This window comes from Romboutsia lituseburensis, assembly GCF_024723825.1.
GTDB lineage: Bacteria > Bacillota > Clostridia > Peptostreptococcales > Peptostreptococcaceae > Romboutsia_F > Romboutsia_F lituseburensis_A.
The window spans coordinates 2,883,580-2,941,250 of the sequence record NZ_JANQBQ010000001.1 but is presented as its reverse complement, the minus strand read 5'-3'; the positions used below and the strand labels follow the sequence as shown (position 1 = coordinate 2,941,250).

Below are 57,671 nucleotides of genomic sequence, written 5' to 3'. Positions count from 1 at the left end.
ATAGTTTCGATGATATCTTCAAGGATTGTAGTGAAGATGAGCTTAATAATTTAACGAAAAATTTGAGAAATATTTTATCAAAAATTAAGGAGTGATATTTATGGATTCAAAATTAATAATAGCAATAGTATTTATAACAGCGGCTCTTATACTTTATACAGTAGGTGTATTTAGTGAAAGAAAGGCTAACACTTTAAATAAAACACACGTTATTATATTCTGGTGTGGTTTGCTATGTGATACACTTGGTACTATAACTATGGGTAAAATAGCTAGCTCTTCTTCCATTGTGACTTCTAGCTTTACTCAGGATTTACATGGTATTACTGGAGTTTTAGCAATAGTATTAATGCTATTCCATGCTGTATGGGCAACATATGTATTATTAAAAGGAAATGAAGATAAAAAGAGATTCTTCCATAAATTTAGTATAGTAGTTTGGGCTATATGGCTTATACCATACTTTATAGGTATGTTTATAGGCATGATGGGATAAAAAAATAGTGTATTTAAGTTTTTAAATACACTATTTTTTATTTATAATATAATGATAAATTTACATCCTTTATCTAGTTCACTTTCAACATATATTTCTCCATTATGAAGATCTATTATATGTTTTGTTATTGTCAATCCTAATCCACTTCCACCTTTTACTTCGGCGTGTGCATCAACTATTTGATTGAATCTATCAAATATTAAATCATGATACTTAGGGTCAATTCCAACGCCTGTGTCTGAAACAGATATCATGACTTTATCATTTACTTCTTTTATGTTTACCTCTATTTTCCCTCCACTTGGCGTAAACTTCGCGGCATTACTAACTAAGTTAACTATGCATCTTTCTATTTCATAAGCATCACACTTAATCATTTTTTCTTCTATCTCTGGATCAATAATTAACTCAATTCCTTTACTTTCTATATAATCTTTCAAAGATAATGTAGCTTCTTCTACAATATATACAATATCATTTTCTACTAAATTTATTTTATACTTTCCATGATCAATCTTCGTAGTATCAATTAAATTATTTATTAAGGTTAGTAATCTTTTTGTATTTCTTCTCATGACTGCCATATATTGAGATAACTTTTCTTGCTCTATTCCATTTCCAGATTTATTAAACTCTGTTATTAACTGTTCAGTAGTATAAATCACATTTAAAGGTGTTCTTAACTCATGAGATAAATTTATAAAATAATTATTTTTATTTCTTTCTAATTCTATAACTTTTTGTAATAATTCATTGCTTATTTCCATCTCTTGACTTAATTCTTCTGTTTTTTTAGAAACTAACATATCTAAATACTTCATTCTATTTATATAAGAATAAATAATTATAATAATTATTAATAAGTATAATACGAAAGCTATACCACTTTTGTAAAAAGGCGGCTTTATAGTAAATGATATCGAGTTTTCTTTTGTTTCATTACCATTATGACTTCTAGCCTTTATTTTTAAAGTATATTTGCCAGGAGCTAAATTATTATAGTTTATATCATTTGAATCTATTTTTCTCCATTCATCATTTGCTCCTTCTAATAAATAATAGTATTGAACATTTTCTACATTGCTATAATCAGGTAAGAATACATCTACATTGAGGAAATTTTCATAGTATTTAAACTCCATTCCATCTATATTATTATAATGATTTCCACTCACCTCAAAATCATTAAATTGGACATTTGGAGTATATTCTTTTTCTTGTATTTGTGATGGCTTAAAAATATTTAATCCATTTATGCCTCCAAAAAACATTTCTCCATTTTTATTTCTCAGCGCTGCATTTCCATTAAACTCATTTCCTTGAAATCCTTCTGTTATTCCAAAGTTTTTAAATTTTTTATTTTTATAATCAAATTTTGATATACCTTTATTAGTACTAATCCACAGATTGTTTTTTTCATCAGGTAGTATTCCATATATTATATTGTTTGGTAACCCATTATAAGTTGTATATCTAGTAAATATTTCGGTATTTTTATCTAATTTGTTTAAACCATAACTAGTGCCTATCCATAAATTTCCTGATTCATCTTCAGCTATACTTCTAACAGTATCTGAACTTATAGTTCTTTTATCATTTTCTTTACTTTTATATTTTTTGATTATATTATTATGTGGATCTATTTTTATTAATCCTCCATTAACAAAACATCCTATCCAATACACTCCATCTTTATCTTCATATATAACCTTTGCGTGTAGTTTGTCTATTCCAAATTCTTTTAAATCATCTGTTATGTCATGAATTTCATCAGTCTCAGTATTTAGTATACTAACACCATCGTTTGTTCCTATCCACAAGTATCCTTTGCTATCTAATAATAATGATCTTATATTATCTTCACCTATACCATTTTCTTTATTATATATAGTAATAGTTTTTTTATCTTTATCCACTTTATTTACACCATTATTTGTTGCTATATAAATTACATTATTTTTTCCAGTTATATCATTTATACAATCATCGCTAAAGACATTATTTGTGCTTTTCTTGTTTATATGTAAAATATTATCATTCTTTCTATTTATAATATTTACTCCATTTGAGTTTGTACCTACCCATACAAAACCATCTTTATCTTCATATATACCATGAACTGCATTTTCACTTAATGAATTAGGATCTAAAGGATTATTTTTATAGTGTTTTATATTATTGTCTGGATCAAATATACTAATTCCTGAATATGTTCCTACCCATATAAGACCACTTTTATCTTGAATTATAGTAAATACGTCATCCCCTATTAAACTATTTTTATCATAAATTTTACTATCATAACTCTTAAATGTATCTTTTCCCTTTTCTAGTTTAGCTAAACCCTTGTCAGTAGCTATCCATATGTCGTTATTATTATCTTTAAATATATCTCTTATATAATTACCTGGTATAGAATTTTCATCATTAGGGTTATTTTTATATATAGATATTTCTTTGGTCTTTATATTGATTTTATTTAAACCTTGATTATACGTTCCTACCCATACATAACCCTCATCGTCACAATAAAGACCATATAAGTTATTTTCACTTAAAGTATTTTCTTCTCCCGATTTACTATAAAATTTTTCCACTTTATTATTTTTTAAATTTATTTTGTTTAAACCATTTTTTGTAGCTGCCCATATATTCCCATCTTTATCTTGTGCTAAAGTACGTATGTATTGATTCGTTAAATCGCCATCTTTTGAAAATATTTTTTTAAATGTATCTTGCTCTTTATCATATATATCTAGCCCATTAGATGTTCCTATAATTACATCATTGTCTTTTGTAATTAATATATCTCCGATATTATTATGCGATAGATTACCTCTTTTTTCATCTGAAAAGTAATTTTTTATTTCTTCGTTCTTTATGTTTATTTTACTTAATCCATTGGCTGTTCCTACCCATATGTTCCCATTTTGATCTTCTTGTAAATCAACTATATAGTTATTAGCTATACTTTTTCCCAATTTATCATCATGTCTATATACTTTAAAGTCATATCCATCATACTTATTTAACCCATCATTAGTTCCTATCCAAATGTATCCTTTTTTATCTTGAATTATAGTTTCAACAGTTGACTGGGATAACCCATCTTCATTTCTTATATTTCTAAAATTTATTTCTGAAGCATTTGAGCTAATTATATTTTTATTTAATATTCCAATTAATATAACAACCACGCTTAAAAATCTCAGTATTTTTACTTTTTTCATTCTTTTCCCCTTAATTTAAACAATAAATTTATATAGTTAACTAAGATTATACTATACTATATAGCATTTTTCTATATTAAGGGGAATTAAAAAGCGCTTATACAAGCGCTCTCTACTATATTCCAACTACCTGTGTAACTCCTTCTACTTCTTTTACTAATAGGTTTTCTATTACCATCTTTAATGTCGTTGATGCACCAGGACACCCACTACAAGCCCCTTGTAATCTAACTACTACTACTCCCTTTTCATTAACATCTACTAACTCAACATCTCCACCGTCTTTTTGCAATATAGGTCTTATTCTTTCTAATACTTTTGCTACTTCTTCTTTCATACTAGTTCCCCCTGTTATAAACTCTATATATTTATTAAATAATTCTACAAATTTATTTATTTTCCTTCTAAATATGCCTCTTCATTAAATTTTTTAAATATTATTACTTTTTTGGTAATTTGTTTACATTATACCTTACTTTAGTTATAATTGTATTGTATACAAAGAAAAAGTTATTAACTTAACACTAAAGGGGGTAGCTATATGGTACGAAAATTTCGTTTTTTTTCATACTTGTTTATATATATACTCTTTGTCAGTTTATATAGTTTAAATTTTAAAGGAGATTTAAATCTGGTTAATATAAAGCTATGTTTAACTTATTCTCTATTGCCAGCATTAGTAGGTGGATTAGTTACTAGTAAGTTTTTAAAATGAATTTTTAAAATTTAATTATAGAATATATTTTGAATTTAGTTTATCTACGTACTAAACTTATAGCTTTATTTTTAGATAAAATGATAATCTCTTTAGCTTCTTTTATATTAAAAATAACTGTGAGTGCAATATAAACTGCCATTCCAAGAATAGCACTTATTGCACAACTGATAGCTATTAGTTCTCTCGTTTCATCTATTATGTTTATTCCTACCCTCATAAAATATCCATATGAGATATGAATTATATATCCCATTATTAATGATGATATGGTTACTTTAACAAAAGTTATAATAGTATTCTTTAATCCTAATTTTCCAATTTTTTTTCTAAGAGATACAAGCATTAATAGTGTAGCTATGACTGCAGATAAAGACCCAGCTAAGGCAAGACCCCCTATTTGCATGTATTTAACTAGTACAATAGATAAAATCACGTTAACTATTACTGATATGCTTGCATTTCTCACAGGTGTTTTCGTATCCTGTAATGAATAAAATGCTTTTGATAAAATATCTCTTAATCCATAAGCTACTATCCCTATAGAATAGTAAAATAATGCTGTTGATGTTAAATAAGTCGCTCTTGAATCAAAAGAGCCTTTTTCAAATAATACTTTTATAATAGGGGTCGATAGTGTCATTGTGATTATCATAACAGGAACCATAGTTATAATTATAATATTTAAAGATTTTGAAAGATTATATTTAAAAGCTTTAAATTTATTTTCACTTGCAAGCTTTGATAATACAGGGTATAAAACTGTAGATAATGATATAACAAGTATACCTACTGCAAACATGTTTAATTTATTTGCATAGTTTAAGGCAGTTATAGTACCTGACTCTAATGTTGATGCTAGAGTTCTATTAACAACTGTATTTATTTGATTAACATAAGAACCTAAAAATACAGGAATTATTAAATATAATATCTTTTTTATATTTTCATCTTTAAAATCTATTATAAACTTATGCTTGTATGCTTTCTTTTTCAAGAATGGAAGTTGAAACAGTAATTGAGCTACATAAGCGAATAATGTTCCATATACCATTACATAAGAATTAGTTATTGAACCTAAAAATATTGCTAATATAGCAAATATATTAAATGGAATAGTAACTAATCCAGCTATATAAGCATCGCCTGATGCTATTAAATATGACGATATCAAACCATTAGTTGCAATAAAAATCATTGAAAATAATAATATTCTAGAGTAAGAGATAGTAAGATTCAATACTTCTCCTTTGAATCCCATCGCAAAAATTTTAACTATGTATGGCGTAAACATCATACCGATAATTATAAATATAATACTTAATCCTGTAATTATATTTAATATATTACTAGTAAATTTATTTACTTCTTCTTGGCCTTTTTTCTCTTTAATACTGAAATACATAGGTATAAATGTTGTACCTAATGATGCACTTATTCCATCAAATAATACAACAGGTATATTTAATGCAGTAAGATACGCATCAGTTACATTTCCAGCTCCAAATATTTGTCCTAGAACTATATCCCTTAAAAAACCGGTTACTTTCGATGTTAGTATTATTATCATAAGGTTAAAGGCTGTTTTTTTCGTTGTTTTAGACATAATGTATCCTCGATTCTAGTTTCTATATTATATATTCTGTCCTTTATAAATTATTTTAATAATCTCCTAATTAAAGTATTATAACTAATATCAACACTATTTTCTATGCATAATAAAAATTTTTAACATTTTAGAGCAATTGTAATATATTTATCTATATGAAATTCTATAATGAAAATTTTTAAATTTGATTGTTTGAAAGTGATATTTTTAATTACATTGTTATTCTATATCAAATAATTTATAATATTTACAATAAAAAGAGTACATCCGAATATTTTGTATGTACTCTTTTCATTGTAAATATTAAATTTTAGTCTATTTTATTTTCAGCAAGTCTTTGATATGATTTATATCTGTCTTTTGCATTTTCTTCTGTAATATTAAATAGCTCTTCTGCTACTTCTGGGAATTGTTTAGCTATTGCTGCATATCTAACTTGTCCCATTATAAAATCTCTAAAGCTTGCTGTTGGTTCTTTAGAATCTAAACTAAATGGATTTTTACCATCTTCTTTTAACATAGGATTAAATCTATATAAATGCCAGTATCCGCAGGCCACGGCTTGGGCTTCATTTGCAACACTTCTTCCCATACCTTCTTTTAATCCATGACTTATACAAGGAGCATATGCTATTATTAAAGAAGGACCAGGATAGTTTTCAGCTTCTATTACTGCTTTTAATAATTGATTTTTATCTGCACCCATAGAAACCTGTGCTACATATACATTTCCATAGCTCATTGCCATCATACCTAAGTCTTTTTTCTTAGATCTCTTACCAGCTGCTGCGAATTTAGCCATAGCAGCTATTGGAGTAGATTTTGATGCTTGCCCTCCTGTATTTGAATATATTTCTGTATCAAATACCAATATATTCACATCTTCACCTGAGGCAATTACATGGTCAAGACCTCCATATCCTATATCATAAGCCCAACCATCTCCACCTAGTATCCATTGAGATCTCTTAATTAAATAATCTTTTCTTTCTTTTATCTCATTAATAAGTTCTTGAGCTCTACCTGTAAATGATTTATTTTCTATAATGTCTAATACTTTCTTAGTCGCATCCTTAGATGCCTCTCCATCTTCCATATTACTTACCCAGTTTTCAAGTGCCTCTTTAGATTCTGAACAATCAGTTGTTGATATTAATTCATTGATTGAATCTCTTAGCTTAGCTCTTATTTGTTTAACTCCTAAATACATACCATATCCAAATTCTGCGTTATCTTCAAATAATGAGTTTGCCCATGACGGACCTTTTCCTTCATGATTTATAGTATATGGAGTCGTAGGTGCTGATCCACCCCAAATAGAAGAGCATCCTGTAGCATTAGCTATCATCATTCTTTCTCCAAATAATTGTGTTACTAATTTAATATATGCAGTTTCTCCACAACCTGCACAAGCTCCTGAGAACTCTATTAATGGCGTTTTAAATTGTGAATCTTTAACTGTTTTTCCTACTACTAAATCGCCTTTATACGATACTTTAGAAACAGCATATTCCCAGTTTGGTATTTCAACATCAATTTGAGTTTCTAAAGGTTCCATAACTAATGCTTTTTTCTTAGCAGGACATATATCTGCACAGTTTCCGCATCCTGTACAGTCCATAGTATCAACTTGCATTCTGTATTGTAATCCATCGAACCCTTTACCTATTGCATTCTTAGTATTAAATCCTTCAGGTGCATTATTTTGCTCTTCTTCTGTTAATAAAAATGGTCTTATACATGCATGAGGGCATATATATGCACATTGATTACATTGAATACAATTGTCTACAATCCACTCAGGAACGTTTATTGCTATACCACGCTTTTCATAAGCTGCTGTACCAGCTGGGAATGTTCCATCTTCTATTCCATTAAATGCACTAACTGGTAAGCTATCTCCATCTTGAGCATTTATTGGTCTTAATATATTTTTTATAAATTCTGGTTCTTTATCATCAACTAAAGAATTATCAGATGTATTCCCCCATGAATCTGGTACACTTATCTTAACTAGCGCATTTTTACCTTGCTCTACAGCTTCATAGTTCATATTAACAACTTTTTCACCTTTTTTACCATAAGCCTTACTTATAGATGCTTTTAAATATTCTGTCGCTTCTTCTTTTGGTATTATATTAGCTAATTTAAAGAATGCAGATTGCATTATCATATTAATTCTATTCCCAAGACCTATTTCTTGAGCTATTTTAGTAGCATTAACTGTATAGAAGTTTATATTGTTTTTAGCTATAAAGTTTTTCATTTTAGCCGGTAAATGTTCCTCTAACTCTTTATCATTCCAAATTGTATTTAATACAAATGTACCACCATTTTTAAGACCTTTCAATAAATCATATTGATTTACATATGATTGGTTATGACATGCTATATAGTCAGCGTTATCTATTAAATATGTTGATCTAATAGGTGCATCTCCAAATCTTAAGTGAGACATTGTAATCCCACCAGATTTTTTTGAATCATATGCAAAATATGCTTGAGCATATTTCTTAGTGTTTTCACCTATTATTTTTATAGCCTGTTTATTAGCTCCAACTGTACCATCTGAACCTAATCCCCAGAACTTACAGTTTACAGTTCCTTTATGATCTAATTTTAAATCATTTTTAGGTTCTAATGAAGTATTTGTAACATCATCAACTATACCTACCGTAAATTGATCTTTAGGATTTGAACTTGATAAATTATCAAGTATTGTCTTTATATCAGATGGTGTAACATCTTTAGATCCAAGTCCATATCTACCACCAATTATTAATGGTTTCTTTTCTTTATTGTAATAAACTGAACGCACATCTAGATATAACGGTTCACCTGGTGCTCCAGGTTCTTTAGTTCTATCTAGTACACATATTTTTTCTACACTATTTGGTACTACATCTAAAAAATGTTTCATAGAGAATGGTCTATATAAATGTACCTTTACCAAACCATATTTAGCACCTTTTGAGTTTAATTCATCTATTGTCTCTTCGATTGTTTCTGTTACAGATCCTATCGCTACTAGTATTTCTTTAGCATCTTCCGGTCCATAATAATTAAATAATCCATAGTTTCTACCAGTAAGATTACTCATTTGTTTCATATAATCTTCAACTATTGGTATTATTGCATCATAGTATTTATTACTTGCTTCTCTTGTTTGGAAGTATATATCTGGATTTTGAGCAGTACCACGAGTAACAGGGTGTTCTGGTGATAAAGCTCTGTTTCTAAATTCTTTTAATGCTTCGTAATCTATTAATTTTGCATAATCTTTATATTCAAGAACTTCTATTTTTTGTATTTCATGTGATGTTCTAAATCCATCAAAAAAATGTATAAACGGAAGTCTTCCTTTTATAGCTGCTAGATGAGCTACTGGAGCTAAATCTGCTACTTCTTGTACAGATCCTGATGCTAACATTACACATCCTGTTTGGCGTGCAGCCATAACATCTTGATGATCTCCGAATATAGATAAGGCTTGTGCTGCTAATGCACGTGCACTTACATGGAATACTCCAGGAAGTAATTCTCCTGCTACCTTATACATATTAGGGATCATTAATAATAAACCTTGTGATGCAGTAAATGTTGTCGTCAAAGCACCTGCTTGAAGTGACCCATGAAATGCACCTGCTGCACCTGCCTCAGATTGCATTTCTACTACATTTACCTTTTGATTAAAAATATTTTTTAGACCTTGAGCTGCCCATTCATCAACTGATTCTGCCATATTTGATGATGGTGTTATTGGGAATATTGCTGCAACATCAGTGAATGCATATGCAACATGAGCTGCTGCAGTATTTCCATCAATAGTTTTAATTATTTTTGCCATAATGCTTCTCCTTCTATGTAAATAATATAAGTTTACCTACTTATCATTTTTTCCATAAAGGTCATTTAATACTCATACTTTATAAAATTTATTTTTTATTCAAATATAATAATATAAATAAAAAAAGATGAACACTTTATTCTATATAATATTAAATTTATTCTTATCACATTAATTGTTTGCAAAAAAAATAACTAGAAATTATCTAGTTATTTTTAAGTAAATTAATAAAATAAAAAAGATTACGTGGCTACGTCTTACTCTCCCAGGGGGTCGCCCCCCAAGTACCATCAGCGCTAAAGAGCTTAACTTCTGTGTTCGGAATGGGAACAGGTGTATCCTCTTTGCTATAATAACCACATAATCTTTATTTTTAGAGTTAATACTCTGAAAACTGTATACCATTTAGATTGAATCATTTATTTTAGCAACCGAAATCTACCTTATTAAATATATAATAATGATTTGGTTGGCGATATAAACCTTTAGGTTTATTTTGGTCAAGTCCTCGACCTATTAGTATCGATAAGCTAAATACATTACTGCACTTACACCTTCGACCTATCAACCAGGTAGTCTTCCTGGGGTCTTACCCTTACGGTGGGAAATCTTATCTTGAAGTTGGCTTCGCGCTTAGATGCTTTCAGCGCTTATCCATTCCGTACATAGCTACCCAGCCATGCCCTTGGCAGAACAACTGGTACACCAGAGGTACGTCCATCCCGGTCCTCTCGTACTAAGGACAGGTCTCCTCAAATTTCCTACGCCTGCGACGGATAGGGACCGAACTGTCTCACGACGTTCTGAACCCAGCTCGCGTACCACTTTAATGGGCGAACAGCCCAACCCTTGGGACCTACTACAGCCCCAGGATGTGATGAGCCGACATCGAGGTGCCAAACCTCCCCGTCGATGTGGACTCTTGGGGGAGATAAGCCTGTTATCCCCAGGGTAGCTTTTATCCGTTGAGCGATGGCCCTTCCATGCGGTACCACCGGATCACTAAGTCCGACTTTCGTCCTTGCTCGACCTGTATGTCTTGCAATCAAGCTTCCTTTTGCCTTTGCACTCTTCGCACGATTTCCGACCGTGCTGAGGAAACCTTTGAGCGCCTCCGTTACTTTTTAGGAGGCGACCGCCCCAGTCAAACTGCCCACCTGACGGTGTCCCAAGACCTGATTCAAGGCCTATGGTTAGGATCCCAGTACTACAAGGGTGGTATCCCAAGGATGACTCCACACAAACTGGCGTTCATGCTTCATAGTCTCCCACCTATCCTGTACATGTAGTACCAAGACCCAACGTCAAGCTACAGTAAAGCTCCATGGGGTCTTTCCGTCCTGTCGCAGGTACCCGGCATCTTCACCGGGATTACAATTTCACCGAGTCTATTGTTGAGACAGTGCCCAAATCGTTACGCCTTTCGTGCGGGTCGGAACTTACCCGACAAGGAATTTCGCTACCTTAGGACCGTTATAGTTACGGCCGCCGTTTACTGGGGCTTAAGTTCACTGCTTCGGATTGCTCCTGACAGATCCCCTTAACCTTCCAGCACCGGGCAGGCGTCAGCTCCTATACATCGTCTTGCGACTTAGCAGAAACCTGTGTTTTTGGTAAACAGTCGCTTGGGCCTATTCTCTGCGGCCATCCAAAGGATGGCACCCCTTCTCCCTAAGTTACGGGGTCATTTTGCCGAGTTCCTTAACAATAGTTCTCTCGCTGGCCTTAGGATACTCTCCTCACCCACCTGTGTCGGTTTACGGTACGGGCGCCTTTAAACTCGATAGAGACTTTTCTCGACAGTGTGAAATCAGCTACTTCGCTACTAAATTTCGCTCCCCATCGTACCCCAGCATTATCTAGACGGATTTGCCTATCTAGACTGCCTCAGTACTTAGCCACACATAACCAACAGTGTGGTTAGCTTATCCTACTGTGTCATCCCATTTCTCAAACGCTTATTGGCGGTACAGGAATATCAACCTGTTGTCCATCACCTACGCCTTTCGGCCTCGGCTTAGGTCCCGACTAACCCAGGGCGGACGAACCTTCCCCTGGAAACCTTGGGTTTACGGCCCGTGGGATTCTCACCCACGTCTCGCTACTCATGCCAACATTCTCACTCGTATACTGTCCACATGTCCTTACGGTCATGCTTCAGCCTGCATACGAAGCTCCCCTACCCATCATAATGATGCCGTAGCTTCGGTAGTACGTTTTAGCCCCGGAAATTTTCGGCGCAGGATCACTCGACCAGTGAGCTATTACGCACTCTTTAAATGAGTGGCTGCTTCTAAGCCAACATCCTGGTTGTCTGTGCAATCCCACATCCTTTACCACTTAACGTACATTTAGGGACCTTAGCTGACGATCTGGGCTGTTGCCCTCTTGACTATGAATCTTATCACCCACAGTCTGACTCCCAAGTAAAAGAAAACGGCATTCGGAGTTTGATAGTCTTCGGTAAGTGCAATACCCCCTAGGACATTCAGTGCTCTACCTCCGTTTCTCTACGCTTGAGGCTAGCCCTAAAGCTATTTCGGGGAGAACCAGCTATCTCCGGGCTCGATTGGAATTTCACCGCTATCCACAAGTCATCCCCGAGCTTTTCAACGCTCGTGGGTTCGGTCCTCCACGAAATTTTACTTTCGCTTCAACCTGCTCATGGATAGGTCGCCCGGTTTCGGGTCTACGTCAAGTAACTTAGGTCGCCCATTTAAGACTCGCTTTCGCTACGGCTCCACACCTGAAGTGCTTAACCTTGCTACTTAACGTAACTCGTTGGCCCGTTCTACAAAAAGTACGCGGTCACACAAGAAATGTGCTCCCACAGCTTGTAAGTGCAGGGTTTCAGGTTCTATTTCACTCCCCTCCCGGGGTTCTTTTCACCTTTCCCTCACGGTACTATGCGCTATCGGTCACTAGGTAGTATTTAGGCTTGGAGGATGGTCCCTCCTGCTTCCCACAGGGTTTCACGTGTCCCGTGGTACTCTGGATCATGCTAGTAGCTTTCTCGTTTCAATTACAGGGCTATTACCTTCTATGGCGGAGCTTTCCAACTCTCTTCATTTACGATAGTGCATCCATGTTGCATGTCCGCAACCCCAACGAAGAAAACTTCATTGGTTTGGCCTTATCCGCGTTCGCTCGCCGCTACTTACGGAATCGAATTTCTTTCTTTTCCTCCAGGTACTTAGATGTTTCAGTTCCCCGGGTTCCCCTCATTAAGCTATGTATTCACTTAACAATACTTAGACATTACTCTAAGTGAGTTTCCTCATTCGGAAATCTTCGGATCAAAGTTTACGTGCAACTCCCCGAAGCTTATCGCAGCTTATCGCGTCCTTCATCGGCTCCTAGTGCCAAGGCATCCGCCCTGCACCCTTAATAACTTGACCAGTTATTAAAAGTTATCGCTACTGAACAAACTTCGTATTCACTCAGTTTATTCCAGTGCTTAAAGTTTGTAATTTTAAAGACTTTTCTTGTCGATGATATTTTTAGAAGTTATCTTCTTCATATATAAAATGATGTCATATCACTAAATGTTATACAGTTTTCAAAGTACTAATGGTGGAGATGAGGAGGATCGAACTCCTGACCCCTTGCGTGCAAGGCAAGTGCTCTCCCAGCTGAGCTACACCCCCACATTATAGAGTTTTATAAAAACTCTCAAAATTAAACAGTAGGTAATTCTCCTTAGAAAGGAGGTGATCCAGCCGCACCTTCCGATACGGCTACCTTGTTACGACTTCACCCCAGTTATTGGCTTCACCTTCGACGGACGCTTCCAAAAGGTTAGCTATCCGGCTTCGGGCGCCTCCAACTCCCGTGGTGTGACGGGCGGTGTGTACAAGACCCGGGAACGCATTCACCGCAGCATTCTGATCTGCGATTACTAGTAACTCCAGCTTCATGTAGGCGAGTTTCAGCCTACAATCCGAACTGAGAATGGCTTTAAGGGATTAGCTCCGCCTCACGACTTGGCCGCCCTCTGTACCACCCATTGTAGCACGTGTGTAGCCCTAAGCATAAGGGGCATGATGATTTGACGTCATCCCCACCTTCCTCCAGGTTATCCCTGGCAGTCCCTCTAGAGTGCCCAACTTAATGCTGGCAACTAAAGGCAAGGGTTGCGCTCGTTGCGGGACTTAACCCAACATCTCACGACACGAGCTGACGACAACCATGCACCACCTGTCACTTCTGTCCCCGAAGGGAAATCTCCGATTAGGGAGAGGTCAAAAGGATGTCAAGCTTAGGTAAGGTTCTTCGCGTTGCTTCGAATTAAACCACATGCTCCGCTACTTGTGCGGGTCCCCGTCAATTCCTTTGAGTTTCACTCTTGCGAGCGTACTTCCCAGGCGGAGTACTTAATGCGTTAGCTGCGCCACCGAGGGGGGTAACCCCCGACAGCTAGTACTCATCGTTTACGGCGTGGACTACCAGGGTATCTAATCCTGTTTGCTCCCCACGCTTTCGTGCCTCAGTGTCAGTTACAGTCCAGAGAGCCGCCTTCGCAACTGGTATTCCTCCTAATATCTACGCATTTCACCGCTACACTAGGAATTCTACTCTCCTCTCCTGCACTCAAGTCTCTTAGTTTCAAAAGCTTACTACGGTTGAGCCGTAGCCTTTCACTTCTGACTTAAGAAACCACCTACGCACCCTTTACGCCCAGTAATTCCGGATAACGCTAGCCCCCTACGTATTACCGCGGCTGCTGGCACGTAGTTAGCCGGGGCTTCCTCCTCAAGTACCGTCATTATCTTCCTTGAGGACAGAGCTTTACGACCCGAAGGCCTTCATCGCTCACGCGGCGTTGCTGCATCAGGCTTTCGCCCATTGTGCAATATTCCCCACTGCTGCCTCCCGTAGGAGTTTGGACCGTGTCTCAGTTCCAATGTGGCCGATCACCCTCTCAGGTCGGCTACTGATCGTCGCCTTGGTAAGCCGTTACCTTACCAACTAGCTAATCAGACGCGGGTCCATCCTGTACCGCCGGAGCTTTGATACTTCTACCATGCGATAAAAGTATGTTATCCCGTATTAGCATACCTTTCGGTATGTTATCCGTGTGTACAGGGCAGGTTACCCACGCGTTACTCACCCGTCCGCCGCTCTCTTCCGAAGAAGATCGCTCGACTTGCATGTGTTAGGCACGCCGCCAGCGTTCATCCTGAGCCAGGATCAAACTCTCAAATAAAAGTTGTCCATTGCTCAGCTAATCATTATCTGAATATCTGGCTTGGTTGTTTGTGTTTAATTCTATAAAGAATTATTTTGTTTCTATAAATTAACCTACTGTTTAATTTTCAAAGTTCTTATTTTGTCCTGCTTTTAAGGACAGTTATAACTATATCACCTTTATTTTTTTATGTCAACACTTTTTATATTTATTTTTAATTTCAATTATATGAACTATAAATCCAAAAGGCTCTACCTATCTATATGATAGAGGCTTCGAATTAAATATAAATTTATTTACTTAGCATTTAATTATTTTTATAAAAGCTCCTTTTTTACAACGCTCTAGTGCTATTTTATTTTTTTTTGGATTTTTTTAGAAATACTAGAAGCTCTCACTGCCTTGCCATCTATAAGTACCATAGGATCTATTAATCTTATTTTCTGAGTTTGATGTATATCATAATTTAATTCATTATATTCTACATGTATACCTTCATGTATTTTAGATATTAACTCTAATATTTCTTTATTCTGAGTCTTTTTCAACTTATTAAGTAAAATTTCATCATCAGTTTCTAAGTCATTTTTATTTATTTCACCACTACTCAAAGCTTTTTGTATTGCTTTTGATAGTATTTGATTCGAATATACATTTAATGGATTCATAAAGAAATCTATTACCTCTTTATAGTATGTCTCAGTAAACCATTCAGCTATTTCTATATTATTTAAAACAATTTCTCCATTATAGATTATTAAGCTTTCAATAAATTTATTAATCTCTATTTTAGTTATACCTTTATACTGAAACATATCCCTTAATGTATAATCAATTCTATCCGCACATAAATCTGGCGATGATTTTTCTAATATTGTCCATCTTTTTTCATCAAATAAAATTTCATTTGGATTATAATTATATTTAATTAAGATTTCAGGTATTTGTGATTCATTTATCATTTTTTTATAAATTTTTTCATGATAATCTTCATCTTCATTCTCTAGCACTAAATCTACTAAATGTGAAAATGCAGTATGAGATACATCATGCAGTAAAGCTGCTATTTGTTCCTCTACTGATCCACCTAATATTTTAACAAGTAACATAGTCCCAATAGAGTGTTCATATCTAGTAACATTCCAAGTTGAATTTGTTAAATAGTTTGCACCACCTTGATGAATTTTTTTCAAACGTTGTACTTCTTTAGTATTTATTAAATCTTGTATTATAGGTTCAATCTTAAATTCACCATATATAGAATCTACTATTTTCATATTTCCTCCACTAAACTTATATTTTATATCATACTTAATTATACATTATTATGTTCTATTTACTTAAATGAAAATTTCATTTAGCTGTAAGTTACTTTTTGGTCATTAATTTTTGCTTACGACAAGTGCATGGATATAATTAAGGTTGTGTGCTTATTTATAAAAAAGCTGCCTTGAAAATTTTCAAGGCAGCTTTTATCTATTTTATTAATTTATAATCATATTCCTTTACACCGTCAGTAGCATTATAAACATGTTTAAAGCCATTATTTGATAATACTTTTGCATTTTTTTCACTTTTGTTTCCTGTATTACAATATAAAATTATAGTTTTATCTTTATAATCAGAAATTTCATCCATTCTCTTTTCTATTTCATCATATGGTATATTTATGCTATTTTCGATATATCCAGTTTTATACTCTTCAGCTGGTCTAACATCTATTAATAGTAAATCATCTTTACTACTTATCATTTCTTCTGTTTGCTTTCCATCTACATTTGTATAGTTTGCCTTCTCTTGAGAAGAACAGCCTACTATGTTACTTAATGTTAAAACCATTACCGCTCCAATCAATAATGATTTCATTTTTTTAGATATTCTCATCTTGACCTCCTAATATATATACTCGATTTTTATTATACCAAAGTCAAAATAATAATTATTATTGTTTTTTTCTATAATATATGTTTTTGTATTCACTAAATCTATAACTATTTTTCATGAAAATATTTTATGTTATTTGAATTAAATTTTAACCTCACATTTTCTCCAATTTCTAAAGAGTCATTATTACTGGATAACTTTAATTTTTGCTCATCACAGTTAACTTCATAGTAAGTCTTATCTCCAGCATACCTTTTTTTTGTAATAGTAAACATATTAGTATCATTTTCTTTTACTAAATCTAAAATTATATCTTCTTTCGATATCATTATTTCTATCTCTTCATAGCTCTCATTGTTATTTAAATCTATATTTATATTATCAGCCTTAAATATTCCATTAACTAGTTTACCTTTTATATAATTTCTTTCTCCAAATATATTTGCGACTTCTTTTGTTTTTGGATTTTTATATAAATTATATGGTGTATCAAATTGCTTTATTTCTCCGTCTAACATTACGGCTATTCTATCACTCATAATTAACGCTTCTTCTTTATCATGAGTTACTAATACTGTAGTTATATTATATTTTTTTTGAATTTCTAAAACAAACTCTCTCATCTCATTTCTCAAATTTATATCTAAACTTGAGAAAGGTTCATCTAATAATAATATCTTCGGATTTATAGCTAATGCTCTAGCTATAGCTATCCTTTGTTTCTGTCCTCCTGATAATTCTAATGGATATTTATATTTTTCACTTGATAATTTTATTATCTCTAATAGTTTTGATACTCTAGAATCAATATCTTTTTTAGGCATTTTCTTTGCTTTTAATCCAAATGCTATATTTTCATATATATTCATATGAGGAAATAAAAGATATTCTTGAAAAACAATTACGGCATCTCTTTTTTCTGTTTTTAATTTTAAAACTGATTTATTATCAAATAATATATCCCCTTCCTCCGGATTTAATAGCCCTGCTATTAATTTCAATGTAGTACTTTTACCACACCCCGATGGACCTAACAAAGATATTAATTCTCCATCTTTTATATTTATATTTATATTATTTAGTACTTTTCTTTTGTCAAAAGATTTACTCACACTTAAAATTTTAACTTCAGACATTCTATTTCCTCTCTAATTTAATCTATTAACTTGATTTTAGACTTAAAAAATTTATTAACTATACTCTGCATTATAAATAACACTATTAAACTTATAGCTATAAATACTACACTGTACAATGATGACAAAAGCCTATCTCCGCTTTGTACATATGGAAACATAACCATAGGATAAGTTATAATTCGTCCTCCTCCTATAAGCATCGTTAAGAAATACTGACTAAATGAAATTATAAAGCACATGCTAAATGCACTCATAATTCCTGGAGCTAAAAGTGGTAATGTAATTTTCATAAAAACATATTTTTTATTTGCACCTAAAGTTTTTGCCTGTATTTCAAACTTATTTCCTACAATTTGATAAGTATCACTAAGTATTCTTACTGCATAAGGAATACAAGGTATAATATTTATAATAATTACACCTAGTAGTGTGTTCGCTATATTTAATTTTAGAAAAGTTATATGTATTCCCATAGCAACTGAAATTAATGGAATTATTATAGGTGATAATATTAATAATTCTATTAATTTTTTTCCTTTAAAATTATATATAATTAAAGAATGAGCTGCAGGTATACTAATTAAAATTGTAATTAATGATACTATAATAGATATAATCAAACTATCTATCAAAATTATTAAATTTTCTTTATTTAAGATATATTCTACTCCTCTTAGTGAATACTCACCTGGTATTAGCCTCGGATAAACCCAAGAACTAGTAAATCCCCATATTGTAAGTATTATAATCGGTATAAATATACTTAACATAGCCAAATATATAACTAATTTTCTTAATTTATTATTCATAAAAACTCCTATAATTTAAATTTATATAGTTTATTAAATACTTTATTATATAAAATTAATAAAATAACACTTGATAACGATATCATTACATTTATCCCCATCGAAAGCGGTCTTTGATATAAATCCGAACTGGAATATATCAAGTATGCATATACAGGAAGTGTTTGTAAAGATGATGGTCCAATTAAAAATGGTACTTCAAATGATCCAAATGAAAATGAAAATAATATTAAAAAAGATGAAATTATACTAGGCATAGCTGTCGGTAGAACTATACGTTTAAATACTTGTATTTCGCTCGCTCCCAAATTTTTAGCCACTAATTCCATTTCTTCACTTTTAGATTTTAAGATACCATATACCGTTATTATCACATATGGAATTCCTTTCCATATATATGTCATAATTATACCTAATCCATGTTGATCTAGTACTAGTTGCATAAATTGAGATGAATCATTTATTATTCCTAAATTATATAATATCCTCGATATTATTCCACTTTGTGAAAATATAATAATTACAATTACTACAGCTACAATGTGTGGAACTATTATAGGCAGTTTAAATATGCCCTTCCTTAATTTAGTTTGTTTACTTTTAGATAGAAAATATGAAACTAAAACTCCTATAAGAACAGATATAAGGGATGATATCAAAGCTATTTTTAATGTAAATAAAAAAGATTTAATAAAATTTTTATCTCTAAATATCTCCTCATAATATTTAAATGTTAACTCATTTAATCCAATTTGAGGAAAATATCCTAAACTTTGTCCTACGCAAGTGAATATTCCAACTCCCATAACAAAAGCTAGTAGCATTGTTACAGGAGTTATATATATATATGGTTTTATTTTATTTAGCACTTTCTAGAACCTCTTCAGTCCATATTTTTTCTATTATTGGTACTAGTCCAGCCTTTAGCTCTGGAACTGAATTTTCTATTACTATAGAGTTGTCAAACATCTTCTTCTCATCATTATTTAACTTATTGATATCTATAATCGATGCATCTCCCCAATTATTTATATTTGATTTTGAAGATTGTGCTTCTAATCCTAATAAGTAGTTAATTAAAACTATTGCCCCTTCAGGATTTGGACTTGTTTTGGGAACAGTTAAAAAATGAGTATTGCCTAAGCTTCCTTTATCAAATTTAACTTTTTTTGTTTCTTTATCAAATTCACCACTTTCTATTCTCTTAAATACGCTTGATGGCGCATATGTCATTGTAAAATAAACTTCATTGTCTGAGTACATATTATCTAATTGTGATAATGTAGATGGATATGTCGCACCTTTATTCCATAAATATGGCTTTATTTCATTTAAATAATCTATTGCTGGCTTTATAGCTTCTTTAACTTTAGCTTCATCCTCTGGCAGATTTTTTACATTTTCATATCCCACAACATCATAAATTATATTTCTTACAAATGCACTTCCTGTAAAATCAGGTAATGCTGGATATGTAAATTTACCTGGATATTTTTTTATTATGTTTTTAAGTTCCTCTGCACTCTTTATACTTTCATTTACATTCTTATTATTTTTTAATATAGCAAACTGAGATTTACCCCAAGGAGCTTCCATCTCAGAAGTATTTGTACCAAAATCAACATTAATATCATCTGATTTTGTATCTACGTATTTTTCAAAATTTTCAAGTTTTTTAGTAAATGATCCTAATAATAAATCATTTTCTTTTGCATTTTTAAAGTTTTCTCCGTTTATCCATACTACATCTATGGTCCCATTAGCATTTTCAACCTGTTTTTCAGTTATTAATTGATTGAGTATGTTATCAATATCCATTCCAACCCTTTTAACTGTAATATCATACTTTTCTTTCATTTGAGGTATTACATTTTGATCAAACCATTTGTTCATCACCTCATCGCCACCATAACCATAAAAACTAACAGTACTTCCTTTTGCCGACTCAATAATTTCATCTTGAGTTTTACTTAAAACGTCTTGTTTGTCAACTTCATTAGTTTTTTTCGAACACCCAACTACACTAAATACAACTAAAATAATTGCCATCATTATCGATAATATTTTTTTCATAATTTTCCTCCTAAATATTTTTATATTCAGTATATCATTTTTCCCAAAAAACAAAAGAGATACCTAAGGTATCTCTTTTTTTTAATATGAATTATATTCCATCTTCTGAAAATACTACTTTTTTTACTTGTGGCCTTATACTATTAATACCGGCATCTTTTATAGATTCACTATCCAAATCAAAGCCTAAAGATACCATCATTGCAGCTTCTACAAGCATTGGTAAATTAGTTCCACAAAGAACTTCTATATTTGAATGTTCTAAAGTTAACTCGCTACTTACTTTAAATGGAGTTCCACCTACTAAATCTGTAAAAATATATACTTTACCTTCTATATGTTCTACAAATGTTTTTATTTCAGATTTTAAACTTTCTGGAAATTTTTCTTCCGTAAAATCTATAGGTTTTACAAAATCATAATTTCCTACTATTAAATCTAAGCTAGTTTTTAATCCTGATGCAAACTTTCCATGACCAGTTATTATAATCATTTTTATCCCCCTAGAATATACCTATAAATGCACCTGCTATACCTATTACAACTAATACTAATATATTTATTAATGGAGATACATTTCTCTTAACTAATCCATACATACCAAATGTTACAGCAAGAGGTAGTAGACATGGCATTATAGAATCTAATATTTTTTGTAAATCTATAGTACCTGACATACTTAAGTATTCTGGAGTAACTAATGTTACACTTACATATGAAGCTATTAAAGCGCCTACAACTATCATACCAAGTACTGTAGCTGCTCTTGTAAATTCCTTAGCATTTTTAGTAAGCTTAGCTATCCCTTCAACACCTACTTTATATGACCAGTGCATCAATCCAAATCTCAATCCTAAATGAACAATATTGAATAATATAAAGAATATAATAGGTCCTAAAATACTACCTTGAAGGGAAAGATTAGCTCCTATACCAGCTGATATTGGTAATAGAGTAAACCAGAATATTGCATCTCCTATTCCGCCTAGAGGACCCATTGCCGCAACTCTTAAAGCACGTATAGTTTGAACATCTGATTTTTTTTGCTCAAGAGATAATACTATCCCCATAACGAAAGTTATTAAAAATGGATGGCAGTTAAAAAACTCTAAATTGTGTTTCATTGATGTTGATAAATCTTCCTTATTTTTGTGTATTTTCTTTAATCCTGGAAGTATTGAATATAACCAACCTCCAGCTTGCATTCTTTCATAATTAAATGATGCTTGTAAAAACATAGATCTCCAAGCCATTTGGTTTAACGTTTTATTATCAAGATTTTCACCTTCAGTTTTGTCTATATATTCTTTCTGTCCTCTCATCATAGTTTCAGTATTAGATGCCATCTGTCATACCTCCTCCTGTATTTTTAGTTTTCATACTTATGTGGAAGTCATAAACTGCTGCTGCTATACCTACCATAGCTATAGCTAAAAGTGGTAATTTTCCATATGCTACTAATACAAATCCTAATATCATAAATATTGCATATTCTTTGCTTAACATAACTTTAAGTAACATTGCAAATCCTAATGCAGGCATCATTTTTCCAGCTGCAGTTAATCCATTCCAAACTTGTATAGGTAATACTTTAGTTAAAGTTTCGCCTATCGTCTGACCTGCTAATAATCCAGCTAAAACTATTAATGCAAACAATAATGCTAATATTCCCATAGCCATATAGTTAACTTTATCTATACCAGCTGGGTTCCCTTCTGCTGCTGCCTTGTCACATAATCCCATTAAAGGTGACATTACTGTAAATAACGCTGTAACAGCATATTGACCTAGTAATGCAAATGGTATTGCTAAAGGTAATGCTGCTGCAGTATCTAGCCCTGATTGAATAGCAAATACTGTAGCCATTATTCCACCTATAACAGCATTTGGTGGTTGAGCCCCTCCAACAGGCATCGCTCCTATCATCATAAGTTCATAAGAACCACCAACTATAAGTCCTGTTTGTAAATCCCCCATTATAGCCCCTACTATCGGTCCAATTACTATAGGTCTATATAAAGACTCCAAGAAATTGAATTGATCCACTGCAGCTATCATTGTTACTATTAGAATAAGACCAATCTGGATAAAACTTAATTCCATAAACATTTACCCCCTTATTTAAATAATTCATCTATATTCTCAGCAGACTCACTAGGAACTCTCCTGATTTCTAGCTCTACCCCTAACTCCTTAAGTTTCTTAAAGGCTTCGACGTCTTTATCATCTACACACACAGCCTTAGACACTTGTCTTTTACCTTCTGCCATATGCATATTTCCTATATTGACTTTCTTTATAGGTACTCCTCCCTCTGCTAATTTAAGTACATCTTGAGGATTTTCACATATTATTGCTATATGCTGAGCATCACTTGCTTTGTGTATTATATTTATAGTTTTTTCTATACTAAAATATCTTGTTTGAGCAAAACTCGGCGCTGCCATATCCATAAGTCCCTGTCTAAATTCATTAGTTGCAACTTCATCATTAGCAACTAATAGCAAGTTAGCTCCAACACTTGATGACCACATTGTGGCTACTTGACCATGTATTAATCTGTTATCAATTCTTGTTAGTACTATATTTGGCATAATCTCCACCCCTTATAAATTAAATATGATTACTCGTTCTACAATTTTAGGAAATCGTTCCTTTTTATAATTTAATTGTAGTATCCTTTATCTTTTATGTATTTGTAATTTTGTCTTTTGTATTTGTCTTTTTGTATTTAACTAAATGGCTCTCTTTATAAGTATCTATATGTTAAATTTACTTTTTATACAACCATAATTTGAATAAATTTTTACTAGATTAGATCAAGTCCTCAACGACTTCGTCTGTTTCTCAAAAATGTATTTTTACGCTAGTCACAATATCTGGTATTACTCAATTACAGTAATTATCCAAAGACTCTGAAGTATCATAATTTCCTTAAGCAAAAAAACACCTATTTAACTAAAAGTATTCTTATATTAGACTACTTAAGCTAAATAGGTGTTTAATTAAAATTATTTATTTTTAGCAAGCTTCAGTTTCTTCAAACTGGCTATTATAAAGTTCTGAATAGAACCCATTTGTATTTAATAATTCATCATGGCTTCCTTGTTCTACTATATCTCCATCCTTCATCACTAATATTAAGTCTGCATTTCTTATTGTTGATAGCCTATGAGCTATTATAAAGCTTGTTCTATCTGCCATAAGATTTTCCATTGCTTGTTGTATTAGTACTTCTGTACGTGTATCTACAGAACTTGTTGCTTCATCAAGTATTAATATCTTAGGATCCGCAAGTATTGCTCTAGCTATTGTTAATAACTGTTTTTGACCTTGAGATATATTGTTAGCTTCTTCATTTATTTCCATATTATATCCATCAGCTAATGTTTTTATAAAATGATGTGCATGAGCTAACTTAGCAGCTTTTACTACATCATCATTACTAGCTTCTAATTTTCCATATCTTATATTTTCCATGATACTACCATTAAATAACCAAGTATCTTGCAGTACCATACCAAACATACTTCTTAAATCATCACGAGTAAAATCTTTTAAATCATGACCATCTATTAATATATTCCCACTATTTAATTCATAGAATCTCATAAGTAATTTTACTATAGTTGTTTTACCAGCCCCTGTTGGACCTACTATAGCAACCTTTTGACCTGGTTTTATATTAACAGAAAAATCATTTATTATTGTATGATCTTCGTTATATCCAAAATGAACATTTTTAAATTTAACTTCACCTTTTATATTCTCAGTTGAAGCAGGATTTGTTGTATCAGCTTCTTCCTCGCCTTCTCCTAAAAACTCAAATACTCTTTCAGCCGCAGCTGCTGTTGCTTGCATTACATTGGCTATCTGAGCACTTTGAGCTATAGGTTGAGTGAATGACTTAGTATATTGTATAAATGATAATATATCACCAACTTGTATAGTTTTCTTTATTGTTAAGTATCCACCCATTATGGCTACCATTACATATCCTAAGTTACCTATAAATGTCATTATTGGCATCATCATTCCTGATAAGAATTGAGACTTCCAAGCTGAGTTATATAAAGTATCATTTAACTCATCAAATTCAGCTATAGCTTTTTCCTCACCATTAAATGCCTTCATTATAGTATGACCACTATAAATTTCTTCTACGTGACCATTTGTATGACCTAAGTATTCTTGTTGTGATTTAAAGTGTTTTTGTGATTTTTTTACTACTATCATTATAAATATTAAAGACATAGGTATTATCACTAAACTTACTAATGTCATACTTACACTTATTGATAACATCATTATAAGTACCCCTATAATAGTTGTTATTGATGTTATCATCTGAGATAATATTTGATTTAAGTTTTGACTTATTGCATCTACATCATTAGTTACTCTTGATAAAACTTCTCCATGAGTCTTTTTATCAAAGTAATTAAGAGGTAATCTATTTATTTTTTCAGATATTTCTTTTCTTAAGTTATAAGATACTTTTTGAGATATATCTGATGTTACAAAAGTTTGTATAAATGAAAATACTGCACTTATAACATACAATACAGATAGCATAGTTAATGTTTTTAAAATCGAATCAAAATCTATACCATTTCCAGTTCCACTAACCTTAGCAACTAATCCTTCAAATATCTCTGTTGTTGCGTTACCTAATATTTTAGGTCCTACTATATTAAAGGCCGCACTTCCTATTGCAAATATTACAACAAATATCATAGCTATTTTATATGGCTTTAAATGCTGTAGTAATTTTTTCATTGTTCCTTTAAAGTCTTTTGCTTTTTCAGTTCCACCCATGCCATGACCCATAGGGCCACCCATTGGACCTCCTGCTCTTTTCCTTCTTGGATTACTCATGTGCTAACTCCTCCTTTGAAAGCTGAGATAGTGCTATTTGTTTGTATACTTCACAATCTTGTAGAAGTTCCTCATGTTTACCTTTACCTACCATCTTACCTTCATCAAGAACTATAATTTGGTCTGCATTCATTATAGTACTTATTCTCTGAGCTACTATTAATACTGTTGAGTCCTTAGTTTCAGGCTTTAGCTCTCTTCTAAGTTTTGCATCAGTTTTTAAATCTAAAGCAGAGAAACTATCATCAAATATAAATATATTTGGATTTTTAGCTAAAGCACGAGCTATTGAAAGTCTTTGCTTCTGACCACCTGACACATTAGTACCACCTTGAGCTATTTCAGTTTCAAATTTATCCGGTTTATCTTGTATAAACTCCATTGCTTGAGCTATTGTTGATGCTTTTTCTATTTCTTCTTTAGTCGCATCTTGTACACCATATCTTATATTGCTATCTATAGTTCCTGAGAATAAAATTCCCTTTTGAGGGACATATCCTATTTTCCCTCTAAGTTCATGTTGACTTACTTCTTTTATATTAACTCCATTTACTAATACTTCCCCTGAAGTTACATCAAAGAAACGAGGTATTAAGTTTATAAGTGTAGACTTACCACTACCTGTACTTCCTATAAATGCAGTAGTCTCACCTGGTTTAGCTGTAAAGCTTATATCACTTATTACATCATCTTCTGCATCTGGATATTTAAATGATACATTTTTAAATTCTATATATCCATCTTTTGACTTATCAAGTTTTTTAGTATCATTAGCATCCTTTATACTTATATCTGTATTTAAAACTTCACTTATACGAGTAGCTGATACAGATGCTCTTGGTAATATTACAGATAACATTGATATCATTAAGAATGACATTATTATTTGCATAGCATATTGTATAAATGCCATCATATCCCCAACTTGCATAGATCCAGCATCAACATTATGTGCACCTACCCATACTATTAATATAGTTATAATGTTCATTATTAACATCATCATTGGCATCATCATTGACATTATACGATTAACAAATGTATTTGTTTTTCTAAGAAGTCCATTTGTTTCATCAAATCTTTCTTCTTCTATTTTTTGTGTACCAAAAGCTCTTATAACTAACATTCCTGTTAAAGATTCACGTGTTACTAAGTTTAATTTATCGACTAATTTTTGAACTTTCTTAAATCTTGGTATTGCTAAACCAAATAAAACTGATACAAGAGATAATATTGCAACTACTGCAACCCCTATTATCCATGCCATTGATGTATCAGTATCTAAAACTTTTATTACTCCACCTATACCTAATATAGGAGCGTAAAATACCATTCTAACTAGCATTACCATTAAAGTTTGTATTTGTTGTATATCATTAGTACTACGAGTTATTAACGATGCTGTCGAAAACTTATCAAATTCTACATTCGAAAATCCTACAACTTTTCTAAATACATCTTTACGAAGGTTTTTACCCATTCCAGCAGCTATTTTTGCTGCTAAGAACCCAACTGTTACTGTTGCAGCCATACTTATAAGAGCTACTAGCAGCATTATTCCTCCTGATTTAAATATATAATTTGTTTGTAATTTTTCTATATCTAAACCAACTTTTTCATATTCTGATTTAACAGAATTTATTGATGCTTGAGTTAACATGCTATCATCTAATTTATTTATGTTTTTATCTATTTCTTTAGTCATTTGATCTAACTGGTCTATAGGCATTTGCTCAAGAACTGTCCATATATTCATATTTTGAGGAATATTTGGAATTGCGCCTTTTTCACTTGCCATTTCAACACCAGCTACTCTCATCATTGATTTACTCATTATTTTGTTAAGTTCATCAATAGTTGCTTCATCTTTAGTGTTTAATTTATAAATTGGTTGATTTTTAAGAGCTGGATATTGCTTTACTTCTTTATCATACTCTTCTTTACTCAATTTATTTTTATCTAATAATGTGTAGCTTTTTTCTATTTTTTCTTTGTCACTATTGTTCATGAACAGTGTATTTTTATTTAATTCACTTTCACGAATCACTTTAGGAACTGCATTTTCTATACCACTTTGCTGAATTCCAACATTTACAATATTTGATGTATAGTCTGGCAATGAAAGATCACATACCGCTTGAACTACTAGTAGCATAACTACTGCCACAATCGAAACTATAAATGGTTTTAAGTACCTAAAAATCTTAAACATTCCTCGTTCTCTGCCTCCATATTACTTAAATTTAAATATAAACTAAAAAAATTATATTTTTTATCCATTAAAAATAATTTTAGTATATAATATTATTAGTTATATTAATTAATAGTTATACATTTTAACTATTATACTTTTTAAGTATATATAAGTTTACAAAAAAGTCAATGATTTAAATATGAATTTTATATTAAATTTTTGTAGCTAAATTTAATGTAACGTTTACATATTTTTAAAGACTTATATTTAATTATTATACAGTTAAAATTTATGCAAATACATTTACATAACAATGATTTTAATGTTAAAATTTTAATTCATAACAAATTACTTTAATTAATTTATAGAGTCATTGTTAAAAATTATATTTAATTATAAAGCCTATAGTAGGTACGTTATATATTTAGTTTATTAAGATGTAACTTAAGTATAATTTAATGTATTATAATAAGAATAATACAATGGAGGTATTTATTAATGAATGATACAAAATTAGAATTAATAGTTCAAAATTTCATAACTATTATGCCACTGTTTCAGAAAAAATTAATAAGAAGAAATTGTGGATTTGCACATGATACATTTAATCATTCTCAATTTCAAATAATGGCAGTTTTAAAAGATACTGGTAAGCAACCCATATCTGAGGTAGCAAAAAAATTATTAATTTCAACACCTAATATGACCAAACTTTTAAATAAACTTATAGATGAAGACATGATAGAGAGATTTCCTGATCAGAAAGATAGAAGAATTATAAATATTGATTTGACAGAAAAAGGACATACTTATCTAGATGCAAAGTTTGAAAACGTTAAATTAACTTTAAAAGAAAGATTATCACCTTTACCAGATGGTCAAAAAGATAAGCTACTTATTTCTTTAGAAAATTTAAAAGAAGTATTAACAGAAATAAGCTCAGAAGATTAAATCTGAGCTTTTAAATTTAAATTTTTTATTTCTTTTATTTCTTGCAATATTATTAATACACTACTTAGTGTTATTTTTGTTTTTAAATCTTTAATTTCACTTATATATTTTTGTATTGTTTCAAATTTATTTTCTAAAGACTCTCCTTGGTTTATTATCAATTGATTTACAGATGATAAAATTTTATTTGCATATTTAGGGTTTATCTTTTCTTTAGCTATCCAAGTATATAACTCATATACATTTGTAACTAAAAGTCTTTGTTCTTTTATTATTTTTGCACTTATTTCATTTTTTGATATCTGACTATTCAGCATAGCTTTATTTTCTATAAATGAAGTTATTATAAATAAGTTTTTGATAGTATTTATCTGTTTATTACCATTAGCTATATTGTATATTTCTGATATCATTTCTTTAATTACACTATCATACATTTCTTTTAATTCGTTTATAGAATCCTCTAATCTATAAGGTAGTACAAACGCATTTATTAATATAGCTAAAGCCATGCCAATTAAAACAAATAAAATTCTATCTATTGTTAATTCCTGTACATTTCCTACCAAAGCGGCTGATCCTATAGCAGATACCGTCGTACATATCATACTATATTTATATTTGACAGTGTAATTAGATATATATCCAGTCAACATGATTATAACTAATCTACTTGTAGAATCTTTAAATATTCCAAATAACACTAATATAATCACAGCTCCTATTAATGTTGCTACAATTCTATCTTTTGTCTTTGATTTAGATACCTCATAAATAGGATTTATTAACGACAATAATGTAAATACTATCCAACGACCTTCTGTGAATTTAAAATAATCCATTATAAATGCACCAAGAGTTATACCTGTAGCCACTCTAATAGCATAACAAAATCTTATAGATTTAGTTTTTGAAAAAGCTATTTTAAATATACTATGCTTGAAATTTTCTGGTTTTTTTCCTATTCTATGTATCTTATTAAAATTAGATTTATCTAAGTTTCTTAGTTCTCCAATACTATCACATAATAAAATTATACTGTCTAGCATTTGTAGTGAATATAAATCATCTATACCTTCGTCTTCACATTCAACTAATAAATGCTTCATCTTTTTTGACAATTTTTCGTAATCATTATCTTGTAATACAGCTTTAACTTCTTCTAAAAATAATTCTAAATTATTTATAATAAAAGCTACTTCTGACAAATCATTTATTTTATCTAATAACATATTTATTGATTCTAAAGAAACTGATAGATTTAATTTTATTCTTGCTTCTTCCGTTAAATAAAAATCCGATTCCCTTTTATCATATATCATACTTCTAAAAGAATTTAATTGTAAATTTATATCCTCTTTTAAAGTACTAATATCACCATTAGTTTTTAATAATTCAATTTTATATAATATACTATTACATATACTAATTAAAATTTTGTCTCCACTTTTTTTAATTTTATTCTTATTAGCAATTATCTGAGCAAACATTATAACTAATGCTCCAAATACTAACGATGCTAACCTAATAGATATTAAATTTTGTGGTATTGGATTTGCTAATAAAAATAAATACTGTAATGAAAACGGTAAGTACATTGAATTTCTCAAACTATAGCAAAGTAAGTAACTTATAGTAAATAAAGTTATAAAATTTACAGGTATTCCTAGCCACATATTTGAAGCTGCTAAAACTGATGATATACCTATAAATAAATTCAATACTATCAATCTAGCTGTATTTTTTAGAGGTGATAATGTTAAGTCTCGATGTAAAAGCATTAATGTTGCTGTAATAGTTGTAACACCTACAAGTGTATTTTCATCTCCAAATATAGTTTTGAAAAAAATTACAAATGCTACTATAAAAATAAATAACATGGTTTTTGATAAAATTGTTTTTTTGTCCATATGATCATCCCTTTCTGATAATATTATCATTTTAATGTATATCATTTTTTAATTCCAACAGGACAATTTATCGATGTGTAGATTATATGCCTTTTATATTTTTTGTGTGTTATATATATTTTACATTAGTTTGTTATAGATATACTTATTTGCACAAAAATAGTGCCTAGTAACTTTTGTAATAGGCACTTATTTCTAAACATAATTATTTTTGTTCTTGATCTTGTGGATCAATTTCTGGAATAATATCTGTAGAGTTTTCAATTTGATTTTTATGTTTTCCTGGTATATCTAAAGCTGTAGAACGACCAAAATAATAACCAAGGACCATACTAAATACAGGTATAAATTGTTCTTGAGTAACTTTTCCTTCTATACTTAAATAACAAAAAACTATAGTCAATAAAAGTGCAATTATTTTTCTAACACTTCCAAATATATTGAACAAAAATCCATCTTTATCTATTTTAGAATTCATCTCATTCACCTCTTACAACTAATATATTCAGGTGAATTAATATTGTGATATTATTTAAATACTTATATTAAATACTGATATTTGCGGTATATTCATAAATCGATATGGCATTTTCGTGTTTCCAAGCCCTGTATTTACATATAATTTTATATCTTTTTCTATATCGTAAAATCCTTTTGTATATTTTTTAGCTATAGGTGGTGTAATTATCGCTCCCATAAAAGGTACTGCTACTTGACCACCATGACTATGGCCAGCTAAAGCTAAATTAACATTTGAATTTTTAAATCCATCTATTAAATCAGGTTCGTGCAATAATAGTAAATTAAAATTACTTTTTTTCATATTTTTAATTAATGACTTAGAATCTGGACTTCCAAACATGGCTTCATCTAGCCCATAAATTGATAAACTTTTATTATTATTTAATACTATTTCTATTGTTTCATTAACCAAAACTTTAAATCCAGCCTTTTCCATTATGTTATCGTAATACTTATGACCTCCTCCCCCATAATCATGATTACCCCATATCGCAAATTTTCCTAAATCCGCATTTATTTTTGAAAGTACATTAGAAACATTTTCCTTTTCTTCATATTTACTCATCTTATCAATCAAATCCCCAGTAAAAACAACTATATCTGGATTTTGCTTATTTATTTTTTCAACTACGTCTTCTAACTGAGATAATTCATAAAAATCTCCTAGCTGACTATCTGTAAATTGAACTACCTTGATAGTTTGAGTACTTTTATCTTTATTTTCATTTATTTCATAATTCTTAACTGTTAACAACTTTGGTTCTATATACTTTGAATACCCGAACATAGCGACTGATAATATTAATATAGAAACTATAAATACTAATACTATTTTTAATATTTTATTTATGATCTTCATTATGTCTTACCTTTCTTTATTTGAGTCTATAAAAATATCTTAAACTATTTTCTTGCCATTTCAGTTACAAAAAAAGTCTAAAGATATATTAATACCCTTAGACTTTTGTAATATTGATTATACAATTATTCCAAACCATTAGCAAGTTCCATATTCTTTAAATCCACATTTCTTAGACAGTTTATAAGATGAGTTATCCATTTTTACGTCACAAGGATCTTTAATTGATAATGTTTCATGAAAAACGATATTATATAATCTTAAGTACTAAAATAATATTATGCTATATTATATTTTTAGTTCTAATCAATAAAAAAAGCTAGAATTCTAACACTTCTTAGAATTCTAGCTTTTTATTAATTTAACTCTGATGATATTTCATTAAGAACTGCTTTTGCATCATTAATAACAAATTGTGGCTCAACTTCATAATATTCACGATCTATAAATCTTTCTATTTTTTCTATATCTTCTACATCGTAGCTTATTACAAAAAGTACTATTGCAGCTTCATTTATATCCTTTTCTGATAATTCATTTTTTATAGCTGATTTTGCTTGAACCTCATACTTAACATTAAATCCTAATTCTAAAGCTGCTTGTTGTAACGACTTAGCACTTGCTTCATTTTCACATATTGCTACTATATTTTTATTCATAATTATGTACCTCTCTTTATTGTTCTATTTATTATATTATTAACTGTTACGGTCATCTACGTCAAGGTACACTTTTAACTAATATTATCTTTGAGGTGGAAGTATTTCTATCCAATAATTATCAGGATCTGCTATAAAGTATATCCCCATAGCTTCATTTTCATAGCATATACATCCCATATCTTTGTGTAATTTATGTGCTGCTTCAAAGTCATCAACTCTTAAAGCTAAGTGGAACTCATTATCTCCTAAGTTATATGGTCTATCCCAATCTCTTAGCCAAGTTAATTCTAACTTGTGATTTGTCTCCTCATCACCTAAATATACTAATATAAAGCTTCCGTCTTCTGCTACTGATCTTTTAGTTTCTTTTAGACCTAACGCCTTTTCATAAAATTCTATACTTTTTTCAAGATTTAATACATTAAAATTATTGTGACAAAATTTAAATTTCATTTTTTCTCCTCCAACTTTATTATAATTAATTTTTATTTCAATAAATATACTTCAATAAAATCTTTAAATTAATGACTTAATTAAAAATAACTTCAGATTATAATTGATTTATATTTAATTAATATTATTACCTACATTAACTTAATATACAAGATTTTTCTTCTTTATAACAGTTTCCACAAGAAATACACTTAGGATATTTTCTATTCCCTTGATTCCACTGATTTATTAAATCAGGTTCACATATTAAAGGTCTTGCTAGGCTAAAGTATTCTATATCATGTTCATTCAGTAATTCATTCATTACATCTAAACTTCGATTTCCTCCAACTAATATCACAGGTATATCTATTTGTGAGGCTAATTTTTTTGCATATTCTTTAAAATAAGACTCTTTTTCTTTGTTTCCTAGTATTTTTTTTCTACCAGCTCCTAAATTATTTTGAGCTACTTCCTTTATTGCACTATTTCCACCACTAACCTCTATAGCATTTATTCCCAACTCTGATAACTTTTTAGCTATATATAAGCTATCTTCTCTTGTAAGTCCATCATTTTCTAGCCCATCTTCTGAATTTAACTTAATAAATATAGGAAATTCTTCTCCAACCTTATTTCTTATTGCCTTATACACTTCAAAAATTATTCTTCCTCTATTTTCAATACAACCACCATATTCGTCAGTTCTTTTGTTATAATATGGAGATAAAAATTGGCTTAGCAAATATCCATGAGCTGCGTGGATTTGAACTCCATCAAACCCTGATTCTTTAACTCTTAATGCTGCATCTGTAAAAGATTCAACAATATAATTGATTTCTTTTTTTGTCATCTCTTTAGCCTTAGCTCCTGTAGTTTCACAAACCATGTTTGATGGTCCAAATATAACTCTATCATTTATATTAAAATTAGTCATAAATCCACCATATACAATTTGCATTACTATATTGCTTCCCAGTCCATGAATTTTTTCAGTTAAGCTTTTATATTCTTCTATAAAAGAATCTTCATAAATTCCCATCATACCTGGATTTGGTTGTTCTTCCTCTGTAATAAAAGCATATCCAGTTATTATAGTTCCTACGCCACCATTAGCTAATTCTTCATAAACTAACTTTAGTCTATCTGTCAAGTGTCCTTTGTCATCTGCTAAGTTTTCCCACACAGCACTTCTAAAAAATCTATTTTTTAACTTTATATTTAAAATTTTGGTATTATCAAAAAGATTTTTTAAGACATTACACTCCTTATTTTATTATATTTATATATGATAAGTATATATTTTATTTACATATATATACAATACATACTTTTAGGTCTGTTACTTACCTCTAGGTGACCTTTAATCTCTTTACTTTAAATATTATTTATATTTTATTAAATGCATATTTATAATATTTATTAATTAACTTAATAATTTAAAAATTATTATAGTATAATAGTTGCTTAGAGTAAAAACTATTTTTAAAATATAAATAAAGGATAATATTATGATATCTTATAAAGAAAAAAATTACGTTTGTTTACTTGATTTAGCTATGGAGATGATAAGAGGTAAATTGAAAGCTGTAATTATCTATCATTTAAATAAAGGTGAGAAAAGATTTTTGGGGCTTCAAAGAATAACATATGGTGTAAATCAAAAAGCTCTTACAGAAAAGCTAAAAGAACTTGAGGAGGATAAATTAATAACTAAAGTCATTTATCCTGAAGTGCCTCCTAGAGTTGAATATTTCTTAACTGATATGGGTAAATACCTAGCTATAGTACTCGAATCTTTAGAAGATTGGTCTAGTAAATATTTCTCTCATTTAAAATAAAAATGAGAGAAATATTTTTATTTTTTTTTATTTATATTTGAGACTATTACCGTCATTAAAGGAGTTATAAAACATAATATTGCAAAAGGTGCATAAGATAAACATGAAACACCTGTAACTAAGCTTACTATCAATCCATTTACATTCCATGGCATAAGAGGAGCTATCATAGTCCCTGTATCAGATATAGTTCTAGCTAAGATACTTTTATCTACTCCAATTTCTTCATATTTATTTTTTAATAATCTTGATGGCACTACAATACCTATAGTTTGGTCACAAGTAATAACTGTAAGAATACCACTTATAATACCTGTTTTTAAAATTAAATCTTTTTTACTTTTTATTTTATAAATTAAATCTTTAGTTAAATAATTTATAATACCCGTACCTTGCATTATTGATGCTAAAGCAATTGCTCCCATAACTATAATAACTACAGATACCATTGATACAATCCCACCACTATTTAAGGTTTCATTAATAATATTAGAACTTGAATTAGTACTAAACCCTAAAAATATATACTTAATTAAATCTAATAATTTTAAATTTTGAAATACGATGCTTATTATACTTCCGATGATAACACCAGACATCATACAATATATTGATTTTATTCCTATTATAGATAGTATAACTATTAGTACTGGTACTAATATAAAATATGGTGATATGAAAAATTCCTTTTTCATAGCTTTCATTAATTCTATTGAACTTTTAGATCCGCTAACATTACTATACTGGTTACCAATTAAATAGTATATTAATGCACAGACTATTATAGTAGGAATAATAGTTTTTAAAGATGATTTAACCATTTCTTTATAGCTGGTTTCTGTAGTTGCTAATGTTAGGTTTAATAAACCTGATATAGGTGATATTTTATCAGCTAAAAATGCACCAGAAACTATTACTCCAACTAGTAATCCTGTTGGAATTTCAAATCCTTTACCTATTCCTAATATAGCAATTCCAATTGTACTAATTGTCCCAACTGCAGTTCCCATAAAAACTGAGCTTATAGCTATTAATAAAAAACTTGAAAATAATATGTTCATACCATCCATATATTTCAAACCATAAAATATCATAGATGGAACAACACCTGATGATAGCCAAACAGAAACAGTGGCTCCTATTAATAAAATTACTACATATAAGCTTTTACACTCATTAATTTCCTTTAATATCATTTGTTTTAATTCTTTTATTGTAAATCCATTTTTTAATGATATAATCACTGCAAATAAAACACTTAATAAAAAAGCATATACTAAGGATATATTTGAAAGTGCACATATTACTATTGGTGCTATACACATAGTCAGCATTACATAAATTTGATTTTTATTTATTTTACATGTCTCCATACTCTCCCCCATTTACATATACTTTTATAATTTAATTCTATCTTAATTCTATACTATTATTTATATTCCTCTTTATTTATGCTATTTTATTTTTATTTGTGGATAACTATTAGTATTTTTTATTTTAAACTTCTAGAATATTTGCTTTTATATCCACAAGTCAACATAACTATAGTGGAAAACATTTTTCATCATTTTTTTTATTCTCTAACCCCTTTGGACTATAGTTATCAATAAAAAAAGAATATAGCTTTAATTTTTTAACCATATTCTACACTACTTATTATTTTTTAATTTTTATAATTAATTTTATTATTTTTAATATTTTATTTATTATATTTTTATGTTATTCATGCTCTATAATCATTATTATCTCAATAAAATTATTTTCAGAATTGTTAACATATATATCTACTTATTAACATTTTTCAGAAAATTTTATTAGTTTTTATTTGTATTATGTTAATATCTTTTTTAACCTAAAACAACTTTTCCCATTTCATTGTTTATAAGTTTTAATTTATCTAAATCATTAATTTCTGGATTATTTATTATATCTTTTATATTATTAATAATTAGTTTATTTTCAATATCTTGTTTTTCTCTTAATTCTATTAAACCTTCTATTATACTTTCTCTACTTAAAACTATCATACTTGCCCCCCTATTTAATTCTTTCTTATTATAAGTTTTGACAAGTTAAATAGTATTTAAACATAAAAAAACTATAGGAAAATTTAATTTCATATAGTTTTTTATTTTTAAAATTATATTTATGCCCATTTTCCTGTTTCTAAAAATAACTTAGCTCTTTTATCTGCATTTAAAACTATTGAATCATCATATTTCATAAATTCAAGTAACTTTATAGCATTTCTCGTTTGAGCTCTACCTTTATAAAGTTTATAATCAAATTTTATATCTTTATCAGTTATAATTTCTTCAAAGTGATAGTTTTCAAAATTTTCATTTAATAAATGTGTAAGCTCTATGTCATGAGTTGCTGCAAAGCATATACAATTTCTGTCACCTAAATATTTTAATACTTCACAAGAAGATGCCACTCTTTCTACAGTGTTTGTTCCTCTTAAAATTTCATCTACAAAACATAAACAAGGTGTATTATCATTTATATTATCTATTATTCGTTTTAATGATTTTATTTCAACTATATAATAACTTTCATTACTAAATATATCATCTTTTAAAGCCATTGAAGTGCATACATTAAAATATAAGGATTTATAATCTTTTGCACAACATGTATATATTGTTTGAGCTAATATAGCATTTATTGCTACTGCTTTTATAAATGTAGATTTTCCTGATGCATTTGATCCTGTCAATAAAATACTATTATAAAAACTTCCACTATTAGTTACTGGATTTAAAATTAACGGATGATATATTTCTGTAAATTCTAATAAATTATCTTCTTTTTTATTACTTTTTATAAGTTGTGGTAATGAATAATATTTTAAGCTATCTCTAAATGACGCCACTCCAATTAATGCATCTATAATACCTACAAACTCATATACTAATTTTAAATTTTTACTTTTTCTAACTATAGTATTTTTTACTTTTTCATAAGTTATTAAATCTGTAAGAAATATCATTTTTGTATATTCACTAAACACATTTACATCAGCTATTGCACTATTAGCATCTTGTTTTATATATTTCTTTCGTATGTTTTTAACTTCTTCTAAATCACTATCTATGTTATATAAATTTTTTTCAATCTCATCTATTTTTAGGCTTTTTATTTTATTAGCTGCTTTTACTACTGATACTACATATGTAAATCCTTCTGTATTATAATGATATTTTTTATTATTTTGACTAATATATATATTGAAAATTATAGATAATGCAAATAAAATTATAAAGTATCCACTAATAAATATTAAACATAAACTTATTATAGGTGCTATAGCTAATAATCTATATTTAAGTAACTTATTGCCACTAATATCAATTTCATTATATAGGCAATTTGTTGTATATAAATCATCACTAATTCCTAATTTTCCAAGTATATATTGTACTTCTTTTCTTTTAGCTTCATTTTTTCTAAAATACTCTATAACATTATTTCTCTTATCTAAATCTTGTTGATTATATAAAGGATTTCTAAGCATATTATATAAAATTTCTAATCCAGCAGTACTTTGTGTATTATTAATTTTTTTAAAAATATCGTCCATATTAAGGTCATTCCAAGTTATATCATCTATTATATTCTTTTCATTTTTATTTCTAAAATAGCTTGATACACTATTCATTTTTATATTAACTTCTTTTAAATCAATTTCTTTACCGTAATCTTCTATTATTTTCTTTTTAATATATTTTAATTTATTTATATTATCATAAATAGCTACTGATAATGCTATCAAGAAAATAACTGCAACCCCTAATAAAAACATTATTATATCTTTCATCTTTTACTCCCTTATCAAATTTAAATTGTATGTTAGCTCTATTTAAATTTGATTTTTTTCTTTTAATATTTCTAGTTCTTTGATTATGTTTTCAAATCTTTTGTTATCTTTAAATAAATTTTCTCTTTCTTTTAAAGCAGTAATTAACATACCATATATATCTAATTTTATATCTATACTTTTATCTTCAATTTTGTCATAACACCAATGTTCATTTATAAAATTATGTTTGTTTAAATTTATATCTCGTATAGAGTCTATCATCTCTTCTAAATAATCCAATGCTTTATCTAATCGACCACGTTTGCTCTCTAAATCATATAAATATATATATGTATCATGATTACTTCTTTGATCTGGTAATAATTTTCTTATACTATCACTCAATTTTATATATCTTTCAGCCTTTTCAAAATCTACATACTTTTCATCCATACCGTCTTTATAATTATAATTTATAGAACTTAAACTCATAGAAGATACTAGTGCTTCTTTTAATGACTTATATAAGTTTTCTTGCATTAACTTTTTAGCTTCTTCTACTTTATCTTGCTGCATATATATAAGCGGCAAGATTACATCTGGATCACAAGATGGTTTATATATTTTTTTTATTACCTCTTCTGCTTTATTTGCTTGATTATTCATCATATAGCCAGAACTAAGACTTACTAATGATAATTCTTTCAATTCTATATTTGTAGTGTTATTTGATATTTCTTCAAGAATGTTTATGTACCTATTAATCATTTCATTCTGTTTTTCTTTTTTTGGAATCTTTACCATTACTAGTGTATATATATTAGATAATCTGTATTTTAGTTTCCAATTATTAGGATATCTCTTTAAATATTTCTCAGTCAATTCTAATCCTTCATCCATTTTATTTTCTACTATAAGCATTTCACATTCTTGCCCAATTTGATTTATCTCTTCATCTGTCAAATCTATTCTATAGTTCATTAATGTATCTATGGTAACATCAAAAAAACTTGCGAGTACTGGTAATATTGTTATATCTGGATAAGTTGTTCCACTTTCCCATTTTGAAACTGCTGCAACTGATACCCCTATAAAATTTGCTAGCTGTTCCTGTGTTATTTCATTTCCCCTTCTAAGTACCTTTATTACTTTTCCTACTTCTAGTTTATCCATTGCAATACCTCCTTTATAGATTATAACTCTAGTATAATTTAGAGATACTCATTTAACAATGGAGCAATAGTTAACCTAAATTCAAGTTTTTTAACTTCTAGTTAAGTTATAAAAATCCATTCTCTTAATCCACTGCATTATGGTTAAGTTTCATTTGAAGAGCTACATCATTCATTGCTTAAAATATAATCTTTTTCCTTTAAATGTTTCTCATAATATGTAACACATGAAACATAAAAGATTCAAACCGTCTAAATTAATTAATTATAAGTTTTTCACATAATTGTATTAAATTTTTTTCAAATAATATATCATCTTCTTTTTGTCTTTTTTTAGGACCTCTCATTTTACCTCCAGATTTTCTTATTTTTTTAGATATATGTCTGTTAAATAATAATTGATCTATATTTTCATTAGTGTATATTTTTCCATTTTGGCTAATTGGATGTCCTCCTTTCGAAAGAACCATTGCTGCTAATCCATAATCCTGTGTTACTATAATATCACCTTTAACGACTTTATTTACTAATGCGAAATCCACCGAATCCGCCCCTTTAGATAAGACAATTGTTTCTATTCCTGGCTTATTAAATACATGTGATGTATCACACATTATTAGTACGTCTATATTAAACATTTTTGCTACATCTATCGTTATATCTACTACAGGACATCCATCTGCATCTATTAAAATTTTCATAATACCTCCTTAAATTATTTTAATAATATTATAACATTACCATTATCTTTAGTTCCGTATGAATTACTTATTTTTTTATATTATATTTTATTGTCACAAAGGAGTTTTTTAGAGCTATAATTATTGTAATGGAATAAATTTCAAATAGGTATAGGGGGCTAATTATGAAATTTGAATGTTTTTATTATCCAACGATAAATGAACAAGGTGAAGTTGTAAAATGTAATAAAAATTTAAAAGAATTTGATTTTAGAAATGAAGTACCTACAAAAACACTTTACTATAACTATGGTAAAAACTTTGCTATTTATCAAAACAGTGAATTTTTTATTGTTGAAGATGGAGTATTAACTAAAACTGTCACATCTAATGAATTAAAATTCCCATTACATATCGTTTTTGGCAAAGGTACTCAGCTTAAAATTTTTTCACCTAAAGACTTATCATCTATAAGGTTACTATTAAATGGTGAGTTTGAAAAGGAAAAAGAGCTTGGAGAATTATTTTGCTTATCTTTTATGCTTAACAGACTTATAAAAAACACACAATATGAAATTATGTCAGACTTAACTAATAGCTCTAGAGATTATAATTATATAAATGAAGAAATTGACTTAAGAACACAAAAATTAATTGATGAATTAAAAATAGTTGAAAGAAAGTTTTATAATTTAACTATTGAACATCCAAATTTAAAAGATTCATATCTAAATTATATGAATTTCAGTAATAAAGAAGATATGCTAGAACTATCAATAAATAAGTATTTTAAAGAGGGTACTGATGAATATAAATATTATATTTTAACTAAATCGGTTTGGAAGTCTAAACCAATATATCCTAAGTTTAAATTAGATAATTTAATAAATTCTTATAATTATAGAGATTAAAATACTTATTTACTTGAATAAAAAGAGAGGATTAATAAATCCTCTTTTTTTATTCGAAATTTTAGTTTACATATATTACCGGTTTTTTTTATAAACATTTTCATCTAAATTAGTATTGTCTATTACTTTCAAATATTTTTTAATATTTTCTTGTTTTCCCCATATTTTTTGTCATTTTTTGTATTTTAAAAACGAACGTATATATTGTAACCAATATATACGTTAAGAAAGAAGGTGCAACTTGGTTTCAGATTCTAATTTATTAATGCTATTACATAATAACCCAAATGATGGCTTAGAAGCTATGATGGAAAATTATATGGGCCTTGTATATAAAATAATATATAACCAATTATCTAACGTACTTTCAAATGAGGATATAGAGGAATGCGTTAGTGATGTATTTTTGTACGTTTTTAATTATAAAGATAATATAGATTTACAAAAAGGATCAATTAAAGCACTTTTAGCTGTCATAGCTAAAAGAAAATCTATTGATTTATATAGAAAAAATAAAAAAACTATAGATTTGAAAATGCCACTCGAATCTATTGAGGAAAATACTTTCGACGAATTTGACTCAGTATCTGATTCAGTTTCTAATAACGAAAGAAATAAATTATTAATTGATGCTATTAAGTCTTTGGGGGAACCTGATAGTGAAATAATAATAAGGAAATTTTTCTTTAGGGAAAGCTCTAAAGATATTTCCAAAGTATTAGGTATTAAAGCTAATACCATAGATAAAAAGTCTTCAAGATGTATGGATAAACTAAAAAAAATCTTAAGGGGGGTTTTATAATTGGAAGACAATATACTTAAAATACTTGATGATTTAGATCTTGAAGAAGTTTCACTACTATTAGATCAAGATTTTTCTATGCCAATAGATAAAAATATTCAAAATCGCATTAAATTTTCTGTAAAAGAAAAGGCCGGATTTAATCCAACTCCCTCTAAGAAAAACTACTTTAATAAAATAAAAGATAATATAAAGTCAAATCTAGTGCGAAATAGGTTAGCATTTGCATGTAGTTTATCTATATTATTTTTAGGTATTGGGAGCTATACATATATAAAATTACCTGTGGCTTACGTGTCAGTAGATATAAACCCTAGTGTAGAACTTAGTATAAACAGATTCAATAATGTTGTATCTGCTTCTGCATTAAATAAAGATGGTCAAGTTTTATTGAATGATATAAAATCTGAACACAAAAACGTGTTTAGTATTATAAATGAAATTATTGATAACGCTATAAAGGAAAAATATATATCTAAGAATAAATCGACAGCTATAGCAATTGCATCTATTTCAAATGATTATGAAATCAGAAATGAATTAGAGAATGATTTAAAGAACTCTGTAAACAGTCATTTTTCTAAAAATTCTATAGAGGGAGCTATTTATTCTTACGATGAAGATATTTCTAAAAGAGATGCTGCTAAAAAAATAGGGCTAAGTGTTGGTAAAATGAACTTAATTGAGGACTTAATCTCCTTTGACAAAACCATAGATGTTGATGACTATAAAAACAAATCAGTATTAGATATAGACACTAAAATTTTAGAATTTAAAGATAAGATTAAAAAATCTAATAAAACAACTGATAGTTCTATAAAAAATGTAAATTCTAACACTTTATCAAGGCTTAAAGATAATACCACTGTTAATGATACCTCTAGCGTAAGCAACAGTAATAATTCTTCTAGTAGTAATAACTCTAATAATAACAATGGTGATTTTTCTAGTAACAAGCCTAGTACTAGTGGCAACGATGATTCTTCTAATAATAGTAGACCAGGCAATAGTGAAAATGCCCCTGGACATAACAAACCTAACTATAATGATAATCATCACAATAGGCCTAATAACAATAATGGAAATCACTATGGTCATGATAAATATAATAACGGAAACCACTATGGCCATGATGACAAATATAATAATAGAAATTATTAAATAGAAAGTAATAGCAAATAAATACAAATGACTAAAATTTAATATGGGGGATTTATAATGAAAACGAAAAAAAAATTATCAATAGGATCACTAGGTGCACTTGCACTTACTTTATCCAGTATAGCGCCTGTAAATGCTCAATCAGTTCAAGCGCAGACTTTACAAAATCTTAATTTAAGAACGGGCCCTAGTACAAGTTATTCAATACTATTAACATTAAAAAAAGGAACTATCGTTGAAGTACTTGAGACGTCTAATCACTGGACTTTAGTAAAGTATAATAACTCAACTGGATATGTAGCTTCTAATTATTTAAAAAATGCATCGATTAACAATAATTCTTCTCCAAGTGAAGATTTATCTAATGATTCTTTAAAACTTATGGAATGTACTATCGGTAACCTAAATATAAGAAAAGGTCCTTCTACTTCTGATTCCATAATAGGAAAGTTAGATAAGACAGATAGAGTCTATGTTTCATACCATACATATAATGGATGGACTAGAATAAAATATGCAAACGGATATGGATATGTTAGCTCTAAATTTTTAACTAATATAAAAGAAGATGTTACGGTTAATTTAACTATGCAATGTAATGTAAATTCTTTAAATATAAGAAAAGGTCCATCTTCAACTGAGCCTGTCTTAGGTAGCTTGAAATATAAAGATAAAGTAAATGTTGTAATGAATTTAAACAATGGATGGTCTAAAATTAATTTTAATGGCGGATATGCCTATGTAAATACAAATTATATTTCTAACTCTGTATCTACTCCTTCAAATTCAACATTCATGAAATGTAATACAGATGTATTGAATATTAGAAGTGAACCATCTAAATCAGAAAAAATTATAGGAAAACTAAAAAAAGGTGAAAAAGTAGAAGTTATTTATCATTTAAATTCCGGGTGGACTAGAATAAAATTTAATACTAGTTATGGATATGTCTCTAACTCATATCTAATTTAATAACTATTGATAATTTTTATAAATACAAATTTAAATATAAATGTAAAAAGTGGAACATTAATTAAGTTCCACTTTTAAATTTTACTATCTATATAATATTAATTACACAAAGTAAATTCTTTATTTGTTATTTTAAAGTTACCGTTTATCCCACTTGTTATATAAACCTTTTTATCTTTCGTAATAAATACTGCATCTACATCACTTATTCCCTCTACAAATTTTAATCCTTCATCTAATCCTTTAGTAAATACTAATGTTGATAATGCATCACAATCTATAGACTCTTTAGATATTATAGAAACTCCTGCTATTTCTGTCTCAAATGGATATCCTGTTTTAGGATTTAATATATGATGATATTTTTTACCATCCTTTTCTATAAACCTCTCATATATTCCACTTGTAACTATAGATTTATTTGATATATGTATAGTACCTACTACATCGCCTCTATCACTAAATGGATTTTGTATTCCAACATTCCAGTCTTCATTATCATTTTTACTACCTAAAGCATAGATATTTCCACCTAAATTCACTATAGCTCTAGTCACACCTTCCTTACTCAAAAGGCGAGCTACCTCATCTGCTGCATAGCCTTTTGCTATACTTCCAAGGTCTAATATCATACCCTTTTTCTTTAAATAAACTTCTTTAGTTGAATCATTTAACTCTATATTATTATAATCTACAAGTTTAATAACATAATCTATTTCTTTTTGAGTTGGAACCTTCGCTTCCGGGAGTCCTATACTCCAAAGCTTCACAATCGGACCTACCGATATATCATATCCTCCATCAGATAAATGTGAATATTTAACTGCTCTCTTTATTATTTTATAACTAGTATCACTTAATTTTATTTTTTTAATTCCTGCATTTTCATTTAATTTATCTAACTCTGTTCCAGATTTATTTATACTTAGTAAAGACTCTATTTCTGATATTTTATCAAATGATTTTTGTAATATATCTTCACTTCCGCCTTCATAAATAGATATAGTTACAGGTGTTCCCATAACTATATCGGTCCTAGTTAATGGTTCTTTATCTGATACACTTGTACATCCTACAATTCCAATCATTAGCCCTATTATAAGTAAAAATCCTATTATTTTTTTCCCCATACACATTATATCTCCTTTTTAACTTTACCCACTCATTAAACTAACATTTATTCATATCAATTATTCTATTTAAATTATACACCTAGTTTATAAAAATTTCTTGTTTAGTTTTAGTTAATTATTTATTTTTATTGCTATTTATATTACATATAAACTAAAATTTAATTATACATATTTTTTTTATTCAAAAGTATTTTAGAGGAGATATCGCAATGAAATCTTTTAAAAAATTAGATTTTATAATAATTGTTTTACTTTTTGTTTTATCATTTACACCCAATATTATTTTTTCTAAGTCCAGATTTAACTCAAACAAATTAGTATATGCTAGTATAAAAGTTGATGGTAAATTATACGATAATATACCTTTATCTACTAATAACGGCGAAAAAAAATTTAATATAAAAAGTTCAGGTGGAAACAATTCCATATTAATAAAGGACAATACTATCAAAGTTATATCTGCTGACTGTAAAGATGATCTTTGTATTAAGCAAGGAGAAATTTCTAAGGTAGGAGAAAACATTATCTGTCTACCCCATAAGTTAATTATAGAAATAAAAGGAGATGAGAAAGATAGTTCTTCTGATATGATACTATCTCATTAAGTTATGAAATTAAATAAAACATCTAAAATGATTTATATGGCACTATTAGTTTCTATGGCTTTAATACTATCTTTAATCGAACGTATGATGCCTGTCCCATTTATAACACCTGGAGCAAAGTTAGGTCTAGCAAATTTAATAATAATAATATCAATTTATACTCTAGATAGTTGTAAAGATGCTTTTATAGTACTCTTATTAAGAATATTTCTATCTGCTCTATTAGGCGGAAATATATCTACTTTACTTTATAGCGCTACTGGAGGAATATTTAGTTTTATAACTAGTATTTTAGTTAAAGAAGTAGGAGGTAAAAATGTATCTATTATAGGTGTTAGTTCATCAGCAGCTGTATTTCATAATATAGGACAACTACTGGCTGCATCTATTATACTTGAAAATATAAATATGTTTTTATATTTACCTGTATTATCTACAATAGGAATTGTAACAGGAATATTTATTGGTTTATCAGCCAATTACTTATTGTCTCATTTAAAAAAATTACCTTACTTCAAAGAAAAATTAAATTTAGATAAAAATAATTCATCTTTATGTAATTAAAAAACAAGCAATATAATTCATTTTATATTGCTTGTTTCTTCTTGATTATAATAATATTTTTTTTAATGTATAATCAAAAAAGCTATAGTCATTATCTAATCTTTTTAACATAATAAAAAGTTCATATGAAATGAATTCTAAAATTTTATCTTCACTAAACTTATTAAAAACGTCTTTATTTAAATCATTTTTATTGATTTCTATTAAATGCTTCAAAATTTTTGTGAACTTCTCTATTAATTCATCTTCTCTTTCTTTTGCTTTTTCTTTATCATTTGAAGTTAAAACAATCAAATCTTTTATCCAATTATTTTCAAATTGTTTTAAATATTGTAGTGTATGAAAGTATAAAAATTCTGTTTGTTTAAAAAAACCTTCTTTTGAATTATAAATTTTATCGATTTCACTAAAGCATTCGTTCCAAAGATCTTCAATTATATCAAATATTATATCGACCTTAGTAGTGTAATAATTATATATGGTTCCTAGCGATAGTTCACACTGAGAAGCTATTTTTCTCATATTTATACCAGAAATTCCTTCACTATAAGCAATTTCTTTCGACACCTTAAATATAATTTCTTTTGGATTTTCTATTTGTCTAGAAATAACATCACCCTCTAACCTAAAATGTTTTTAAAAGTTGTTTCATAGTTCAACTTATTTTTATAAATCCGTATAAGTTTATTTTCCGTACATTACCAACTAAATTTTATTATTTTCTTTAAAATAAACAAAAAAAATATTCTAAAAATAGAATATTTTTTTATATAAATTATATTAAATTATCACTTTTTAATAGATTTAATAAAGTAGGTTCTAAATTAAATTCTTTAATTAAATTATAAACTTCATTTAATGATTTTTCTCTCTTCTCTTTCGATACTCCAGACTTCGAAGCTCTTATTAAAATATTTTTAGGAGAATGAGATATATCTATAAATTCTAAAAGTTGAGTTTTATATCCCAAAGATTCTAATAAACTTGCTCTTACCGCATCCGTCATAAGAGCTGCAACTCTTTCTTGGACTATACCATACTTAGTCAATAAAGATAAATGCTCCGATTTCATCTGACTATTAAATTCATGTTGGCAGCACGGTACAGAAAATATCATTTTTGTATTCCATTTAATGGCATTATATAATGCATAATCTGTTGCTGTATCGCAAGCATGCAATGTTATTACCATATCTACTTTATCTGTAAATTTATATCCATTTATATCACCTAATTCAAATCTTAAATTTTCATAGTTGTATCTTTTAGCTATATCATTACATTTTTTAATTACATCTGGTTTTAAATCTAATCCTATCATTTTTACATTTATTTTTTTTATTTCTACAAAATAATAGTAAAGTACAAATGTAAGGTATGATTTTCCGCACCCGAAGTCTAATATAGTAAGTTCTTCTTGATTATTTTTTCTAATTTCATCATCTATTATTTCAATAAATCTGTTTATCTGTTTATATTTATCATATTTTGAGTTAACAACTTTTCCTTCTTTTGTAAATACACCTAAATCTATAAGAGGTTGGATTATAGTACCCTCTTTAAGTATATAATTCTTTTCTTTATTATGACTTTTATTGGCAAGCTTTTTATTGTCTGATTTTTTCTTGCCTAAAAACACCTTTCCTTTTTTAGATATCTTTAAATCAAACGTATTTTGATTTGACCAAGCTGACAACTGTTTATAATCATCTTTCATATACTCAGTTATATTTTCCTTTATTAAATCTTTATCTATATTTTCATGAAACACTTGTTTATCAGTATATTTTTCTATTTGATAATACTGTTTTTTATTTTTTTCTTTTAAAATAAAATTTATTTTATTATATTCTATATCTTTATTTTTTTTATTGCTTATAACTAATTTTATAACTTCATCATTTGTTATTGTATCAATCGCTTTTATTAATTCATCCATTTATAACACACCTTATCACATCTTATTTTTTATTTACAATTATATATTATATCCTACTATATAGTAGTTTTAAACTTTTTATTGTTCACATCATCAAATTATCTCAATAAAAATAAACATTTATTTTATTTTTACTTATACATACAAAATAACCATATACTTATTGGCATATGGTTATTTTTAATTAGATTATTTTGAATAGTATTCAACCACTAAGATATCATTAATCTCTATTGGTACTTCGTTCCTTTCAGGTTTTCTTAAAAGAGTCCCAGAAAAATTCTCTACATCCTTATTTAAATAAGGGTATTGGCTAATAGCATTTAGTTGAAAACCTTTCTTAAACATTGTATTTTTTTGTGATTTTTCTCTTAATGAAATAACATCTTCTATTGTTACCTCATAAGAAGGTCTATCAACTTTTTTACCATTAACTAATATATGTCCATGTACAACCATTTGACGAGCTTGTCTAGTTGAACTAGCTAACCCTAGTCTATAAACTAAATTATCTAACCTACATTCTAACATTTGAACTAACACTTCTCCTGTAGAATTTTTAGATTTCATTGCTTTTTTAACATAGTTAGCAAATTGCTTTTCTAATACACCATAGTAAGCTTTTAACCTTTGCTTCTCTAATAACTGTACTCCATAAGGTGAAAGTTTTTTGTCAGCTCTAGATGTGCCTTTTACAGACCTCTCCATTGCTTTAGGATGTCCACATACATTTAGTCCTAGTCTCCTACATTGTTTAAATCTTGGTCCCATCATTTTTGCCATAATTATCATCTCCTATAATATCAGAAAATTTGCCGCGATAATTTTAAGCCTATTTTTAATATATCATATTTTCAAATCATTGTAAATGAATTTCATTATCATCTTATTTAAAATTAAAAACCACGATATATATCGTGGTCTTCAATTTAAGAAGTATAATTATATTTAGTAAATTAAGAGTGCAATGGTTTAAATATCCACTAACACCACTTTTATTTTGGATTAATTTAATTATAACACAAAAATCTTTTTTGTAAATGATAATAATTATCATACTCGTTATGTTTTTATTCTTCTCGCTTTATTTAAGCATATATTATAAATAAACAGATCTATTTTAGCTAATTTAATATTTATTTTGCTATTGTATATAAATAAACATTATTTCTAAAGAATACTTATCAGAAGATTCAATCATTTGATAAATTTATGAAAATTACTAGCTATTATGCTATAATTTTTGTATAAATAACTTACATATATGCTTGTAATTTACAACTATGTATATATCATGAAAAATGCCTATATGTGATAAATTCTAATGATAGGGTGGTTTTTATGAGTAAAGAAAAAAGTAAAAATTTAAATGCAAAAATGCTTACACAACTAGGTCTGCTAATCGCTTTACAAGTAATTCTTACAAGATTTTTATCTATCCAAACACCTATAGTTAGAATAGGATTTGGTTTTTTACCTGTAGCAATTATGGGGATTTTATTTGGACCTTGGATTGGTGGAATTGGCGCTACTATATCTGATTTATTAGGATTTGTTTTATTCCCTAGCGGAACTTACTTCCCTGGATTTACATTAACAGCATTCCTTACAGGATTCAATTATGGGGCAATTTTATATAATAAATCTAAATCTCCATTAAGAATACTTAGTTCAACTTTAATTGTATGTCTATTACTTAATCTAGTTCTAGATACATTATGGCTTTCTATATTAATGGGTAAAGGATATATGGCGTTATTGCCAACTCGTATAATAAAAAGTTTAGTTATGATACCTGTTCAATTTATATCAATAACACTTGTGTGGGATAAGTTTTTAAATAAAGTTAGAGGATTGATTAGCGTAAAACAATAAAATTTGATTACATAAAAAGGCTAGTTTATAATTTATAAACTAGCCTTAATCTTTATATAAGCCTATGTGTCTTTAAGGATGAACTAAAAATTATAGCACTGGCTTTTTTGAATTACCTCTAACATCTATATCTATTATTTCTACTACTTCATCTCCTCTGTATCCTACAACATAACTAGTCATATTTGCACAAGAGCAAGAATGGTTTGGTATTATTTCTATTTTATCTCCAACTTTTAGATCTGTATCTCCGACTATCTCTATCTTTCCAACTTCTTCAGAAAGTCCGATTACATTTAAATTTTCATGTCCTTTAACTTTTCCAAATCCAGTTATTAAAGCACTACCATGAGCTCCTTTATCTAACCCTAAGCACTTACTCCCAACATCAACTATAAATAAATTTTTATTAGGTCTAGATATTATCGTTCCAAGAGCTGTTAAAGAACAGTCTTCTTCTTTACATATATCTAAAGATAGTTGTATATTATCATAGAATGGATAGTTTCCTGGTCTTAATATATCAAATACTTCATTATCTACTACATCAAAAAATGTTGGTGTACTTCCAGCGGCAACAAACGCTACATCAAATCCATTTTCTATTAATAGTTTCTTTGCTTTTGACATAACTTCTATTTCTTGTTTAGATATAGGTGATACTTCCTCTGCTGACATAACACCATATACATGACCTGGATGAGTACTTATTCCTATTAATTTTAAATTATTAAATTGTTTTAATTCTTTAGCTAAAGAAGCTACTTCTTCAGGCTTAACGCCTAATCTATTAAGACCTGAATTTATTAATATAAAATATTCTAATGTAATATTTTGTTTACTTAATTCACCATTCCAAGTTTTAGCTGCATCTACGCTATCAAAACTAAGTATGATTCTAGCCTTTTTTGTAAGTTCTATTGCTCTTTTTATATTAACTATATTTGATATTGGATATGGAAAAGTTATACCCTCTACCCCTCCATTAACAAAAGCCTCCGCTTCATCTATTGTTCCAACTAATAATCCTTTTGCCCCATATTCTATCTGCATTTTAGCTAATTTAGTAGACTTATGAGTTTTTGTCATCGGCCAAAGTTGCTTATTATTTTTATTACATAAATCTTGTACTACCTTAAGGTTATTTTCTAAAGCATCTAAATTTAATATAAAGTTAGGTGTAGATAATTCATTTAATTTCATATCTATTCTTCCTTTCTACTTTTAATTATTGTTTTATTTATCATTTTTTCAATACAATTTAATTTATTTATTTTTTATTAACTTATACTTAATTTATAACATTTTAAATTTACTAAGTCAATATTTTCATTAATAAATATTTAATTTTTATTCATTTTATTAAATACAGTTAATTTTTTATTAATTTAGACTTGTTTATTACCTTGAAATTTATCTTAGTATTGCTATAATGTAAATATTAAACAATACTTATTATATCCGGAGGTATATTAATGCATGACATAAATATTGGTGAAAAAATTTATGAGTATAGAAATAAAAAAAATTTATCTATAAAAGAATTGTCTGAAATAGTAGGAGTTACATCGTCTCTACTTAGTCAGATAGAGCGTGGTTTATCTAATCCATCTATAAATACTTTAAAAATGATTTCTAAAGGTCTTGATATACCTTTATATAATTTTTTTAAAGAAGATAAGTGTAGCGATAATTTAGTTGTAAGAAAAGAAAATAGAGTTAAACTTACATTTCCTGAGAATAATAATTTATCATATGAGCTTTTATCACCTAGTTCTAATGGTGTTATTCAAAGTATGCTTTTAGAACTCCCAATAAAGGCTTCTACTTCTAATGAACTTATGAACCATGAAGGTGAGGAAGTTGCTATAATCTTAGATGGATGCGTTGATTTACATTTAAATTCTGAAGTTATTAATTTACAAAGTGGAGATAGCATTAGAATATTACCTAATATGAACCATAGATGGGTTAATGTATCTGAGAAATGTGCTAAAATTATATTTTCAGTTACACCACCAAATTTTTAATTTAATAAAAAAAAATAAAGACTGCTTCCGCAACAGTCTTTTTAATTGGGGTTGGAATTTAATATTATCTGCAAGGGAGTAGATAATATATCCTTATTATTTGTTGTTGTTTAGGGAAGAGGAGTTTTAATATCTCCTCTTTTTTATGACTATCAATTCCGTCTGTTTGTTTGTCGATACTTGCTGTCTATATATAACTGTCTGTGTCCGTTCCTATCGATGACTATTTAAATATATTATATTTCTACAAAATAATCCATATTATAAATTATTTTTTTTATAAAATTTTTTTATTATATGTTTATCTTATTTTTCATGCATAAAGCAATAATCAATTTTAAATTTTATTTTTATAGTTAATTTTATTACATTTTCTTAACTAAATAAAATTATTATTAAAAAATATTATAAAAATAAAAAAGTGGTTGAATGATATATATTTAAAATCAATATACTCATCCAACCCAAATTATAAAATCAAATCTTATGCTTAGCTAACCATTTGAGCTAAAGTACTACACTATTTTAATAAATACCCAATTAAATTAATATTTAACTAAAATTTTTATATAAATTAATATTTAATCAAAGTAATTATTTTATAATTTATGTATAAACTATATATAATTAGGTCATACTTAAAATATGAACGGAAAAAAGTAAACCTATCTCCCCCAATAAAAAAACTACAGTCCCCCTTACACTGTAGTTTTTTTATTTTCATTAGTTATAAATGATTTTTTTCTTTCTATTTTATCTTTTTTTATTATCATAAGCCATAGAATACTTCCCACTAAGATATTTACCTCGCTTATGAATCCTGAAGTTTTAGAAACTGAAAAGTTTAATGTCTGAGATGAAATCAAAATAAAATTCCAAGTTGTATGAAAAATTATATTTAACCATATGCTTTCTAATTTAATAGCTAATGCAATAAATGAGAATCCCAATAGACTTGAAACTATAATTGTTATAAATACTTGTGCAAATGAATTCCCTACAAATAAATTTACAATATGAAAAATAGAAAATCCTAAATAACTTATTATCATTGGTCTAATAACGGTTTTTTCTGATTTAAAACTCTCTAAATATATACCTCTAAATATCGCTTCTTCTGAAAAACCTACTGATGAAGCTCCTATAAATGTAATAAATAATACTGCCCATGTAGAAACACTAAATGACGTAATATTTTTACAAATATGTATTATAAATTCATAAATCATTGGCACTATTATTACTATATATGGAAAGAACCATATTATACTTTTTAATTTTATTTTTCTAAATCCTATGTTTTTCCATCCATAATACTTATTAATTATATATACTACACATGCTACAGCTATAATTTGTGATATTAGAGATACTAACAATTTTTCAACTTCATTCACTTTGTTTCCAACAAACCAACTGTATAAATATAATCCACTCCCCAAAACAATTACATAAATAATTGTAGTAAAAATTGCTATTTTTTTCTTATTCATTATAATCACCTAACACTTTAAAGTTGATTTTATGACTCTTTTATAAATATCAGTAATTTAAAATCTCAATTTTTCCAATAAGTATATTTTAAACTCCATTTTAATACTTGTATATAGATATAATTAAATTTTTTAATATTAAAATATATATTTTAAATTTAGATATAAAAAAACAAAAAAACACTATAAATGTATACATTTATAGTGTTTTTTATTATATTATAGTATAAAATAAACCATGCTCTGTACAATAATAATACAGTTTACCATGTCCTTGCTTTTTAAATCTAAATTGTAAGTTCCATTCTGGATATTGCTTTATTATAAATGCTCTATCTCCTTTGATATACGCAGCAAATGAAATATAATGTTTCTTTTTCATTTCATGTTCAGATGTTACATATAGTTCATCCTCTACTGGCTCAATATTAAGTATATGCTTTTCATCTGATTTTTTAGCTACTAAATCATCTATTTTTTTACCACAACATGTAATTCCAACATCTCCTGTAGATGTAACTAAATTATTACACTGTGGACATACATAAAATTTTAATTTATTCATATTTCCTCCTACTAATTCGTTTAAATTTATTTCACCTGATAAAATTCCATCTATACTCACACCTAACACTTGTGATAATTCTGGAAGTAAAGAAATATCTGGGCATCCTAAACCTCTTTCCCATTTACTTATGGTTTTATCACTAATATTTAATAAATCTGCGATTTGTTTTTGTGTCATATCTTTTTCTTTTCTAAGTTCCAATATTAATTTACCAATTTTATTACAGTCCATTGTTATCACCTCTTTATATTAATTTAAACTAATTAGTAAAAGTATTCAATAAACTTACCGTAGAGTTGTGTAGTTATTTTACATAAAACAAAAGAATACTAGTATAAAATTTAGTATTCTTAACAAATATATTATATTTTTTTAATTATCACATCCTGTGCATCCACCATCACAGCTACAGCCACCTTTAGGCATATTTTCTACACTAATTAAGAAACCATGACCTGTATCAGTTATAGTCACATCTCCGTATTTTTCATATTCCTCTTTATCCATTATAAAAGTCAATCCTTCTGTTTCATGAGATAAGTCTGATTCCTTTTTTTCATCTAATGCTACTGCGAAAAATGCTCCACTACATCCAAATCCTGCAAAATAAACTCTTATAGTTTTGGCCTTATCTTCATTTTCACTTAGTATTTCTTTTAATACTTCAACAGCTGCTTGTGGTAAAGTTACTTTCATAAATAAAATCCCCCATTATTAAATAATTTACTTATATATATTTATTCACTATAAAGATTATAAATGTTTTATTTTAAAATTTGTATAATTTATAAATTAAAATTAATTAAATACAATATACACAAAATATTTTGTAATTGATTAAGATGTATAAAATAAAAAAATGGAAGCTTATTTGCTTCCATTTTTTCTAAAAGTTTATGATTTTATATGAATCTAGGTTTGGCTTTATTTTAAAATTCTCTATAAGAGATTTTAGTATTTGTGATTGTCCACTTAACTCTTCACTTGCTGCAGCACTTTCTTCAGCTGTTGCTGAATTAGTCTGAACTACATCTGAAATTTGTTCTAATCCTACGGTAACTTGAACTATTGCATTTGATTCTTCTTCAGATGCTTTTGCTATCGCATCTATTAATAAAGTAGTTTTATTAGTTTCATCAATTATTCTACTAAGAGATTGTGCTGTACTGTCTACGATGTTTAACCCATTATCGACAGCTTGAATTGAATTTTCAATAAGTACAGCTGTATTTTGAGCTGCTTGTGCTGATTTTACTGCAAGATTTCTTACTTCCTCCGCTACTACTGCAAACCCCTTACCAGCAGAACCCGCCCTTGCTGCTTCTACTGCTGCATTTAACGCTAATATGTTTGTTTGAAATGCTATATCATCTATAGTTTTTATAATTTTACTTATCTCGCTAGAAGTATCAGAAATATCTTTCATTGCCTCTATCATTTTATTCATTTTTTCATTCCCATCTTTAACTTCATTAGAAGCATTTATTGATAGTATATTTGCTTCATGAGAATGCTTGGCTGTATCTTTTATTTTTTTAGATATATCTATTATGGTTGCAGATAATTCTTCAATAGCACTTGCTTGTTCTGTTGCACCTTGTGCTAACATTTGAGATCCACTTGATACTTGCTCTGATGCGGCTTTTACTTCTTGGGATGATACATTTATTTGATTCATAGTTTCACTTAAATCATTTGTAATTTTTATCATTGATTCCTCAATATATTTAAATATACCTATATACTCGGCATTAGGATTTATATCAAAATTTCCTGATGATACTTCATCTAAAGTATAAACAGTATCATTTATAACTGCTTTTATATTTTCACTCATTTTTCGCATACTATTTGCTAGATTACCTAATTCATCTTTTGATTCGTATTTTATTTCAATATCGAAATTACCTTCTGACATTTGATTAGCAACTATCTCTATTTCTTTAATTGGCTCTCTTAATGTTTTTGTAATATACATAAATATAATTATTCCTATAATAGTAGCAAATACACCTAATGATGTTGATGTAATTATAGACTTAGATACAGAATTTTGTAATTCCTCATAAAATTTAAGTCCATTTTTTTCTGATTGTTCATTTATATTTATCGCATCCTGTATACACTTATTAAATGCTTCTGAGTATGCTACAGCATCTATATCTGCTACTGTTGCGTTAAAGTTCTCTTTCTCTACAATGTTGTATATTTTTTCATATTCTTGTTTTAATATATTTACTTTATTGTAAACATCATTAATTAATTTTTGATTTCCTAAGAATCTACGCTTAAGTATCTCTACCCTTTTAAAAGCACTATCAAAATCTTCTAAAATTACAGACCTATATTTTTCTAAATTTTTTTCAAGAAATCCATTATTCATATTCCTAGAAATTGAAATTATATCTTTCCTAAGCCCCATAGATTGGTTAGTTACTATGTATGGCCCTTCAAATAATTCCGTACTTAATTCTTGTGATTTTTTTAAATTATATATTGCATTAAAGTTTGCAACTGCTGCAAAAATAACTAGAATAAAAAAAGTTACTCCTAGTTTTTTACCTATGTTTAAATTTTTCATATGCGACCTCCAAATAGTTTAAATAATAAAATTCAATATAGCTTATTAAACTAATTTTTATAATCTATACCCTAATATTTAATATCAAAATATATTTTACTCAAAAAAAAATACGCCGAATCATATTTGTAATGAACTGCA

At 28.4% G+C, this 57,671-nt stretch carries 47 protein-coding genes, 1 tRNA gene, 3 rRNA genes and 1 pseudogene (1 of these 52 running past the window's edge); 12 read left to right on the top strand and 40 right to left on the bottom strand.

Translation table 11 applies throughout. The annotated features are described in order from the left end of the window. Together NWE74_RS14305 and NWE74_RS14300 are read left to right on the top strand one after the other, a co-directional pair. Positions 1-95, top strand: the final stretch of a protein-coding gene (locus tag NWE74_RS14305; RefSeq protein ID WP_330666389.1) for a MarR family transcriptional regulator. The gene continues 337 nt to the left of window position 1, outside the view; 95 of the gene's 432 nt are visible here — the last part of the coding sequence; the start codon falls outside the window, past its left edge; its stop codon occupies positions 93-95. Positions 96-100: 5 nt separating this feature from the next. Further along, positions 101-496 (top strand): HsmA family protein, encoded by a 396-nt coding sequence (locus NWE74_RS14300; protein WP_258243665.1) that lies wholly within the window; start codon positions 101-103, stop codon positions 494-496. A 41-nt stretch (positions 497-537) separates the two neighbouring features. Here the strand turns inward: NWE74_RS14300 and NWE74_RS14295 are convergent, their stop codons facing one another. The 20 genes from NWE74_RS14295 to NWE74_RS14200 all read right to left on the bottom strand — a co-directional run bounded on the left by NWE74_RS14295 (position 538) and on the right by NWE74_RS14200 (position 28,083). Continuing rightward, the gene (locus NWE74_RS14295; protein ID WP_258243664.1) at positions 538-3,729 is read right to left on the bottom strand and encodes a ligand-binding sensor domain-containing protein; all 3,192 of its coding nucleotides are present in this window, start codon (positions 3,727-3,729) and stop codon (positions 538-540) included. A gap of 115 nt (positions 3,730-3,844) precedes the next feature. Further along, entirely contained in the window at positions 3,845-4,066 is a 222-nt protein-coding gene (locus tag NWE74_RS14290; protein ID WP_258243663.1) for a NifU family protein, read from the bottom strand. Positions 4,067-4,484: 418 nt separating this feature from the next. After that, entirely contained in the window at positions 4,485-6,050 is a 1,566-nt protein-coding gene (murJ, locus tag NWE74_RS14285; RefSeq protein ID WP_258243662.1) for a murein biosynthesis integral membrane protein MurJ, read from the bottom strand. A gap of 313 nt (positions 6,051-6,363) precedes the next feature. Beyond that, positions 6,364-9,900 carry a pyruvate:ferredoxin (flavodoxin) oxidoreductase gene (gene nifJ / locus NWE74_RS14280; protein WP_258243661.1) on the bottom strand — a complete coding sequence of 1,179 codons (3,537 nt, stop codon included), beginning with the start codon at positions 9,898-9,900 and terminating at the stop codon, positions 6,364-6,366. Between the two features lie 244 nt (positions 9,901-10,144). Continuing rightward, positions 10,145-10,261 (bottom strand): 5S ribosomal RNA (gene rrf, locus NWE74_RS14275). 135 nt (positions 10,262-10,396) lie between these two features. Next, a 23S ribosomal RNA gene (locus NWE74_RS14270) occupies positions 10,397-13,298 on the bottom strand. A gap of 173 nt (positions 13,299-13,471) precedes the next feature. After that, positions 13,472-13,547, bottom strand: a tRNA-Ala gene (locus NWE74_RS14265). Positions 13,548-13,603: 56 nt separating this feature from the next. Beyond that, positions 13,604-15,106: ribosomal RNA gene (locus NWE74_RS14260) — 16S ribosomal RNA — on the bottom strand. Together the 16S, 23S and 5S rRNA genes with 1 tRNA gene alongside form the textbook arrangement of a ribosomal RNA operon. Before the next feature lie 332 nt (positions 15,107-15,438). Next, the gene (locus NWE74_RS14255; RefSeq protein ID WP_258243660.1) at positions 15,439-16,365 is read right to left on the bottom strand and encodes an HD domain-containing protein; all 927 of its coding nucleotides are present in this window, start codon (positions 16,363-16,365) and stop codon (positions 15,439-15,441) included. 199 nt (positions 16,366-16,564) lie between these two features. Beyond that, positions 16,565-16,972, bottom strand: a complete 408-nt coding sequence (locus NWE74_RS14250) for a rhodanese-like domain-containing protein (protein WP_258243659.1) — start codon at positions 16,970-16,972, stop codon at positions 16,565-16,567. 107 nt (positions 16,973-17,079) lie between these two features. Further along, positions 17,080-18,108 (bottom strand): ABC transporter ATP-binding protein, encoded by a 1,029-nt coding sequence (locus tag NWE74_RS14245; RefSeq protein WP_258243658.1) that lies wholly within the window; start codon positions 18,106-18,108, stop codon positions 17,080-17,082. Between the two features lie 17 nt (positions 18,109-18,125). Then, positions 18,126-18,920: an ABC transporter permease gene (locus NWE74_RS14240; protein WP_258243657.1), complete on the bottom strand. Its 795-nt coding sequence runs from the start codon at positions 18,918-18,920 to the stop codon at positions 18,126-18,128. A gap of 8 nt (positions 18,921-18,928) precedes the next feature. Further along, positions 18,929-19,789, bottom strand: a complete 861-nt coding sequence (locus tag NWE74_RS14235) for an ABC transporter permease (RefSeq protein ID WP_258243656.1) — start codon at positions 19,787-19,789, stop codon at positions 18,929-18,931. After that, positions 19,779-20,993: an ABC transporter substrate-binding protein gene (locus tag NWE74_RS14230; RefSeq protein WP_258243655.1), complete on the bottom strand. Its 1,215-nt coding sequence runs from the start codon at positions 20,991-20,993 to the stop codon at positions 19,779-19,781. The genes NWE74_RS14235 and NWE74_RS14230 overlap by 11 nt, the downstream gene beginning before the upstream one ends. A 91-nt stretch (positions 20,994-21,084) precedes the next feature. Then, positions 21,085-21,486, bottom strand: a complete 402-nt coding sequence (locus NWE74_RS14225; protein WP_258243654.1) for a PTS sugar transporter subunit IIA — start codon at positions 21,484-21,486, stop codon at positions 21,085-21,087. 10 nt (positions 21,487-21,496) lie between these two features. Next, on the bottom strand, positions 21,497-22,339 hold the full coding sequence (locus NWE74_RS14220) for a PTS system mannose/fructose/sorbose family transporter subunit IID (RefSeq protein WP_330666387.1): 843 nt from the start codon (positions 22,337-22,339) through the stop codon (positions 21,497-21,499). Beyond that, the gene (locus tag NWE74_RS14215; protein ID WP_258243653.1) at positions 22,329-23,096 is read right to left on the bottom strand and encodes a PTS mannose/fructose/sorbose/N-acetylgalactosamine transporter subunit IIC; all 768 of its coding nucleotides are present in this window, start codon (positions 23,094-23,096) and stop codon (positions 22,329-22,331) included. The genes NWE74_RS14220 and NWE74_RS14215 overlap by 11 nt, the downstream gene beginning before the upstream one ends. A 14-nt stretch (positions 23,097-23,110) precedes the next feature. Next, a complete protein-coding gene (gene agaB, locus NWE74_RS14210; RefSeq protein ID WP_258243652.1) occupies positions 23,111-23,587 on the bottom strand; it encodes a PTS galactosamine transporter subunit IIB in 477 nt (158 codons plus the stop codon). Positions 23,588-24,014: 427 nt separating this feature from the next. After that, the gene (locus NWE74_RS14205; RefSeq protein ID WP_258243651.1) at positions 24,015-25,871 is read right to left on the bottom strand and encodes an ABC transporter ATP-binding protein; all 1,857 of its coding nucleotides are present in this window, start codon (positions 25,869-25,871) and stop codon (positions 24,015-24,017) included. Next, entirely contained in the window at positions 25,864-28,083 is a 2,220-nt protein-coding gene (locus NWE74_RS14200) for an ABC transporter ATP-binding protein (protein WP_258243650.1), read from the bottom strand. Before NWE74_RS14200 ends, NWE74_RS14205 begins: the two co-directional genes overlap by 8 nt. Positions 28,084-28,563: 480 nt before the next feature. On the opposite strand from NWE74_RS14200, the gene NWE74_RS14195 reads away from it, so the two are divergent. Continuing rightward, positions 28,564-29,016, top strand: a complete 453-nt coding sequence (locus NWE74_RS14195; RefSeq protein ID WP_258243649.1) for a MarR family winged helix-turn-helix transcriptional regulator — start codon at positions 28,564-28,566, stop codon at positions 29,014-29,016. Here NWE74_RS14195 and NWE74_RS14190 read toward each other — a convergent pair. The 6 genes and pseudogenes from NWE74_RS14190 to NWE74_RS14165 form a co-directional block, all read right to left on the bottom strand. Beyond that, positions 29,013-30,926, bottom strand: a complete 1,914-nt coding sequence (locus NWE74_RS14190; protein WP_258243648.1) for an FUSC family protein — start codon at positions 30,924-30,926, stop codon at positions 29,013-29,015. The genes NWE74_RS14195 and NWE74_RS14190 overlap by 4 nt on opposite strands. 205 nt (positions 30,927-31,131) lie before the next feature. Continuing rightward, positions 31,132-31,404, bottom strand: a complete 273-nt coding sequence (locus NWE74_RS14185) for a hypothetical protein (RefSeq protein ID WP_258243647.1) — start codon at positions 31,402-31,404, stop codon at positions 31,132-31,134. Positions 31,405-31,458: 54 nt separating this feature from the next. After that, positions 31,459-32,307 (bottom strand): metallophosphoesterase, encoded by an 849-nt coding sequence (locus NWE74_RS14180; RefSeq protein WP_258243646.1) that lies wholly within the window; start codon positions 32,305-32,307, stop codon positions 31,459-31,461. A gap of 356 nt (positions 32,308-32,663) precedes the next feature. Next, the gene (locus NWE74_RS14175; RefSeq protein ID WP_258243645.1) at positions 32,664-32,966 is read right to left on the bottom strand and encodes a PTS sugar transporter subunit IIBC; all 303 of its coding nucleotides are present in this window, start codon (positions 32,964-32,966) and stop codon (positions 32,664-32,666) included. A gap of 84 nt (positions 32,967-33,050) precedes the next feature. Continuing rightward, complete coding sequence (locus NWE74_RS14170; RefSeq protein WP_258243644.1) at positions 33,051-33,422, bottom strand: VOC family protein; 372 nt, start codon at positions 33,420-33,422, stop codon at positions 33,051-33,053. A gap of 136 nt (positions 33,423-33,558) precedes the next feature. Further along, positions 33,559-34,635 (bottom strand): annotated as a pseudogene (locus NWE74_RS14165) (NADH:flavin oxidoreductase); the annotation flags it as partial. A gap of 277 nt (positions 34,636-34,912) precedes the next feature. Here NWE74_RS14165 and NWE74_RS14160 point away from each other — a divergent pair. Continuing rightward, complete coding sequence (locus NWE74_RS14160; protein WP_258243643.1) at positions 34,913-35,242, top strand: winged helix-turn-helix transcriptional regulator; 330 nt, start codon at positions 34,913-34,915, stop codon at positions 35,240-35,242. A gap of 17 nt (positions 35,243-35,259) precedes the next feature. Here NWE74_RS14160 and NWE74_RS14155 read toward each other — a convergent pair whose 3' ends face one another. The 5 genes from NWE74_RS14155 to NWE74_RS14135 all read right to left on the bottom strand — a co-directional run bounded on the left by NWE74_RS14155 (position 35,260) and on the right by NWE74_RS14135 (position 40,917). After that, entirely contained in the window at positions 35,260-36,615 is a 1,356-nt protein-coding gene (locus tag NWE74_RS14155) for a Na+/H+ antiporter NhaC family protein (protein WP_258243642.1), read from the bottom strand. A gap of 474 nt (positions 36,616-37,089) precedes the next feature. Then, positions 37,090-37,269, bottom strand: coding sequence for a hypothetical protein (locus NWE74_RS14150; protein WP_258243641.1), 180 nt, complete (start codon positions 37,267-37,269; stop codon positions 37,090-37,092). 119 nt (positions 37,270-37,388) lie between these two features. After that, entirely contained in the window at positions 37,389-39,062 is a 1,674-nt protein-coding gene (locus tag NWE74_RS14145; protein ID WP_258243640.1) for a MutS-related protein, read from the bottom strand. Positions 39,063-39,104: 42 nt separating this feature from the next. Then, a complete protein-coding gene (locus NWE74_RS14140) occupies positions 39,105-40,217 on the bottom strand; it encodes a helix-turn-helix domain-containing protein (protein ID WP_258243639.1) in 1,113 nt (370 codons plus the stop codon). 256 nt (positions 40,218-40,473) lie between these two features. Further along, complete coding sequence (locus NWE74_RS14135) at positions 40,474-40,917, bottom strand: YaiI/YqxD family protein (RefSeq protein WP_258243638.1); 444 nt, start codon at positions 40,915-40,917, stop codon at positions 40,474-40,476. A gap of 164 nt (positions 40,918-41,081) precedes the next feature. Between NWE74_RS14135 and NWE74_RS14130 the strand changes: the two genes are divergently transcribed. From NWE74_RS14130 to NWE74_RS14115, 4 genes are all read left to right on the top strand, one after another. Then, entirely contained in the window at positions 41,082-41,807 is a 726-nt protein-coding gene (locus NWE74_RS14130; RefSeq protein WP_258243637.1) for a hypothetical protein, read from the top strand. Between the two features lie 241 nt (positions 41,808-42,048). Further along, positions 42,049-42,609 carry an RNA polymerase sigma factor gene (locus NWE74_RS14125; RefSeq protein WP_258243636.1) on the top strand — a complete coding sequence of 187 codons (561 nt, stop codon included), beginning with the start codon at positions 42,049-42,051 and terminating at the stop codon, positions 42,607-42,609. Then, entirely contained in the window at positions 42,610-43,770 is a 1,161-nt protein-coding gene (locus NWE74_RS14120) for a hypothetical protein (RefSeq protein ID WP_258243635.1), read from the top strand. Positions 43,771-43,827: 57 nt separating this feature from the next. Beyond that, positions 43,828-44,742, top strand: a complete 915-nt coding sequence (locus NWE74_RS14115; protein WP_258243634.1) for an SH3 domain-containing protein — start codon at positions 43,828-43,830, stop codon at positions 44,740-44,742. Positions 44,743-44,840: 98 nt separating this feature from the next. Here NWE74_RS14115 and NWE74_RS14110 read toward each other — a convergent pair whose 3' ends face one another. After that, a complete protein-coding gene (locus tag NWE74_RS14110) occupies positions 44,841-45,872 on the bottom strand; it encodes an FAD:protein FMN transferase (protein WP_258243633.1) in 1,032 nt (343 codons plus the stop codon). 212 nt (positions 45,873-46,084) lie between these two features. On the opposite strand from NWE74_RS14110, the gene NWE74_RS14105 reads away from it, so the two are divergent. Together NWE74_RS14105 and NWE74_RS14100 are read left to right on the top strand one after the other, a co-directional pair. Then, the gene (locus NWE74_RS14105; RefSeq protein ID WP_258243632.1) at positions 46,085-46,480 is read left to right on the top strand and encodes a NusG domain II-containing protein; all 396 of its coding nucleotides are present in this window, start codon (positions 46,085-46,087) and stop codon (positions 46,478-46,480) included. A gap of 36 nt (positions 46,481-46,516) precedes the next feature. Then, complete coding sequence (locus NWE74_RS14100; protein ID WP_309137288.1) at positions 46,517-47,044, top strand: Gx transporter family protein; 528 nt, start codon at positions 46,517-46,519, stop codon at positions 47,042-47,044. A 45-nt stretch (positions 47,045-47,089) separates the two neighbouring features. On the opposite strand, the gene NWE74_RS14095 is transcribed toward NWE74_RS14100, so the two are convergent. From NWE74_RS14095 to rpsD, 3 genes are all read right to left on the bottom strand, one after another. Then, positions 47,090-47,566, bottom strand: coding sequence for a TetR/AcrR family transcriptional regulator (locus NWE74_RS14095; RefSeq protein ID WP_309137287.1), 477 nt, complete (start codon positions 47,564-47,566; stop codon positions 47,090-47,092). A 253-nt stretch (positions 47,567-47,819) separates the two neighbouring features. Further along, positions 47,820-48,983, bottom strand: coding sequence for a class I SAM-dependent methyltransferase (locus NWE74_RS14090; RefSeq protein WP_258243629.1), 1,164 nt, complete (start codon positions 48,981-48,983; stop codon positions 47,820-47,822). Positions 48,984-49,172: 189 nt separating this feature from the next. Continuing rightward, a complete protein-coding gene (gene rpsD / locus NWE74_RS14085; protein WP_258243628.1) occupies positions 49,173-49,766 on the bottom strand; it encodes a 30S ribosomal protein S4 in 594 nt (197 codons plus the stop codon). A gap of 558 nt (positions 49,767-50,324) precedes the next feature. On the opposite strand from rpsD, the gene NWE74_RS14080 reads away from it, so the two are divergent. Next, entirely contained in the window at positions 50,325-50,858 is a 534-nt protein-coding gene (locus NWE74_RS14080) for a folate family ECF transporter S component (RefSeq protein ID WP_258243627.1), read from the top strand. A 90-nt stretch (positions 50,859-50,948) separates the two neighbouring features. Here NWE74_RS14080 and NWE74_RS14075 read toward each other — a convergent pair whose 3' ends face one another. Next, entirely contained in the window at positions 50,949-52,061 is a 1,113-nt protein-coding gene (locus NWE74_RS14075; RefSeq protein WP_258243626.1) for an alanine racemase, read from the bottom strand. Positions 52,062-52,333: 272 nt separating this feature from the next. Here NWE74_RS14075 and NWE74_RS14070 point away from each other — a divergent pair, with 272 nt between their 5' ends. Further along, positions 52,334-52,888: a helix-turn-helix domain-containing protein gene (locus NWE74_RS14070; RefSeq protein WP_258243625.1), complete on the top strand. Its 555-nt coding sequence runs from the start codon at positions 52,334-52,336 to the stop codon at positions 52,886-52,888. A gap of 698 nt (positions 52,889-53,586) precedes the next feature. On the opposite strand, the gene NWE74_RS14065 is transcribed toward NWE74_RS14070, so the two are convergent. The 4 genes from NWE74_RS14065 to NWE74_RS14050 form a co-directional block, all read right to left on the bottom strand. Next, the gene (locus NWE74_RS14065) at positions 53,587-54,381 is read right to left on the bottom strand and encodes a CPBP family intramembrane glutamic endopeptidase (protein WP_258243624.1); all 795 of its coding nucleotides are present in this window, start codon (positions 54,379-54,381) and stop codon (positions 53,587-53,589) included. Positions 54,382-54,595: 214 nt separating this feature from the next. Beyond that, complete coding sequence (locus NWE74_RS14060) at positions 54,596-55,180, bottom strand: helix-turn-helix domain-containing protein (RefSeq protein WP_258243623.1); 585 nt, start codon at positions 55,178-55,180, stop codon at positions 54,596-54,598. Between the two features lie 141 nt (positions 55,181-55,321). Next, complete coding sequence (locus tag NWE74_RS14055) at positions 55,322-55,645, bottom strand: iron-sulfur cluster biosynthesis family protein (protein WP_258243622.1); 324 nt, start codon at positions 55,643-55,645, stop codon at positions 55,322-55,324. A gap of 190 nt (positions 55,646-55,835) precedes the next feature. After that, positions 55,836-57,530 carry a methyl-accepting chemotaxis protein gene (locus NWE74_RS14050; protein ID WP_258243621.1) on the bottom strand — a complete coding sequence of 565 codons (1,695 nt, stop codon included), beginning with the start codon at positions 57,528-57,530 and terminating at the stop codon, positions 55,836-55,838. Between the last annotated feature and the right edge of the window lie 141 nt (positions 57,531-57,671).

Excerpts from the sequence above, each read along its gene's own strand:
- NWE74_RS14300 (WP_258243665.1), top strand. The coding sequence starts at position 101 with ATGGATTCAAAATTAATAATAGCAATAGTATTTATAACAGCGGCTCTT.
- NWE74_RS14295 (WP_258243664.1), bottom strand. The coding sequence starts at position 3,729 with ATGAAAAAAGTAAAAATACTGAGATTTTTAAGCGTGGTTGTTATATTA.
- NWE74_RS14290 (WP_258243663.1), bottom strand. The coding sequence starts at position 4,066 with ATGAAAGAAGAAGTAGCAAAAGTATTAGAAAGAATAAGACCTATATTG.
- murJ (WP_258243662.1), bottom strand. The coding sequence starts at position 6,050 with ATGTCTAAAACAACGAAAAAAACAGCCTTTAACCTTATGATAATAATA.
- nifJ (WP_258243661.1), bottom strand. The coding sequence starts at position 9,900 with ATGGCAAAAATAATTAAAACTATTGATGGAAATACTGCAGCAGCTCAT.
- NWE74_RS14255 (WP_258243660.1), bottom strand. The coding sequence starts at position 16,365 with ATGAAAATAGTAGATTCTATATATGGTGAATTTAAGATTGAACCTATA.
- NWE74_RS14250 (WP_258243659.1), bottom strand. The coding sequence starts at position 16,972 with ATGAGAATATCTAAAAAAATGAAATCATTATTGATTGGAGCGGTAATG.
- NWE74_RS14245 (WP_258243658.1), bottom strand. The coding sequence starts at position 18,108 with ATGTCTGAAGTTAAAATTTTAAGTGTGAGTAAATCTTTTGACAAAAGA.
- NWE74_RS14240 (WP_258243657.1), bottom strand. The coding sequence starts at position 18,920 with ATGAATAATAAATTAAGAAAATTAGTTATATATTTGGCTATGTTAAGT.
- NWE74_RS14230 (WP_258243655.1), bottom strand. The coding sequence starts at position 20,993 with ATGAAAAAAATATTATCGATAATGATGGCAATTATTTTAGTTGTATTT.
- NWE74_RS14225 (WP_258243654.1), bottom strand. The coding sequence starts at position 21,486 with ATGATTATAATAACTGGTCATGGAAAGTTTGCATCAGGATTAAAAACT.
- NWE74_RS14220 (WP_330666387.1), bottom strand. The coding sequence starts at position 22,339 with ATGGCATCTAATACTGAAACTATGATGAGAGGACAGAAAGAATATATA.
- NWE74_RS14215 (WP_258243653.1), bottom strand. The coding sequence starts at position 23,096 with ATGGAATTAAGTTTTATCCAGATTGGTCTTATTCTAATAGTAACAATG.
- agaB (WP_258243652.1), bottom strand. The coding sequence starts at position 23,587 with ATGCCAAATATAGTACTAACAAGAATTGATAACAGATTAATACATGGT.
- NWE74_RS14205 (WP_258243651.1), bottom strand. The coding sequence starts at position 25,871 with ATGAGTAATCCAAGAAGGAAAAGAGCAGGAGGTCCAATGGGTGGCCCT.
- NWE74_RS14200 (WP_258243650.1), bottom strand. The coding sequence starts at position 28,083 with ATGTTTAAGATTTTTAGGTACTTAAAACCATTTATAGTTTCGATTGTG.
- NWE74_RS14195 (WP_258243649.1), top strand. The coding sequence starts at position 28,564 with ATGAATGATACAAAATTAGAATTAATAGTTCAAAATTTCATAACTATT.
- NWE74_RS14190 (WP_258243648.1), bottom strand. The coding sequence starts at position 30,926 with ATGGACAAAAAAACAATTTTATCAAAAACCATGTTATTTATTTTTATA.
- NWE74_RS14185 (WP_258243647.1), bottom strand. The coding sequence starts at position 31,404 with ATGAATTCTAAAATAGATAAAGATGGATTTTTGTTCAATATATTTGGA.
- NWE74_RS14180 (WP_258243646.1), bottom strand. The coding sequence starts at position 32,307 with ATGAAGATCATAAATAAAATATTAAAAATAGTATTAGTATTTATAGTT.
- NWE74_RS14175 (WP_258243645.1), bottom strand. The coding sequence starts at position 32,966 with ATGAATAAAAATATAGTAGCAATATGTGAAAATGAAGCAAGTGCTAAG.
- NWE74_RS14170 (WP_258243644.1), bottom strand. The coding sequence starts at position 33,422 with ATGAAATTTAAATTTTGTCACAATAATTTTAATGTATTAAATCTTGAA.
- NWE74_RS14160 (WP_258243643.1), top strand. The coding sequence starts at position 34,913 with ATGATATCTTATAAAGAAAAAAATTACGTTTGTTTACTTGATTTAGCT.
- NWE74_RS14155 (WP_258243642.1), bottom strand. The coding sequence starts at position 36,615 with ATGGAGACATGTAAAATAAATAAAAATCAAATTTATGTAATGCTGACT.
- NWE74_RS14150 (WP_258243641.1), bottom strand. The coding sequence starts at position 37,269 with ATGATAGTTTTAAGTAGAGAAAGTATAATAGAAGGTTTAATAGAATTA.
- NWE74_RS14145 (WP_258243640.1), bottom strand. The coding sequence starts at position 39,062 with ATGAAAGATATAATAATGTTTTTATTAGGGGTTGCAGTTATTTTCTTG.
- NWE74_RS14140 (WP_258243639.1), bottom strand. The coding sequence starts at position 40,217 with ATGGATAAACTAGAAGTAGGAAAAGTAATAAAGGTACTTAGAAGGGGA.
- NWE74_RS14135 (WP_258243638.1), bottom strand. The coding sequence starts at position 40,917 with ATGAAAATTTTAATAGATGCAGATGGATGTCCTGTAGTAGATATAACG.
- NWE74_RS14130 (WP_258243637.1), top strand. The coding sequence starts at position 41,082 with ATGAAATTTGAATGTTTTTATTATCCAACGATAAATGAACAAGGTGAA.
- NWE74_RS14115 (WP_258243634.1), top strand. The coding sequence starts at position 43,828 with ATGAAAACGAAAAAAAAATTATCAATAGGATCACTAGGTGCACTTGCA.
- NWE74_RS14110 (WP_258243633.1), bottom strand. The coding sequence starts at position 45,872 with ATGGGGAAAAAAATAATAGGATTTTTACTTATAATAGGGCTAATGATT.
- NWE74_RS14105 (WP_258243632.1), top strand. The coding sequence starts at position 46,085 with ATGAAATCTTTTAAAAAATTAGATTTTATAATAATTGTTTTACTTTTT.
- NWE74_RS14100 (WP_309137288.1), top strand. The coding sequence starts at position 46,517 with ATGGCACTATTAGTTTCTATGGCTTTAATACTATCTTTAATCGAACGT.
- NWE74_RS14095 (WP_309137287.1), bottom strand. The coding sequence starts at position 47,566 with ATGAGAAAAATAGCTTCTCAGTGTGAACTATCGCTAGGAACCATATAT.
- NWE74_RS14090 (WP_258243629.1), bottom strand. The coding sequence starts at position 48,983 with ATGGATGAATTAATAAAAGCGATTGATACAATAACAAATGATGAAGTT.
- rpsD (WP_258243628.1), bottom strand. The coding sequence starts at position 49,766 with ATGGCAAAAATGATGGGACCAAGATTTAAACAATGTAGGAGACTAGGA.
- NWE74_RS14080 (WP_258243627.1), top strand. The coding sequence starts at position 50,325 with ATGAGTAAAGAAAAAAGTAAAAATTTAAATGCAAAAATGCTTACACAA.
- NWE74_RS14075 (WP_258243626.1), bottom strand. The coding sequence starts at position 52,061 with ATGAAATTAAATGAATTATCTACACCTAACTTTATATTAAATTTAGAT.
- NWE74_RS14070 (WP_258243625.1), top strand. The coding sequence starts at position 52,334 with ATGCATGACATAAATATTGGTGAAAAAATTTATGAGTATAGAAATAAA.
- NWE74_RS14065 (WP_258243624.1), bottom strand. The coding sequence starts at position 54,381 with ATGAATAAGAAAAAAATAGCAATTTTTACTACAATTATTTATGTAATT.
- NWE74_RS14060 (WP_258243623.1), bottom strand. The coding sequence starts at position 55,180 with ATGGACTGTAATAAAATTGGTAAATTAATATTGGAACTTAGAAAAGAA.
- NWE74_RS14055 (WP_258243622.1), bottom strand. The coding sequence starts at position 55,645 with ATGAAAGTAACTTTACCACAAGCAGCTGTTGAAGTATTAAAAGAAATA.
- NWE74_RS14050 (WP_258243621.1), bottom strand. The coding sequence starts at position 57,530 with ATGAAAAATTTAAACATAGGTAAAAAACTAGGAGTAACTTTTTTTATT.